The sequence below is a fragment of the Williamwhitmania taraxaci genome (genome assembly GCF_900096565.1).
Classification (GTDB): domain Bacteria; phylum Bacteroidota; class Bacteroidia; order Bacteroidales; family Williamwhitmaniaceae; genus Williamwhitmania; species Williamwhitmania taraxaci.
In genome coordinates this window covers 1-41,306 of sequence record NZ_FMYP01000037.1, presented here as the reverse complement: position 1 = coordinate 41,306, position 41,306 = coordinate 1, and the positions used below count along the sequence as shown (strand labels likewise).

General features: G+C 43.9%; 32 protein-coding genes and 2 riboswitches. Of the genes, 7 read left to right on the top strand and 25 right to left on the bottom strand.

The window, feature by feature from the left end:
• Positions 1-485 precede the first annotated feature (485 nt).
• Complete coding sequence (locus BLS65_RS10630; protein ID WP_092438778.1) at positions 486-1,877, bottom strand: MFS transporter; 1,392 nt, start codon at positions 1,875-1,877, stop codon at positions 486-488.
• 295 nt (positions 1,878-2,172) lie between these two features.
• Here BLS65_RS10630 and BLS65_RS10625 point away from each other — a divergent pair, with 295 nt between their 5' ends.
• The 3 genes from BLS65_RS10625 (at position 2,173) to BLS65_RS10615 (ending at position 8,058) form a co-directional block, all read left to right on the top strand.
• Positions 2,173-3,642 carry a hypothetical protein gene (locus BLS65_RS10625; RefSeq protein WP_125869840.1) on the top strand — a complete coding sequence of 490 codons (1,470 nt, stop codon included), beginning with the start codon at positions 2,173-2,175 and terminating at the stop codon, positions 3,640-3,642.
• A 228-nt stretch (positions 3,643-3,870) separates the two neighbouring features.
• On the top strand, positions 3,871-5,997 hold the full coding sequence (locus BLS65_RS10620) for a tetratricopeptide repeat protein (protein WP_092438774.1): 2,127 nt from the start codon (positions 3,871-3,873) through the stop codon (positions 5,995-5,997).
• A gap of 432 nt (positions 5,998-6,429) precedes the next feature.
• Positions 6,430-8,058: an ABC-F family ATP-binding cassette domain-containing protein gene (locus BLS65_RS10615; protein WP_092438772.1), complete on the top strand. Its 1,629-nt coding sequence runs from the start codon at positions 6,430-6,432 to the stop codon at positions 8,056-8,058.
• Positions 8,059-8,155: 97 nt separating this feature from the next.
• Here BLS65_RS10615 and BLS65_RS10610 read toward each other — a convergent pair whose 3' ends face one another.
• From BLS65_RS10610 to BLS65_RS18905, 7 genes are all read right to left on the bottom strand, one after another.
• The gene (locus BLS65_RS10610; protein ID WP_092438770.1) at positions 8,156-8,989 is read right to left on the bottom strand and encodes a CvfB family protein; all 834 of its coding nucleotides are present in this window, start codon (positions 8,987-8,989) and stop codon (positions 8,156-8,158) included.
• 72 nt (positions 8,990-9,061) lie between these two features.
• Positions 9,062-10,717 (bottom strand): OmpL47-type beta-barrel domain-containing protein, encoded by a 1,656-nt coding sequence (locus BLS65_RS10605; protein ID WP_092438768.1) that lies wholly within the window; start codon positions 10,715-10,717, stop codon positions 9,062-9,064.
• Between the two features lie 10 nt (positions 10,718-10,727).
• Complete coding sequence (locus BLS65_RS10600; RefSeq protein ID WP_092438767.1) at positions 10,728-11,663, bottom strand: OmpA family protein; 936 nt, start codon at positions 11,661-11,663, stop codon at positions 10,728-10,730.
• A gap of 173 nt (positions 11,664-11,836) precedes the next feature.
• Positions 11,837-13,720: a SpoIIE family protein phosphatase gene (locus BLS65_RS10595; RefSeq protein WP_092438765.1), complete on the bottom strand. Its 1,884-nt coding sequence runs from the start codon at positions 13,718-13,720 to the stop codon at positions 11,837-11,839.
• Between the two features lie 22 nt (positions 13,721-13,742).
• The gene (locus BLS65_RS10590) at positions 13,743-14,123 is read right to left on the bottom strand and encodes a DUF1987 domain-containing protein (RefSeq protein WP_092438763.1); all 381 of its coding nucleotides are present in this window, start codon (positions 14,121-14,123) and stop codon (positions 13,743-13,745) included.
• 424 nt (positions 14,124-14,547) lie between these two features.
• A complete protein-coding gene (locus BLS65_RS10585) occupies positions 14,548-16,155 on the bottom strand; it encodes a M2 family metallopeptidase (RefSeq protein ID WP_170830080.1) in 1,608 nt (535 codons plus the stop codon).
• 110 nt (positions 16,156-16,265) lie between these two features.
• Positions 16,266-16,397, bottom strand: a complete 132-nt coding sequence (locus BLS65_RS18905) for a hypothetical protein (protein ID WP_262507986.1) — start codon at positions 16,395-16,397, stop codon at positions 16,266-16,268.
• A 119-nt stretch (positions 16,398-16,516) separates the two neighbouring features.
• On the opposite strand from BLS65_RS18905, the gene BLS65_RS10580 reads away from it, so the two are divergent.
• Together BLS65_RS10580 and BLS65_RS10575 are read left to right on the top strand one after the other, a co-directional pair.
• Positions 16,517-17,359 carry a zinc ribbon domain-containing protein gene (locus BLS65_RS10580; RefSeq protein ID WP_092438759.1) on the top strand — a complete coding sequence of 281 codons (843 nt, stop codon included), beginning with the start codon at positions 16,517-16,519 and terminating at the stop codon, positions 17,357-17,359.
• A 230-nt stretch (positions 17,360-17,589) separates the two neighbouring features.
• Complete coding sequence (locus BLS65_RS10575) at positions 17,590-19,380, top strand: AMP-dependent synthetase/ligase (protein WP_092438757.1); 1,791 nt, start codon at positions 17,590-17,592, stop codon at positions 19,378-19,380.
• A gap of 118 nt (positions 19,381-19,498) precedes the next feature.
• On the opposite strand, the gene BLS65_RS10570 is transcribed toward BLS65_RS10575, so the two are convergent.
• Positions 19,499-20,377, bottom strand: coding sequence for a lysophospholipid acyltransferase family protein (locus BLS65_RS10570; RefSeq protein ID WP_170830079.1), 879 nt, complete (start codon positions 20,375-20,377; stop codon positions 19,499-19,501).
• Between the two features lie 450 nt (positions 20,378-20,827).
• On the opposite strand from BLS65_RS10570, the gene BLS65_RS10565 reads away from it, so the two are divergent.
• Entirely contained in the window at positions 20,828-21,184 is a 357-nt protein-coding gene (locus BLS65_RS10565) for a helix-turn-helix domain-containing protein (protein ID WP_092438753.1), read from the top strand.
• A gap of 45 nt (positions 21,185-21,229) precedes the next feature.
• Here the strand turns inward: BLS65_RS10565 and BLS65_RS10560 are convergent, their stop codons facing one another.
• The 16 genes from BLS65_RS10560 to BLS65_RS10485 all read right to left on the bottom strand — a co-directional run bounded on the left by BLS65_RS10560 (position 21,230) and on the right by BLS65_RS10485 (position 40,526).
• Positions 21,230-22,309 carry a PH domain-containing protein gene (locus BLS65_RS10560; protein WP_092438751.1) on the bottom strand — a complete coding sequence of 360 codons (1,080 nt, stop codon included), beginning with the start codon at positions 22,307-22,309 and terminating at the stop codon, positions 21,230-21,232.
• 776 nt (positions 22,310-23,085) lie between these two features.
• Positions 23,086-23,598, bottom strand: coding sequence for a DEAD/DEAH box helicase (locus tag BLS65_RS18615; protein ID WP_212590535.1), 513 nt, complete (start codon positions 23,596-23,598; stop codon positions 23,086-23,088).
• Positions 23,583-25,145 (bottom strand): ATP-dependent nuclease, encoded by a 1,563-nt coding sequence (locus tag BLS65_RS10550; RefSeq protein WP_092438750.1) that lies wholly within the window; start codon positions 25,143-25,145, stop codon positions 23,583-23,585. Before BLS65_RS10550 ends, BLS65_RS18615 begins: the two co-directional genes overlap by 16 nt.
• 274 nt (positions 25,146-25,419) lie before the next feature.
• Positions 25,420-26,751 (bottom strand): cobyrinic acid a,c-diamide synthase CobB, encoded by a 1,332-nt coding sequence (locus BLS65_RS10545; RefSeq protein WP_092438748.1) that lies wholly within the window; start codon positions 26,749-26,751, stop codon positions 25,420-25,422.
• Positions 26,702-27,283 (bottom strand): cob(I)yrinic acid a,c-diamide adenosyltransferase, encoded by a 582-nt coding sequence (locus BLS65_RS10540; RefSeq protein WP_092438746.1) that lies wholly within the window; start codon positions 27,281-27,283, stop codon positions 26,702-26,704. The genes BLS65_RS10545 and BLS65_RS10540 overlap by 50 nt, the downstream gene beginning before the upstream one ends.
• 125 nt (positions 27,284-27,408) lie before the next feature.
• A complete protein-coding gene (locus BLS65_RS10535) occupies positions 27,409-27,912 on the bottom strand; it encodes a bifunctional adenosylcobinamide kinase/adenosylcobinamide-phosphate guanylyltransferase (RefSeq protein WP_092438744.1) in 504 nt (167 codons plus the stop codon).
• Positions 27,913-27,915: 3 nt separating this feature from the next.
• Positions 27,916-28,485: an alpha-ribazole phosphatase family protein gene (gene cobC / locus BLS65_RS10530; RefSeq protein ID WP_092438742.1), complete on the bottom strand. Its 570-nt coding sequence runs from the start codon at positions 28,483-28,485 to the stop codon at positions 27,916-27,918.
• 333 nt (positions 28,486-28,818) lie between these two features.
• Positions 28,819-29,574: an adenosylcobinamide-GDP ribazoletransferase gene (locus BLS65_RS10525; protein WP_092438740.1), complete on the bottom strand. Its 756-nt coding sequence runs from the start codon at positions 29,572-29,574 to the stop codon at positions 28,819-28,821.
• 250 nt (positions 29,575-29,824) lie between these two features.
• Positions 29,825-30,889 carry a nicotinate-nucleotide--dimethylbenzimidazole phosphoribosyltransferase gene (cobT, locus tag BLS65_RS10520; RefSeq protein WP_092438738.1) on the bottom strand — a complete coding sequence of 355 codons (1,065 nt, stop codon included), beginning with the start codon at positions 30,887-30,889 and terminating at the stop codon, positions 29,825-29,827.
• Between the two features lie 59 nt (positions 30,890-30,948).
• On the bottom strand, positions 30,949-33,129 hold the full coding sequence (locus BLS65_RS10515) for a TonB-dependent receptor plug domain-containing protein (protein WP_092438736.1): 2,181 nt from the start codon (positions 33,127-33,129) through the stop codon (positions 30,949-30,951).
• A 90-nt stretch (positions 33,130-33,219) separates the two neighbouring features.
• Positions 33,220-33,428: riboswitch (cobalamin riboswitch) on the bottom strand.
• 316 nt (positions 33,429-33,744) lie between these two features.
• Positions 33,745-34,875: an ABC transporter substrate-binding protein gene (locus tag BLS65_RS10510; protein WP_092438734.1), complete on the bottom strand. Its 1,131-nt coding sequence runs from the start codon at positions 34,873-34,875 to the stop codon at positions 33,745-33,747.
• 17 nt (positions 34,876-34,892) lie between these two features.
• A riboswitch (cobalamin riboswitch) is annotated at positions 34,893-35,080 on the bottom strand.
• Positions 35,081-35,337: 257 nt separating this feature from the next.
• On the bottom strand, positions 35,338-35,736 hold the full coding sequence (locus BLS65_RS10505; protein ID WP_170830078.1) for a GNAT family N-acetyltransferase: 399 nt from the start codon (positions 35,734-35,736) through the stop codon (positions 35,338-35,340).
• 133 nt (positions 35,737-35,869) lie between these two features.
• Positions 35,870-36,397 (bottom strand): AAA family ATPase, encoded by a 528-nt coding sequence (locus BLS65_RS10500; RefSeq protein ID WP_092438730.1) that lies wholly within the window; start codon positions 36,395-36,397, stop codon positions 35,870-35,872.
• 382 nt (positions 36,398-36,779) lie between these two features.
• Positions 36,780-37,736 (bottom strand): adenosylcobinamide-phosphate synthase CbiB, encoded by a 957-nt coding sequence (cbiB, locus tag BLS65_RS10495; RefSeq protein WP_092438728.1) that lies wholly within the window; start codon positions 37,734-37,736, stop codon positions 36,780-36,782.
• A 3-nt stretch (positions 37,737-37,739) separates the two neighbouring features.
• The gene (locus BLS65_RS10490) at positions 37,740-38,762 is read right to left on the bottom strand and encodes an aminotransferase class I/II-fold pyridoxal phosphate-dependent enzyme (RefSeq protein ID WP_092438726.1); all 1,023 of its coding nucleotides are present in this window, start codon (positions 38,760-38,762) and stop codon (positions 37,740-37,742) included.
• Between the two features lie 297 nt (positions 38,763-39,059).
• Positions 39,060-40,526 (bottom strand): cobyric acid synthase, encoded by a 1,467-nt coding sequence (locus tag BLS65_RS10485; RefSeq protein WP_170830082.1) that lies wholly within the window; start codon positions 40,524-40,526, stop codon positions 39,060-39,062.
• A 118-nt stretch (positions 40,527-40,644) separates the two neighbouring features.
• On the opposite strand from BLS65_RS10485, the gene BLS65_RS10480 reads away from it, so the two are divergent.
• The gene (locus BLS65_RS10480; RefSeq protein ID WP_125869838.1) at positions 40,645-40,893 is read left to right on the top strand and encodes a hypothetical protein; all 249 of its coding nucleotides are present in this window, start codon (positions 40,645-40,647) and stop codon (positions 40,891-40,893) included.
• The last annotated feature ends 413 nt before the right edge of the window (positions 40,894-41,306 follow it).

The window sequence follows — 41,306 nt, the reverse complement described above, 5'->3', positions numbered from 1 at the left end:
AACGCCTATAGCCCCAACGTGCTAATGTGGGATGATGCCAAGGCAGCCTACTTCACCGCCATGGGCTGGGACCCTACCACAACCAAACCGCTGGAGGCCACACTCGATAAGCTCAACCTTCCCACCGTGAAACACCAGCTTTACGGCAACTAAAAGTAAAAGGAGGTTGTAGTAGCAAAATACTTCAACCTCCTTCATTTTTTTAACAGAAACCCGTTCTAATCCTAATGACAAGAAAGACTGGTGTGAGAATTACAAAAAAAGACGGAACACGTAAATCGTTTTGTTTTGACACTTTACTAGTTCAAGATAGCACAATAACGGGTAAAAATGACCATTTCTTCGGAGTGAATATTACGCCAATTAATCTAAACAATATTGAAAAAGTAGAATTACAATACAAATAGAATAAAACACACGCTGTCGACGCAGACTTTTTTCCATACGTGCGCTGCGAAAAATTGCAGCATAAATACGACACACTTTTAATCTTTTACATTCTCTCTTTTCCCTCTCGCTAGCGAAGCCCAGATACCTAGAATCGAAAGGGCTATGAATACGCCAATAGTGAGGTGAGAGGCATGCAGAAACTGTATATGGTTTGATGGATTAATTTTATCGTTGCCAATAAATAGATGAAGGACAAGGGTAGCTATTCCCATGCTCATCATCTGTCCGGTAAGGCGCATGGTGCCCACCGTAGCAGAGGCAATGCCAAGGTATCGCTTCTCCACCGAACTCATAATAGCGTTAGTATTGGGCGAAGAGAATAGCCCAAAGCCAATACCAAGAATCAAGAGCGCAGCCACAATATAGCCGTTGGAAGTGCTATCGTTTATGGGTAGCAACAGGCACAGTCCTACCGCAATGATTGTCATCCCCATCGAGGAGAGAATGCGCGAATCGTATCTATCGCTCATACGTCCCGAGAAGGTAGCCACTATCGCCATCATGATAGGCTGTGCAACCAGAATGGTACCGGCTTCGCGCGGCGAAAACCCTTTTACATACTGTAAGTAGAGGCTAATAATAAAGGTAATGGCAAAGGTGGTGGCGTAGTTGATTAGGGCAGCCAAGTTGCTCATGGCAAAGAGCCGGTTGTGCGCAAAGAGTTTCATATCGAGTACCGGATACTGCGCCTTCCACTCCACTCGGATAAAGAAGAGTAAACCGGCAAGACCTGCAACGGTACAAGCAATGGCAAAGTTGTCGGGGATTTTGGAGAAACCATACATGAAGGCCGACATGGAGGCAATATAGATAAGCGAACCCTTGAGGTCGAACTGCTCGTGGCGCGCGTCGGCCCACTCCTGCTTAACCGCATAAGGAGTTGCAAATAACACCAGCAACCCAATGGGAATGGGAAGCACAAAAAGGCTCTGCCATCCAAACGATTGTGTAAGGAATCCACCCAAAACCGGGGCGGCCGATAAGCCCAGATAAACGGCGGTAACGTTCATTCCAATTGCTTTGCCGCGCTCGTGTGGCGGAAAGGCTGAGGTAACAATGGCCATGCTGGTTCCAAACATCATGGCACCGCCTATTCCTTGAATGGCCCTAAAGATAAGAAGCATTGACGTGGAAGTAGAAAATGCGCACATGAGCGAAGCCATTACCACAACACCATTTCCCCAAAGAAATATCTTTTTCCTGCCAAACATATCGGCCAATTTGCCCATGGGTACCAACACCACTGCGGACGCCAGCAAAAACGACATGGCCACCCAGCTCATGGTAACCGCATTCATGGAGAACTCACCCCCAATTTGCGGCAGCGCAATGTTCACCGCAGCACCCATAAACGGATTGATAAAGGAGGTGAGCATGATGAGAATCAGCAGTAAGTTCTTATGTATTTTCGGAGCCGCAGTTTCCATTACATTTCAATTCATTGGTAGAGGGAGGCAAAATTAGAAGATAATTTGTTAATATGGTCTTTGCAGAATAGGATAATTAGGGGAGAATGGCAGTTGGCAGTTGGTAGTTTTTTATCGGAATTGGAGCAAAACCGACGAACAGAGTATTACGGCTGCACTCAGGTAGATTACCGATAATTTTTGCCCAACCAATTCATATTTACACTAAATTTAGAACGAGAACACAGAGATAGCGTTCAGCATTAAAGAACAACTTACCTCAAAAAAACCCATGACAAGAAATTGGCCAAAAAGAATGACATTGCTAATTACGCTTCTAATGACAGGAGGCTATCTTTTTGCTCAACAGATAGAGTGGGGTGAGAAAAATAAAGCAAAATCGAAGAACTACCAACCAATCATTCTGATGGACGATGGAGAATCGATTTACACCACGTACTTCGACGCTCATCATGCAGATATTGAAAGGCATAGTATAAAAGGGGTGCTTGTTTACTCTACCTCTATTGAATTAGGCAAAATAGGGAATAATTATCCCGAGATTGAATATGTCGGATATCTAAATGACAAATTCGTTCTATTTGCCTCCTACTACAATGCATCCAACGATACTGCTACGCTATACTCCTATTCCTATTGCGGAAAAACGGGGATTCAAACAGGCGAAGAGACAAAGCTATTCGCCGTTCCTGCAGTGAAGAATTGGTCGAGAGGAAACTTCACCTTTATCCCCTCACAGGATCAATCCAAAATCATGATCAATACCACAGTTACCAAAGGGAATAGCGGTAAAATAACCGATTGCTTTAAGCTATTCGATTCGAACATGAATATGCTTATGGAGCGGGACGAAATAGTCTACGGCAAGGAGGTTGACTATACCAACCAGAATTTTACTGTTGATAGCGGGGGGTCAATATATTTTGTCAGGAAAAAGAGTGAAGGACAATTCTTTATGGTAGAATACGATGCCGCCAAGAAGTGGGCAAAGTGGGAAGAGGTGATTGATGCTTCAAAGACCGATAAAAACCTATCCGTTACCGGGGTTGCTTTTGGATTCGATTCGAACCTCGACCTGATAATTACTGGCATATGCACGGCTACCCACAAGGGCATAACCAAGCCCGTCGGGGCAATGTATATGAAGGTTGATCGTTTGTCGAAAGATGTAAAAATCTTCAAGACCTACACGTTTGATACATTCCGAAAAATGGGCGGTTTTTCGTTCACGAACCCATCCATGCACTTCACCAAAGGAAATAATTTGGTGTTTATTAGCGAATGTCAATCCGAAATGCAATACAAAAATTCAACCATGTATATGGAAGGTGATTTAGCCTTGGCAAGTTTTGCTACCGAAGGAGAGTTACTTTGGTCTAATTCCATACAAAAAATACAAATATATAGCAACGCAGCCGTCATACCGTTTACAGTTGCCATGTCGAATGCGCAATACTTCTCGTATGTTTCGGGGATTAGCGGCAATAACCTTTTTGTTTTCTTTAATAATAATCCAATGAACTTGACTCGGCAGGATGGAGAAAAGGGCCCAAGCGTAATGCCATTCAGTAAGACCATACCAATGCTTAATACCATAAATCTTACCGATGGCAAGATCGTGTATAAGCAATTTTTCGATCCAAAGGAAGCAAATACTTACCTTAAAATACGGGGTAGTTACCCAATGAGTAATAGTTCCGATATTATTGCACTGGCACAATACAAAGGTATTTACCAGTTTGTAAGGATTAAGTTAGAGGAGTAGCCCAATGGGGTAATTCGCTCGAGAGTAAATACTGTATATGTGATTATTTTTTATAAAAGTTACTGCAACAGTCTATTGATAAAAAATTCCACAACACTTACTCACAAGAAAATGCCTCTTAACCTCCTATCAACAAAATGAACAGAACATCAAGATTCTGTGTTAATTGGGAGGAACAATCAAGAATATTTTTAAATTTATGAGGATTTTCAACCCTGCTTTTTGCTGATGAAAACAGAAATGCCATATAGAGTTATCATTAGTAGATTCATTTCTATAGGCTTGCTACTTTGGGTATGCCAATATCCCTTATTGGCCGTTGAGAATGCAGAAAATAAACTACTGGCCAAGCTATCCCACAGCAAACCGGCCGAAAAAGTCGCCATTTTAACAGAGCTAGGCCAATACCATAGTGATTTTAACTATCCCAAAGCGCTTACGTTCACCGACAAAGCAATTAAACTTGCCATCGCAGTAGGCGATTCCGCCGGCTTAGCCAAAGCGCTGTACACCGATGGCATAATCCATCAGTTGCAGGGAGAAAATAACGAGGCTCATAGAAGTTTAAAGCAGGCTTATAGCCTATACACCCAATCGAATGATAGCCTCGGTATTGCACGAACCAGCGATTGCCTCGGATCACTATTTCGTTACTATGGTGCATACGAAAAATCGCTGGAATACCATTTATGGGCGTTGGCTGTTTTTGAAAAGCGAAACGATACTACGGGTAAGATCAGCGCCATGAACAATATTGGGATCGTATACCGCAGTCTCGATAATTATACAAAGTCCATCAGTTATTACCAGAAAGCACTTGGGCTAGCAAAGGAGTCTAATAGCAGCCTACTATCTACCGTATATAACTCCATTGGATCCTACTACTACTATCTTAAAGAGTATAAATCAGCCAACTACTACTATCGTAGAGCCTTAGACATTGTGCCTACCACCCTCGCACTAAAAGAGCGGCATTGTGCGGCATTAAACAACATTGGCAACGTATATCGAAGTAAAGAGCAACTCGATAGTGCACTTTTCTACTATAGTCTATCGCTAAAGGAGAGCAAAATCCTTGGTCTAATAAACCTTTCCGCCATCACCCTTAAGAATATTGGCACTATATACGCTAGGAAAGGGGAGGTTCAAAAAGCCGAGGAATTCCTACTTAAAAGCATTCACTTAAGCAAGAAATCAAATTTAAAGCAGGTTGTGCGTGATGACTACCTGATACTATCCAACCTCTCTGGCAAGAATGGTGACTATAAAAAGGCATTAAAATACCACAAACAATACTCTGAAATTCAAGACTCAATACATCGTGAAGAACAATCGAGCAAGGTTGAATTACTCGAAGTTGATTATCTATTTCAGCAAAAAGAGAAGGATCTTGCCATTCTCATGAAGAACAACGCGGAGAAAAACCTTGAAATACAAACAAGTAGAAATCTTCTATTGATTTCTATTCTCATCATATTCATCCTAATAACTTTGACAATTGGAATCTATCGGCTCCTGCACATTAATAGAAATGCTAAGCAAAACTTACTTCAGATGAACGAGAAGTTAGAGGAGCGTGTAATGAGCCGAACCGTAAAGTTAGAGTTGGAAATAGCAAACCACCGAAATACTGCAGTTGAACTTTTAAAGGCCAAGGAAAAAGCGGAAGAGTCGGATCGATTGAAATCGACCTTTCTTTCTAACATTTCGCATGAAATTCGCACACCAATGAATGCCATTGTTGGGTTTACAGGGTTGCTCTCCAGCCCTGATCTTCAGGTAGCGGAGCGGGATCAGTATATTGAGGTAATCAATAAAAGTGGTAACTACTTACTCTCCATTATTGATGATATTATTGAGATTTCGAAGATTGAAGCCGGTCAAATTACGCTTCACTACTCACAAGTTTCGGTTAATTCCCTATTAGACCAACTCTATGATACCTTCAAAGCAGAGATTCCTGAAGAAAAAGACATTTCGCTAAACGTAACAATACCCAAGGAAACACTTACCATCTCTACCGATCCGGTAAAACTCCGTCAGGTGCTTTCCAGCCTATTGAGTAATGCAATTAAGTTTACTGAAAAGGGTAGCATTACTCTTGGATACCAAAAAGCAAATAGCACTGAGTTAACTATTTTTGTAAGCGATACCGGTATTGGCATTGATGAAAAGCATAGGCAGATTATTTTTGATCGGTTTCGGCAGGTAGAGAACAAAAATGAAACCAAAAAAGGTGGATCGGGCTTAGGTCTGGCAATTTCAAAGGCCTATATAGACAAACTTGGCGGCACCATAACACTTGAATCGGAGATAGGCAAGGGATCAACCTTTACCTTTACCCTTCCCATATAGCACTAAATTACTACTTTGATATTCCATGAAAAGATCATAAACCTCTAATAAAACAGAGGTTATCTAGCACACTTACCTTTGTAATAAGATACAAATTGATTTGTCTGAGATAAACACTCCTAATAAAACTAAGAATGGAATCAATCGGATTTATGGCTTCGATAAATATGTATGATTATCCCTCGAAAACCAGAGAGAGTATCAGGTAAACCTCAATATGAAACTGACATAATTGATGTTTCGACGATAGTAAAATCCACATATGCTATACATTGACTGTGTGGAATTGAAAAACATGCGATTTTCACCCTCCAAAACATGCCTTTCCTCATCTAATCCAAAATACACTTTAAGCATAGCCCCTTATCCAAAATAAAAAGAGTAATTTCGCAGCCTGAAATAAAGGCAAAAACATCTAATTAAATAGTATAAATGATTACAGTATCAAACGTTGGACTTCAGTTTGGCAAGCGAGTATTATTCCAAGACGTCAACCTAAAGTTCAATCCAGGCAACTGCTACGGAATAATAGGGGCGAACGGAGCCGGTAAATCAACATTTCTAAAAATTCTTACAGGCGACCAAGACCCTACCAACGGAACCATCATCTTTGGCAAGGGCGAACGTCTTTCGGTATTGAAACAGGACCACTTTGAATTCGACGAATCTACAGTCCTAAATACCGTGCTCATGGGACACACCGTGCTCTGGGCCATCATGCAGGAGAAGGAGACACTCTACTCCAAATCCGACTTTAGCGACGCCGATGGACTCCGCGTAGGCGAACTGGAAACACACTTTGCCGAGATGGATGGATGGAACGCTGAAAACGAAGCGGCCACCCTTCTTAGCGGTTTAGGCATCAAGGACGACATGCAGCATAAACTCATGAAGGAGCTGAGCGGTAAGGAGAAGGTTCGCGTGCTTCTGGCACAAGCCCTCTTCGGAAAACCCGACAACCTCCTACTCGATGAGCCTACCAACGACCTTGACCTTGATACCGTAAGTTGGCTGGAAAACTACCTCTCCAATTTTGAAAATACGGTTCTAGTGGTATCTCACGACCGTCACTTTTTAGACTCAATTTGCACACACACAGTCGATATAGATTTCAGCCGAATATCAATGTTTTCGGGTAACTACAGCTTCTGGTACGAAAGTAGCCAACTAGCCCTTCGCCAGCAGCAGAACCAAAACAAGAAGGCTGAAGAGAAGAAAAAGGAACTACTGGAGTTCATTGCCCGCTTTAGCGCGAACGTTGCTAAGAGCAAGCAAACCACGAGCCGTAAGAAGATGATCGAGAAGTTAAACATCGAGGAGATTAAGCCATCGAGCCGAAAATACCCCGGTATCATCTTTAAGCCCGATAGGGAACCAGGCAACCGCATTCTGGAGGTTACCAACCTCAGCAAGCGTATTGAGGGTGAAATTATTTTCAAGGATGTGAATTTCACCATCGAAAAAGACGAAAAGGTGATATTCCTGTCGCGCGATCCACGTGCCATGACAGCCCTTTTTGAAATTATCAACGGAAAGATGGAACCGGAAAGTGGAAACTTTGAGTGGGGTGTTACCATTACCAAAGCATACTTGCCCCTCGACAACTCCAGCTTCTTTGAAACGGACTTGTCGCTCATCGACTGGTTGGCACAATTCTCGGATGATACCCTAGAGGTTTACCTTCGCGGATTCCTTGGCCGCATGCTCTTCTCGGGCGAAGAGGTGTATAAAAAAGCCAACGTGCTCTCGGGAGGCGAAAAGGTTCGCTGTATGATTTCGCGCATGATGCTCAAGGATGCCAACGTATTGGTTTTGGATACTCCAACCAACCACCTTGACCTTGAGTCGATTCAAGCATTCAACAACGACTTGCAACGATTCCCAGGAATTGTGCTCATGTCGTCGCACGACCATGAGTTCATCGAAACAGTATGTAATCGGATTATTGAATTAACGCCCAATGGAACCATCGACAAAAAGATGGAGTACGATGAGTACATCTCCGATGATAATATCAAGGAATTGCGCGAGAAACTATACGCAAAGAAAGCAAAACACTAATATTTGCAGAGCATACATATAGAAAAGAGGCTACCTAAATGGGTAGCCTCTTTTAATAAACAGTAAATATGCTCCAATCAGGAGAACTAATCCGTCGCTATACCAGTTTGATTCCGTTATCAGCAATGGTAATCAGTCCAGCCTTAAAAAGCGAGCCTATCGATTTCTTGAAATTTTTCTTACTCATGTCGAGCATTTTGTATATCACGTCAGGGTCAGTCTTATCATTTATGGCAAGGAAACCATTGTTCTGCGTAAGAGTATCAATTACCCGTTGCGATATTTCATCAATCTTATTTCGGTAACCGATTGGTTCCAGCGAAAGGTCTATCTTGTCGTCTTCCCTAATCTTTTTAATAAACCCTTTGGTGCGCTGTCCTTTTCGAACCAATTTGAATAGATCGGAATGGTAAAGAATGCCCGTATGGGTATTATTAATAATGGCGGTATACCCCAATTCGCTCTCGCTATAGATGTAGAGGTCTACCTCCTGCCCAACCACAAAATCTGGTGGGATGTTATCGAGAAAGCGTTCCACCCTACCCGATCCGGCAATTCGGGTCGTTTCCTTATCGATATATACTCGTATCAAGTAGGAACGACCTTGTTCCATCCGTTGCTTTTGCTCACGGAATGGTATAAAAAGATCTTTCATCAATCCCCAATCGGCAAAAGCACCAATCTTACTCTCCTCTACAATCTCCATATATCCAAACTCACCCACCATAGCAATGGGCTTATCGGTTGTTGCAACTAATCGATCTTCGGAATCAAGGGAAATAAACACATCCACCTCATCGTCAACACGGCTCTCGCCCGGCACATAACGAATGGGCATAAGAATTTCACCGAGGTTTTCCCCATCGAGGTAAACTCCAAATTCAACTTCCCGAACAATCTTCAGCCTATTGATCCTTCCCAGTTCGGCCATAACTCCTTATTTTTTAATGAGGCGCGAAGATACCACAAAAAATGGACTTCCCCCTATTATAGCTCGATATCACTATTCACCAACGGCAAACCGAACCTCCTTAAATGTAGTATTACCAAGAATATCGAAAGCCTCAACCTTCAGCACATAGTTCTGGTTAGGCTTCAATTCGGATATCGGCATTCCGTATGGCTTCTTTGTTGCCGCATTCAAGGAGTAAAACAGTCGGTTGGTTCCTGTGATCGCATCGGTAGCTCCAAGGAACAGCGTTAGGGTGGAAGGATAAATATCCAAGCCATCGGCACTCTTACCAATAGGTCTCTGCCCAAAGATACAGGCAATTTCGGGTCCGGTAGCATCGACAAAAAACGCACCCTTTCCGCTGTTGATATTCTCCACATTATCGAAACCGGTGTAGGCAATGGCATGGTTACCTTCTGCCGTTACAGCAAAAGGCTTGTCGAAGGTTTGCTCCTCAGCACCATCCATTCGATACACGATGTGTGATAAACCCGATTCAGTATCACGCCCATCCAGAAAAATACGGGTTGATGGGGAGATAAAAAGAGTATCGTTCCTAAATATTTTATTTCCTACAAACCGGTGCGATACCGACGGTCCAGAAATGTCCACGGAGGGGACATTAGAGAGCTGGTTATCGTTATTCTCAGAGGTTTTATTATTTACCTTATCAGTAGCAAATGCAGTGATGGATAGTGATCCTATTAATTCGGAAAGATAAACTGGTTTAGTATATTCAACTGCCTTGTTTCCATTAATGGTGTAGAAAATATTATTTACACCTGCCTTATTATCTACGGCTGTGATTTGAAGTTGAGACCTGCCGGAAGAATAGGATTTTCCGTTTAGCACGTAGCTGTTCCCAACTATTTCAACAAATACAATGGGAGCACTTTTATCAACAAAGAAAGTAAACTCTTTAGGTTCCTCTCTGTTGCCCGAAAAATCTTCGGAAAAGTAGGAAATAGTATGCTCCCCTTCTGCGAATGTAGAGGCCTTTAGCGGCATGCCATAGCGAAATTCTTGGCCGTCATCTATTTTGTATACCGTTTTCTTCACGCTATGATTATCGGTTGCAAGCAGAGCAACTGAAGACCGTGCCGAGATGGTATTGTCACTCCTATCGCCCCTAATTTCCAAATTAGAAACAGGTGGTGTGCCATCGACCAATACTTTTATCTCGCTCGTTTTCTCTCTGTTACCAACCTTATCAATGCTGAAAAAACGGACTATATGCAATTTTTCCTCTGTTAAAGCAATGGTATCTATGCACTCAAAATAAGGCGCCCCATCGAGAGAGACAAATATGGATTCAAGTCCAGAAAGGTCATCGCTGGCAGAAAAGGTAATGATGCAGGGCGGCTTTACGTGGTGTATATTATCCTTTCCTTTATCCACCTCTACGATTCCAAATCCAGTTTGAGGTGCCTGACCATCGGCATACACTTCGAAAGGAATCTTTTTCCCCAATTTCAAATCGAGGTGGGTCATGGTGTATTTCCCCGACGAAGTTAACCTTACAGGGGACTTTAGGTTGACGAAAAGAGGAACAGCATCAGATCCATCTCCCTTAGTGCCCATATAAAACCGAACCTCAGCATTTTTTTTGAAGATCACCTTTTTCGTAGTATCGGTTGCCGTGCGCTGACCAAAAGCAGCAAACGCGCCCAATATAAAAAACGAAAAAGCAAGTATATAATGTCTCATAGAATTGGCTCTATTTTAACGGTAACAGTTTAAACTCAACCCTACGATTGGCCTGATGCTCCTCTTCGCTACAAGTTACACCTTTAGTGCATCGATTAACGGGCGTTTTGCTTCCCATTCCTTTTGATCTTAGCCGAGAGCCAGCAATCCCTTTCGATTCCATAAAGCGCAGCACAGAAAGGGCCCGTTTGGCCGAAAGTTTAAGGTTGTATTCTGCGCTACCGCGACAGTCGGTATGGGCGACAATTTCCAATCGAACTACTTGGTGCTCCTTAAGCAACTCGACAATATTTAGCAGTTCAATAAAGGAGGATTCGCGCAGCTGAGAGCTGTTGTAATCAAAGAAGATATCCGGCATATTTATGGTGGCCTCTAAATTAACCACGACGATAGCCTCCGTGGTATCGCCAACATTACCAACATTATCGATAGCATACATGCGAAGTTTTTGCTCACCTTCCTTGTCAAAAGTAAAGAGATTGCTCACCGGTGAAAACGCGATTCCATCGTTAGAAACGTAGACAGAAGAAACCCCACTCTTGTCGTCCTTCGCCGTAATGACAGCCCTAGCACCTTTTTCACAGTAGAACTTATTTTTATACCTGACGCTGAGCCCTTCTGAGAAATGGAGCGACGATTTTGGACCTGCCCCATCGGCCATTATTTTCATCTTATATTTCTCACCATTTGCAGGGTTTGTGTAAACAAAAAAATGGCTGCCCGCTCCATCAAAATACATGGGATTGGCATACTTCTTATCTCCGGGGAGTAACAGTTTCGTTCCACCTGCAGTATCGACAAAAAAGTAGGATGGGAGCTTTTCCTGAATAAAAACTCGTCCTAAAGAATCTTGATAGAGACCTGGTGATGAAAGTATTGTTTGCGCAAAGAGGCTACTAGCGGAGATGAAGGAAATTGTGAGAAGGGAGATTACGTTTTTTATCATGAGGTTCGTTTTTTCAACAATTCTCTTCCCTAAATATAAAATCACTCAGGAAATATGTCGATAAAAATATTCCTGTAAAATTAACCTTTCATTAGGACAAACAACATCCGTTTACTAAGTGAAACTATACGTTTATCAAAGTTAATAGTATAAGGAACATACAACACAATTGCCTAACTTAAATTAACGGGATGCTCATCATCGCCCAATCGGAAGCCCATTAACAGCATATCGTCGAGTTGAGGCTCATGTAGTCCCATCCAAGCCTTAATGGTTTCCGCCACCCGAACCTTTTGTTCGGCCATGGGAAGTTGATGGATGCTTAAGAGTAAATCACGAAGCCGTCTGGAGGTAAACTTAACGCTATCGGGTCCTCCAAACTGATCGAGAATTCCGTCGCTAAAGATATAACACGAAGTAGGGCAATCTATATCAATGGTGTGTAGGGTAAACTCACGCTGCTCTTCGTTTTGTGATCCGCCTACAGGAACAGCATCGCCCTTAATGATGGTTAACTCACCATTCTTAATCAAAATGAGTGGATTTCGGGCTCCAGCGAACTCAATGGTTTTGCCTTGATTGCGAATCACACAAAAAGCAATCTCCATACCATCGCGATTATCGTTTTTATACTGCTTTAGCATAAAACGAACGGACCGATGTAGCTCATTCAGTATATCGCTGGCCACCACCCCACCACTGCGAGTGATATTTTCAAGTAGATTTACACCAATCATGCTCATAAAGGCACCCGGAACCCCATGACCAGTACAATCGGCGGCCGTAATGAAGAATCGAGGTTCACTATCTCCAGCAATTTGCTTGAAGGTAGTATTTTTTGAGTGGTGAGATTTTGAAAACCAATGAAAGTCGCCTGAAACAATATCTCGCGGTTGAAGGAATACAAATGACTCTGGAATTACCGTTTGTAGCCCTTCTTCGGTGGGTAGTAATGCTTCCTGAATGCGTTGAGCGTAATTAATACTGGAAGTAATATTATCATTCTGGCGGCGAATTTGTAAGGAAGCTAACTCAAGGGCTTGACTTTTGGCCGCAATTTCGATGTTCTGCTTTTCGAGAAGATGGTTCGCCTTGCGCTTTTGGTTATAACCATAGAGTATTAAACCGGCAATTCCCATCATGAAAATAACAACCCCAATAATGGCATTACGCACCATGGCTTGAGCGCGGAGCTGTGCCTGCTGAAGCTCGCGTTGCTTGCTAAGAAGGTTTATTTGCAATTGCTTCTCCTTCGAAATTAACTCAACTTTTTGAAGAGTAGCCTTAGTGGATTTAAGATTCTTTGTCTGCTGTTGCAGCTCTTCTTCTGTGAGCAACTTGCTCTGAACAACTTCATTTACTTGGGCCTTGGCGTGTTGCTCACGCTCACTAACCTCCTTGTCCTTGAGAGCCATTTGGTCGCGCTGAAGCCTACGCGAAAATGCGCTGTAGAGGTTAAAATACTCGGCCGATTTCTCCGCATGTCCGAGCTTTGTTTCCACCTCGGCTAGCACACCATAGGTGCTCTTTATTAAGCTTAAATCATTCAACTCTAAGGCAAGTGCATTGGCCTCGGTAAATGATTTAAGCGATTCTTGACTCCTATTCAACTCAAGCTGTGCCGATCCAATATTTACCAACATGTTAGCGACATCAGCTTTTCGCTTCTGTTTTTTGCTAATGGTTAAACTTTTCTGGAAGTATACAATTGCATTTTCAAACTCTTCTTGGTCGGACGAAATAACTCCCATGTTGCCATAGATAGTGCGCAATGCATTGGAATTCCCAATTCGTATATTTAGCGAAGCAGCCATTTCGTAATGATTAATAGCCTGCTTGCCTTGGTTATTTACCCAATACACCTTGGCCACCTTCCCGTAATACATGGCCGCTTCGGAGAGGTTTCCTTGAGATTCATTGCTTTTGGCTAAAGCCAGGTTTGCATCAATTTCGCGCTGAATAGCCTCTGGAATTTTTTGGCCATAAACCATTCCACCCCAACTGCTGCTAAAGCAGGTAATCAATAAGAGGACAAAATATTTAATAGCCGGACTCATGCTTGTATGGGTTTAATTCCGTTTAAATAGGTCGATAGTTAAATGGGATGGAACACATGCGAGCCATTTCATACCCCTCGTCGAGACAATCGTCATCATCGTCCCTGTATTTCCATACAACGTCTACCTTAAACCCCTGCTGTTTAATACCATCAAGAACTTCCAGTATATCCACAATCCGCTTTGCCGAGGCAGAGTTCATATAGTAGATATTAATATCCAGCGTAGTTATAGGTCTTGGATTTAAGGCATACTCCTTCAACCAAGCAATAGCAGGTTGGTAATACACCACTGAATCTTCTGGGAGAGAACGCCCTTCAATTTCTAACAAGCCCGTTTCACCATTAAAATTTATCCCCGGTCGGTCTTCTAGTTTTGGACGAAAAAATATTACTTCTGCCATAGGTGATATGCTCTAATTAAATATCTACAATTTACTAAAATAAAACGAGCTATTGCAATTATCCATTTCTGCTTTGTATGAAAACTCATTTTTGCAGAAAGAGGGACATTGTGCTAATCAACAAATATAAGCATCCACACATAAGATCACATAAAAACTATCGATGAAAATAGTGATATTCCTCATCTGAATTTAGCGTTCCAACAACAACGCTCTTTCGCCAGTCCGATGATAAAACATTAGTTAATATCTCCCAAATGCGGACTCATATTTCGGTCAATTACACTAATACGCTAATAACAAACAAGCAATTGTCGTAGTTAGTTTTATATGGCCTAGTATTTTGGGCGAAAGATAAACCAGCGCACAAAAAAGGGGTTGCAGAACATCTGCAACCCCTATCTATAATGGAATAAACTATCGGTTATTGGACAAATTGTTTTGCATAGTATTTTGCAGTGAGCTTCTCGCCTGTAGCGCGCTCAATCATCTCATTCCAGTAGTAGCGTGCACCTGGCATAAACACATTTTGCTTAAGGTAAGTCCCAACTTCCGGACGATTCACAAAACTTTGATTCACATAGTCGTCCGATTTAAGCACCTTATCGGTAATATGGTAGTAAAGTTGAGAGGCCAACAGTTCACCCAATAAGTAGTTGTGGTAGTAGCAAGGAACGGTAGCAATATGAATTTTGGTAGCGTAATCGGGCATATTGCGTCCTTCTGGTTTCTTAATCATTTGATACTTCTCAACCAAGTCCCACCATAACTTGTTGAGATCTTGATCGGGATTCTCATACATACCCTTCTCAAAGCGGTACATCACCTGAGCCCAACGGCTGAATACTAGCTGCTGTAAACGAAGAGTCTTGTGACAATTGTCGGCAATTTTCACAGCCTCAGTCGAATCAATAATTCCCATATCTTTCATCCACATTGGATTGGTCGAAAAACGACCAAAGATCATGGCAATAGCCTCGGTGGTGAAGGTGTGCGCCTGAGTACGTAGCTCGAACGGAAGGTTTCTATCATTATACTTGGAGTAAACGCCATGGCCAAACTCATGAAGAAGAGTCCCCATCCAATCGGAGTTCGGCTTCACGTTGTTTAAGGAACGAACATCACCTTCGCGATCCACATCCATACAGTAGGCATGTTGGTTCTTACCTGGTTTTTCAAACAGGTCGCTCTTGGCGATAACATCATCCATGTTCAGGCCAATGCCGTTATAGAAAGTGGCAGTTAGCTTAACTAAGTCTTGCTTTTCGTAGTATTTATCAATATCCACAGGATAAATAACCGGTGCCTCCTGAAAGAAACGGTTTTGGTAATGCCAAGGCATTAAGTTCTCTTTCTTAACGTTGTATCGTTTGGCAAAGTAGGTATCCATATCGTCCTTGAGCTGTGCAAAAGCTCCACGGGTAAGGCTATCGAGCTCGTCGAAGAGGGTATTCACTTCGGCAGGATCTTGATCGCCAAGCTTAAGACTCATCTCATGGAAGTTGGAGAAACCAAGATCTTTGGCAATCTCGTTACGCAGCTTAACTAATGCTTTAAGATCGTTGGCTACGAGTGGACCAATTTGCTTATGGGCTTCCCATGCTGCTTGCAGCTCCTTGCTGTTGGTCGATTTCTTAAGAATGGCTTCGACATCATTATCCGAAATAGCCTTGCCATTAACCATGGCTCTAAAGTTGGAATACTTCTTTTCTATCTCAGTTTCCATCTTAATTTTTCGGGCCAACTTGGTGGTATCGATTTGATTTCCCAAGAACTGCATGTAGATAATGTCGAGTTGGCGTAGCAACAAGCTATCCTTTACCTCACCCGATTCCTTGATCGCCTTAAGTTCGGCAAACGCCTCTTTATTGGTATAAACCGTGGTGAGTTTCACGTTCAACTCCTCCATGGTGGCATAATCCTCATTCTTGCCCGATATGGAAGCGTTCCAATAGGCAAGGGCAGCCTCCTTTGATAAAGGTTGAATGGTAGCCTCGTGCTTTTCGATAAAGGCTTTTAGTTTATTCTCCATCTTTTCTTGTTTTGAAGCGCAGGACCACATTACCAAGCCTGCCAGTACCAACGTACTGATAGATAAATATTTTTTCATAGGATTAAAACATTTTAGGTTGCCCAAAGGTATTAAATAGCTTCAGTATTAGCATAACCCGACAAATATTTTTTGATTGGAACATCGTTGGCATTAGGCTGAAAGATGCAGCCTGCACGCTTTAGCCTCTCTCTTACTCCAATACTCAGGGATTTTGGTTTCATTCGAACTCCAATTACTTCTTCCAGTCCTTATCTCTTCCGTTATAATAAAACCCTTATCTTTATGCCAGAATCATTATAGTTTTCCAGCTAAAGCACAATACAATTAACCAGAGCAAAAGATGTACTACCTAGCTTGCAACCACTGCGGTCATCTGAACCAAGCAATATCGGTAAATTCGGTGTTGTGCACCCAATGTGGAAAAAAGATGGAGAACAGCTTTACCCACTGGAAAGAGAGTCATCCCAAGGGTAGCCACAATCAATACCTCAAAGAATGCTGCATTGATGAAGCAGCCCTTAGGAAGAGCAGACAGGCCCAGTTGCAACAAGATAAAAAAAGAAGAACAAGACGAACCATTGCCCTAATACTCGGAGTAATTGTAGTTCTGTTTTCGATAATTGCCTTTGTTGGCTACGGCGGAATGATCAAAAATGCGTTTTTAGACGCCATCCATTCCAGCAATGAACGGGAATGGAGCGAACAGTTCGTAGGAACAGAAGGGCTGGTACTCAGTTTCCCAAAAACATTTGAAAGTGCAGATGCCATTATAGAACAAATTCCACCCGCCATCCGAAGCCGTTTCGAAAAGGTTGAAGTGAGTATTGCCGGATTCAACAAGAACTTTATTGCCCTTGCATTTACTATTGTTACCAACGAATCGGATACGGGAAGTCTTAACCGGTATGCCGATATTGGATTAAGTCTACTAACTGGCAGTAGAAGGATTGATAATGCCAATATCAAAACCGAAGAATACACCATTAACAACCTGCCTGCCATTTTGCAGCAAGGAACTTTTGTTTCAGATGGTAAACCTCGATCCAGCTTCTCCATGCTTCTTGTTGGCAAGGATAAAAATTTCTGGCTCATTATGGTAGTATTCCCCACCGACGATACCAAAGCCCAACAAATAACCCAAAGATTGATTCAATCGGCTGAAGTTAGGCCGAAAACGGATTAACCAGCAACAGAGTACCCGCTTAAACCCACCGCAAGAGAAACCGAATACTGGTGACTATTCGGTGCCACCACACCTGGTGGTCATTTGCAAAACTGATCAACAGATTCGCCTTTCCCCTCAAATAAAACAACTTTTCAGGAGTTTGAACGGCCTAAGTTAAATAGCAAATAATATCTTTGGCCACTTACAATATCTCTATTGACGGGAATAACCTTTCAAAGTCCTGAGGAATGATCAATAAACAGACAAGTGGTCTCTTTCGACACAACGTCGAAAAATTTGGTAGTAAGAATGCCGCCTACTTTCGCTCCGAAAACGGAACGTGGATCGGAATTAGCTGGACCCGTTTTGGCGAAATGGTTAGCCACACCGCCAGCGCACTTTTAAATATAGGCATTACCGAAGGAGATCGTATTGGGATTATTTCGAGCAACATGCCCGAATGGACCGTTGCCGATCTTGCCATTCAATCGGTGAGGGCCATATCGGTGCCCCTTTTTGCCACAACATCGGCGGAACAAACCTTTTTTATGTTCAACCAAACCGAAGTCACCATTATTTTTGTTGGTGAACAGGACGAGTATAACAAGGCAGTAGCCCTAGCCCCGCGGCTTCCATTCCTAAAAAAGATAGTTGCTTTCGATTCTCAAGTTATCCTTGCTGAGGATAATCTTTCCATCTATTTTTCGGACTTGATGGATTCCGGAAGAGTGAATCCCATGGAAAATGAGCTTAACCAACGACTCAGGGAATCGACCGACGAAGATATTTATACCATCATTTATACCTCCGGCACCTCGGGCGAACCTAAAGGCGTTATGCTGAATAATGCCTCCATGAACCACTTTATAAAGAATCATCACGAGAGGCTTCCCATGTCCGAAAGCGATACCTCCATTTGCTTTCTGCCCCTGAGCCATATCTTTGAAAGAGGATGGTCCATGATTTGCCTAGCCGAGGGAATTGCCATTTACTACCTTCGAAACCCAAAACAGATCATTGAAATTATTCGGGAGGTAAAGCCTACGCTGATGTGCGCCGTACCGCGCTTTTTTGAAAAGACCTACGCAGGCGTGCTGAATGCCATTGAGAATGCCTCACCACTAAAGAAAGCCATTTTTCACTGGGCCATCCGCACCGGCGCAAAGCGAATAGAATATACGCGTAGGGAGCAGCAAGTTCCATGGGTATTGGCAGTAAAATACTGGTTCGCCGATCGCTTGGTGCTCCAAACTGGACGTAGTGTTTTAGGTGGAAAAATTCGATTCATGCCCTGTGCCGGAGCAGCTCTCTCCGACGATATTGTTCAGTTCTTCCACAGCGTAGGCGTAAACATTAAGTATGGCTACGGCCTAACCGAGACCTCTGCTACGGTTTCTTGCTTTACCGACACCAACTTTATCATTGGATCGGCCGGAAGGGTGATGCCCGGCGTGGAGGTGAAGATTGGTGACAACGACGAAATACTGGTAAAATCGGCCACCGTTACCACGGGTTACTACAAGCGTCCCGATGCCACCGCCGAAGCCTTTGTGGATGGATGGTTCCGAACTGGCGATGCTGGATGGCTCGACGCCGAAAACAACCTCTACATGAAAGATCGGATTAAGGATCTTATGAAAACATCCTCGGGAAAATATATTGCCCCACAAATGATCGAGACCTTAGTGGGAGCGCACCCAGCAATTGACAATATATCCATTATTGGCGACAAACAAAAGTATGTTACCGCGCTCATTGTCCCATCATTTGACCACCTAAAGAGCTGGATCCAACATCATGAAATCGTATTTACCTCTCGGCACGAACTGGTTGCCCACCCCGCAGTGGTTAAGTATATACAGCAGATCGTTGAAGCGGCACAAATAAACCTGTCACCCTACGAACAGATTAAGCGATTCAAGCTGCTGACAGAGGAGTTTACCATTCAAACTGGAGAACTGACCTCAACCCTAAAAACCCGAAGAGCATTTGTGGCCGAGAAGTTCAAAGCCGAAATTGAGGAGATGTATAAGGGGTGATTTGAGGATTTGAGGATTTGAGGATTTGAGGATTTGAGAATGGACAGAACTAAAAGATTTGAAAATTTGAAGCAAGATTAACAAATCCCGCATTTTCAAATTATCAAATTGATCATCATCAAATCGCCTGTTTCTTCCTCTTCCACCGCCTGTGCGACCAAAGCCAGTAGGTAGGTTCGGCAATGATTGCTTGCTCCAACTTTCGGGCGTATCGAGCGGTAATTTCGCCATCGGGCAGCTCGTTGGGGCTATCTGCCAGCGTTGATAGCGTAAGCTCGTAGTAGCCACGCTTTACCCGCTGAATATCCACGTAGATAACCGGAAGGTTGTATAGCCTTGCATACTTCTCCGGGCCATGTAGCCAAGGAGTATCGGGATGGTTAAGAAACGGTAACCAGTAGCAATCCCTTAGGTTGGAAGGAGCCTGATCGGCTGCCATTAAAAAGGCAACCTTGTGATTTACATTTGCCTTGAAGGTCATCGCTGTTTCGCGAATGGAAGCCAGCTTGCTATTGAACTTCGAACGACGGCGCTTCATATCGCCATCAATCAGCTTATTGGTAATGGGCTTGTAAAAAGCCACCATGCCCAGCTTTACTTGAACTCCGCCCGAAAAGGCGCCCCACTCCCAGTTGCCGTAGTGAGCCGTAACCCCAATAACGCTCTGTCCTTTGGCATAGTAAGCATCCATTAGTTCGGGGTTTACCACCCTATGGCGCTTTATTATCTGCGCCTTGCTCATGGACAACCCTTTTAGGCTCTCCACCATAATATTGGCAAGATGAAGGTAAAACTTACGCGTGAGGTGCGCAATTTCGGCCTTCGACTTTTCGGGAAACGAGCTGGTAAGATTGCTCACCACCACTTTTTTGCGGTAGGGAACGATGTAGTAAACCAGCACAAAGGCCAAATCGGCAAACAGGTAAGCCACCCAGAATGGCATTATGGAAAAAAGCAGGATAAAAAACCTGTAGAAGAAGTAAGCAATGAAACGCATAGTAGGGCATATAACGGAACTCTGCAAATATAGGAGTTTTACCGCGTTGCCAAACAGCCTATCGACCGCTTTTTCATTGCCTCCGAACATTAAAACTACTCAAAAGTATACCTAATGCACAAAATTGCATTTCTAGCATTCGGTCTCGAAGTCTTGCCATTCGATGTAGTATCTTAGAACATCGGAATTCATGCTTAGAGCGTCGAGAATCGCGCTTTAAGCGTCGGCTTAGAATGGCTATACTCCCATTTTTTCGCTCTGGTATTCGGCATCGAAGTATTGCAGGAGATTTCCGAAGTGCAAAGCAACTAAGCCGACGCTTATAACACCTTTTCCGATGTGCAAAACACCCAAACCGACGTTTAGAGCAACATTTTTGTAGTATAGGGCATCTTATTTGTGGAAAATGTTGTAACTTTTGCTGCAACAAGTAACTAAAAACTCACCGCCATGCTCTACTTCGACATTACGCGAGTGCTAAACCAGAAGGGAATCCTCAACCACTCCATCTTTTTGCAGCAATTGGGCTTTAAGGATTACGTAATAAAGCGGATGATGCGGATTAACCCCACCCGTATCGACATCAATCTGCTTGGGGCACTCTGCAACGCGCTAAACTGCACCCCCAACGACCTGTTTTCGGTAAAGACCTCGGCCGCAGCAAGCCTTCCGCCCAACCATGTCCTAAAAACCCTAGTAAGGGAGAAGCAAACCGCCCCCATTAGCCTAAAGTTGGTAAAGCTTCCGCTCGAAAAGCTGGCGCAGGTGCAGGAGTTGGTGGATAAGCTGACGGAGGAGGGGAAGTAGATTGAAGATGGCGAGAAAATATTACAAAATCGTCAGCAAATGGGTTTATTCGTTCCTCTTTCTCCTAGCTATTTCTTTTCTCGCAACATCAATTGCAGTTGGTTGATAACCATCTGTATTTTCAACTATTTCTTTGAGTTTTCCATTGCTGTATTCTGAATACAAGGCTTCCAAGTCTGCCCGTTTCACAATACCATCATAATTGAACTCTGCTTTTTTTGAATAATCTTTTGTTTTTAAAAATGGGAATGATGTTTCAAAACGGTAGATATTAACATTAATTTCTTCAATTATTGTCTTAAGTTCTTGCCTCGAAAACGAAACAGTTGTTAAAAAATGCTGACTCGCATCTTTCAATATAAATGAAACATTAGCATACGAACTCCAGGGTTGTTTTCCATTATCACAATATGAAAATGCACATTGAAGTATATCTGATCTTTTTATCAAGATACTTCTATCAAGATAGTTTATTTGGAGCGTTTTAGTGCCGGTTCTTAATGTGACAGATTTAACTTTAGGCTTTGATAAATATTGAGCAATAATTGGTATAAATGGGGTATTGAAAAGTGCAAATAGAACAACAACATAGGTTAATATCTCAATGAAGTCCCGCTCAAGTGTTGTAAAAACAAATAAGCCCAATAATATCAACAATGGCATCAAAAAGGTTAACAATGGTCTTTTGTATCTCCAAGGATTGTATTCGCCTAACTCAATTTCTATTTCAGCATGATTATCGTTATCAAATCGATATTGCGCTGCAAGTTCTTTTTGGTAAAGAGCAATAATTATTTCTTGAACAGTACTGCCAGAAGGATTATTTATAACGTTTTCGGAAATATGGTCAGTACCTATCCTACTATCTTTCTCGTATATAACCTCATATTCTCCAATATGTGTCCCAATAATTGATAATACTTCAGTATTTTCAACATTATTAAAATGAAATTCAGGACTTGGAGAAGTGAGATTTAACTCCTCTCTCAGTTCGATTCTCTTAAACTGTTTTTCCCAATCAAATCCTTCAAACAATGTAATTGCTTTATCCAAGTCAACGACTCCACAGTTTTCATAATCTTGGGGATTTCTATCGGAATACTGGATAAGAAGTCTAAATGTCATTTCGTTATATTGTTTGCTAACTCGTTTAAGACAGCATTGATACTTCCATCTAGAATAATGTGCACCTAATTATTATACGACCACAAATCTAATCATTTTCGCTACAAAGAGAACAGGGAAAGAGCATCTGCCTCCTACTTCTTTATCGCCTCGAAAAAAAAGTTATTAAACTAATTGCACTACCAATACGATACAAAAAGAACAGCAATTTAAGAAAGCAGAAAGGCGTCCATGTATTTTCGCTGGGCACTACGTGCTTCTTTCGGTCGTCATTGTCATTTTAGCAAAGTGTCTGGTATCAAATACAAATTATTTCTTGTCCTCGAAAGGGCTACATATAATTTGTTTTTTGTTGTCGGTGCTAGTTGGTCTAATTTGTTTTTTTCGAGGTGTTCCATTGTCGTTTTATTAACTACTGTGCAAACGTCAAAATATTTATCTTCTCCTTTACTGTCCCCCCAATTACGAGAAAAGCAATTGAATTTATAATGTTCTCTGTAAAATAGCTTAACGATATTTGGATTATTGAAAATAGTCAATGCTTCTTCAGTGTTGTCAATCAACTTAATTTCTGTCACTTCTACTCTATGAGATTCAATATTTATTTTCAAATTGTCTTTTATAAATTTGCAAACAGTCGAACTACACCGATAACTTTTTGAGAGTTTAGTGAGGTCTAGTTTTACCCCCATATTTTCAAAAGTCTTTTTGTAGGTTTCAAAGTTATCGTGCAACCCTGAATTTATGTTACCGTCTCTGCTTGTATCGAATGTATGTTAAAAAAAGTCTCCAACATATAATTGATTAAGATTAGCTTTTGAAATCTCCTTTAATAAATTGAAGTCGTTACCCGCAAAATCTTGAATTTCATCAATAAAAAGGAAGTCGTAATACCTACCAATTCTCGCAACTACTTCCTTTGCGACATCTTGTTCAATTATCAATTTTGCAATTCTAGAGCTATAAAGTCTGTTAGATTTATCTATAAAATATTTTCGCTCGTTTTTCTTTGCGAATTTAAAAGGGTTCTGCTCATAGTTTATACCCTTAGTACCTAATGCTGAATGTAAAAATGGTCTGTAACAGAAACCATATAAAAACGAATAGTATGAGTATAGCTTTACGTTGTCGGGAAAGTAACCGAATTTTTTCAAAATGCCAGTTCGCAGATTGTGAACGTTGTTAGTCGTGTAAGTAACAAGTAGAAATTTGCTCTCCAAATTGAGATTGTCAATGATAAGAGTTGTCTTACCTGAACCTGCAACTGCAAAAATTACTCGCTTATCCATTCTATTGCGGATTTGATGTAAGTTGGAGTAGAAATTGTATTTGCTTTTTTATCCAAGAGTTGAAAAGCAACTTCCGCTTTGTTCTTTAGCATAAATTCCAATACAGATAATTTTACTCTACCCGCTGAAAATAGTTCATCACAAATTGCATTGTTGGTATTATATAAACTTATTTCAAATGTGCTAAGTTTTGGGTCTTCTTCAGAGAACACTCTTATAAAACTAAAAGCCTTGTAATCACTAAAATTGTCCACACAATTGTTTTGATAATCTCCATCATTATCTCTAACAACTGCTGTTTTGATTTTCAAAACCTTTGCTATTTCTAAATATCGTTTGAAACTTGTACCGTCAACTGAAATAATGTGAATGTCTGAAAGTTCTAATGCTGCCCCTTTAACATTATTAAAAAAAGATTCCAACAAAATAAATTCTGCATCTCCTTCAACTAAAATCACTTTTTTGGAAAGGACAAATTCTAGAATGTTATTGTCTGGGGCTTTTATGAAAAATTTAGAGGTTGTTTCGTCAATGTCTTTTAATAGAACTGGGATCTCACTATTGCTATTGAGTAGTATTGAATTTCTTAAATTAAGTCTAGTGCTTATTAGGTTGCTATGTGTTGAAATGAAAATCTGTTTTTCAGAAGTATCGCTAATTTTTCGAATCAATTTTTTCATATTGATATGACTCAAATGATTCTCGGGTTCTTCCAATAAAATAACATCAAGATTTTCTTGAGTTCGACTTAAAGCAAATTCGGTTTTAATAAAACACTGAATTCCTTTGCCTTTATTTTCAATGCTGATATCATTTTCTGTAAGTGTTAAATCCGTTTCAAGATTAGCTTTTGAATTGCTCCTAATTGAAAAGTCGTAAGTTGGAACTCTTGCATTTAGGTCTTTTAAAATGTTTTTTTTAAACGCTTCTTTATGCTTTCTATATTCATTGTGATGAATATTTTGTTCCACAGAATTGGCAAAAGCACCATACATATCTTTTACGTATTCTTTAATTGCATATTCACTGCTAATCTGTGCATTGTCAACGAGTATGTGTCTTAGGTATTTTCTATAGCCTGAATACGCTTCTGCTGAAAATGTATTGAATTTGATTGTGTAGAATTCAAAGGGAAAAACGGGTTCTGCTTGTTTTAGAATTTCCTGTATGTCCTTACTCAATTCGTCATTTGGTATAATTTCAAGTTTCAAACCGTCACAAATGGTTTCGTCAGAATTGTTTTTTCCGTTTAGGTCGGGGTTGTTTTGTTCATTAAAATATAATTCAATAAAGAGGGTCGGAAGGCTCTCATATTTTTTGTCAGAGATGAGAAAATCCTTTATCACTTGAGAATTAAATACATTCTCTAAACCTGTCGATTCAACTTTGCTTCTGCTTCCGCTTAAAACTAAATTTATTGCTTCAATAATTGAACTTTTCCCAGATTCATTGTCGCCAACTAGTATATTTAACTTGTCGTCAAAGTCCACAATGAAGGTTTGAAATCGTTTGAAGTTTTTTAGTTTAAGTCTTGTAATAAATTTCATTTTGTCGATCTGTTTAGGGTTTCACGGTCGTTTATTAGCATTAGGCATAACTCGTTTACAAACCCAGCTTTAGCTGTTTTTATTTTCACCCCAAGGTATATATAATGTTGATATAAGGTGCTGGATGGATGAACAATATTTTTTGAATTCAAGTGATAAGTGCAGTTTATAGGATAGCAGTGGGTAAATTGCTACTAATGCTTGAGTCCTAAATACAGTAATTTCATTCGCCTAAGCCGGGGAGATTATTGATAGGGTGAGATAGCTAGCGCAACTAAAATAGAAGCTGGGTTATTTCAACTTCGGTTCTAAAATAAAAATGGAGATACGACCCCAACACCTTTCCTTCGGCAATAATTGGGGATTGGAGAACTTTTCCGTTTGCATTCTCGACTACCACAGGGAGTGTATTCACCGGATTTGAAGCGTAGCTTGAGTAGTGAAATTCATGGCCGTAGTAAACCTCCTTGCCACGAGAAATTCGTCTGTAGCCTAACGAAAAGCCAGAACCGAGCATGGTGGTTTCCACCGGTAGCAGCCCACACATGCGATGAACCACGCCATCGGAAGTCTGGAGCGTTTTGCCCATATACATCATGCCTCCGCACTCACCAAATATTTTGGCACCTGTGCGCTTAAGGGCAAGAAGGCTTTGCTTCATAGATTCATTTGCGGCCAGCTGCTGGGCAAACAGCTCAGGGTAGCCACCGGGAAGGTAAACCAAATCGGCGTCGGGACAATGGGCATCGTGCAGTGGGCTAAAGAATTTAACCGTTCCTAGCTGGGCTAGCAATCGAAGGTTGTGCTCGTAGGTGAAGCAAAACGCCTCATCGTAGGCCACGGCAATGCGCAGCTTCCCTGTCGGCACCGAATCGGAAACAGGCTCAAACCGAAAGGGAGTGGTGTGCTCCAGCAGCTCGTTAATGTTGAGATGCTGCTCCATAAGCTGGGCCATGGCGCTGTAGACTTGGTCGGCTGCGGCCTCGTAGTTAAGCCCCAGGTGGCGACTCTTAAGCGAGACCAGCTCGGTGCGCGGAATACATCCCAGGCATCTCACGCCGACACTCTCGGCTGCATCGCGCAGCATTTCGGCGTGCCCCTCGCTTCCGCAGAAGTTAAATACCACACCGGCTATGGTTAGCTTTGAATCGAAAGTTGTAAGTCCGTGCAAAATGGCGGCGGCGGTATAGGCCATGGAAGATGCATCGAGCACCACAATAACCGGAATGCCGAGCAGCTTAGCCACATGGGCACTGCTGGCAGTGTCGCGCACCGAGCCATCGAAAAGACCCATTACTCCTTCCACAACAACGGTATGAGCCGATGACGCATACAGGGAATACTCCTTGCATACGCCCTCCTCCCCTGCCATAAAAATATCGAGGTTGATGGATGCTTTTCCAGAGGCATGACGGTGGTGCAGCGGGTCGATGAAATCGGGGCCCACCTTAAAACTCTGCACATTGATGCCTCTGTTTTGCAAGGCGCGCAACAAGCCAAGGGTAATGGTGGTTTTTCCGGAACCACTATTACCCGCAGCAATCATAAACTGAGGCTTACTGTCCAACGATTTTAGTCTGAAATTTGTGCCACTTATCCTCGCCATCGCCCGAGCGGTGAAGAGTAACGCGAGCTAAAGCAAAGAAAAGATCGCTGAGGCGGTTTACCCAAGGAATAACCACTTCGTGGAGCTCGTCGACCCTATTTAGGGCAACAAGGTGGCGCTCGGCACGGCGCAGCTGGGTGCGTGCAACATGTATTTGTGCCGACAGAATGTTACCTCCGGGAAGCAAGAAAAACTCGCTATCGTCGCCCATCTCGGCATGAATGTCGTCGATATGCTTTTCCATCCATTCGGTGGTAAGCTCGGGCAGCCGTGGAGGATGCTCATAAAGCATTATAGATGGAGTGGCCACAACGCCCATTATGGTCATCATGCTTTCCTGAATAGCAAGCAGCATATCGTGCAGCTCTTTATCATCCTTAAGCATGGCACGAGCAATGCCAATGGTAGAGCAAGCCTCGTCGAGCGTGCCGTTGGCCTCAATACGGATATCGTCCTTCTCGACGCGAATACCTCCGCAAATACTGGTGGTACCTTTATCGCCACCCTTGGTGTATATTTTTAGTGGATCCATTTTAGTAAAAATAGGTTTATAATAGTTTAATGGTAATTACAATAATTGGGACAAACTGTTCAAAAAAACCTGACAAAGATTGCGAAAAAGAAACGATAGATCATATCCATCCGCGTTCAATTCATCTATTTTACTGAAACAGGAATTCCCGAAACCATGAGCGTAACGTTATCGGCCAGCTGAGCAATATGCTGGTTAACGAAGCCTTGGAGGTCGGTGAACTTAACCTGCAGCTCGTTGGGCGATGTTCCTCCCATTCCAATTTCGTTGGAGACCAAAAGCAAGTGTGCGTCCTGCTGTGCAAGCAAAGCAAGCTGTTCCTTTGCAAATATAAGAGATCTCTCCACGTCGGCTTCAAAATCGAAGAAGATATTGGTAAGCCAAAGGGTAATGCAATCGACCACCACTACGCGCCCGGCGAGGTTTAGCTCGCCAATGCGTAGCTCCTCCTCAACGGTATCGAAAAGGTTGGCTCTATCTTCGCGGTGACGGGTAATGCGCTTGCCGTGCTCCTCATCCCAAATGCGAGAGGTGGCCACGTAAACGGGCCTTGGGGAAAGATTCAGGGCCAGCTGCTGCGCCTGTCGGCTTTTACCGGAGCGCTGGCCACCGGTGATTAGGTGTATCATCTGCTAACAAATAAAGTCGATAGTATAGCTTTGTTCATTTACAAAGGATATTTTAGTAACAGAGCCATACTGAGGGTTAAGAGCAAAAGCTCGGTGAAGCGGCATTTCAAGCAATCCGGCGAGTATGGCGCGAATAGGTCCGGCATGCGTAACCACTGCAATTCGGTTGTAAGGAAGCTGCCGAACCTCCTGAAAAGCGGCCCATGTTCGGTTATAGAGTTGCCGAAACGTTTCGCCACCATGCGGGGCGCAATCCATAAATGAAGTGCCCCAAGTATCGAGCTCGTGGCGGGGAATGTCGGTCCAGAGTTTATTCTCCCACCTTCCAAAATCTATCTCCATAAGGCATGGTTCAATGCTTACTGGTGAGGAAGAATCAAGTTCTTCGGCAATAAGAAGGCAGCGGCTCAAGGGGCTGGAAACAACCTTTTCCACTTCAAATCCCAAAAGTGTGGCTCGAAGGGAAGCGAGGCTATCATCGAAACCGGCATCGGGAAGCAAATCGGTTTGGCCATAGCAGAGGCCATCGGCGTTGGCACATTTAAAGTGGCGTATGAGGAAGATTTGTTTCATGCGAAGTGATAAGTGAAAGGGTTAAAGGTGAAAAGTTAAAAGTTAAAAGACGTGTGCTTCAATACTTACCTAATCGAAATTAATACGTTTACTTTTTTTCTTCATTTATTTGCGTTTTTTTTATTCATCTAACTCCCTCTAACTTCTTATAACTTCATTTATTTCCTCTGTTATTTTCTTCATTTATTTCCTCTGCTATTTTCTTCATCTAACTTCCGTTTAAATTCATTTTTCTAACCACAGAGATACACAAAGTTCAATGCATATTCATTTAACTTCTATGACTTCGCTTACTCCTTTGACTCCTAACCACCCTCCGCTTAAACTCTTTCACTACCGAAGGAGAACAATTACTCCCAAATAAAACACCACCTCGGTAATTTGCTGCATGGCACCGAGGCAATCGCCGGAGTAGCCATTTAGCTTCTTGAGAATATAGGCCCGAAACCCAATGAAAGTAAGCAATACCAAAACTAGCGAAAGGGATATTAGCCAGGGCAACAGAAGCAACGGCAATAGGCCAGTTATTATTGCAAAAACCAGCTCTCCTGCCCCCAGTCGATGGGCAAGCGGTTTGGACTTGCTACCCGGATTCTCCTTTACGTAATCGGCGGTGGCAATTACCAGCATTGCAAACATTCGGCTAATGCTATGCCCTGCCACAAGGGCAATGGGAATAAGCGAAACAGGAATAGCCACAAGCGCGGCCCACTTCAACCCAAGAATAAAGAAAGTTCCAATTACCCCATATGCACCCACACGGCTATCCTTCATTATGGTGAGCATTTGCTCGGGAGTGTAGCCGCCACCAAAGCCATCGCACACATCGGAGAAACCATCTTCGTGAAAAGCACCAGTTAGCAAAATGGTAGAAGCCATGCTTAGCAATACGGCAACATTCATAGGCAACACCTGCGCTGCAAGCCAGAAAACGAGCGCAGCAACTCCCCCAACAATCCATCCCACCATGGGCAGGTACCGTGATGCTTTGTTGTGGGTGTCCTGAGTAAACTCCGACAGCCTCCATACGGGAAGGCGGGTGAAGAACATTAGGGAAGTGAAGAATATTTTTAGTTCACGTTTTAGCATTGAAAAGAGGGGTTTAAGGGTTTATCTAACTTCTTTTATTTCTCTAACTTCTTTTTTTTAACCACGGAGAGCACTGAGAAAATAACCAAAGAGAATCACAAAGAAAATGCGTATTCTTCTAACTTCTTTTAACTCCATCTAACTTCCTCTAACTTCTTTTAACTCCATCTAACTTCTATGACTCCTTTAACTTCTGATTAACTTCAGTCTAACTCCCGAATAACTTCTACTTGAATTCACATTTCACTACTTACAATTCACATTTTTCTATTCCACGAATATGGGTGGTGCTGGTAACTGAGGCCATTTCGAAGGAAGCCATTTCGTTCAGGAACTTCAGCGCAGCGTCAACAATATGGAGCGATAGAGCAGCACCGGTGCCCTCACCTAGGCGCATATCGAGTTTAAGAACCGCCTCACCGCCAAGGAAGTCAATCATCTTCTTATGTCCCGGCTCCATGCTCTGATGTCCAAATATGCAGTAATCTACAACAAATGGATTGATGGCATGTGCTGCCAACAGTGCAGAGGTGGTAATGTAGCCATCCACCAGAATTACCATGCCCAGCTCGGCTGCCTTTAGCATTCCGCCGGCAATGGTGGCAATCTCCAAACCTCCGTAGGTGGAAAGCACATCAATTGGATCGGTAGGAATCCCATGCTTTTCTACCGCTGTTTTAAGCACGTGTAGCTTGTGCCCCACACCAAACTTATCGAGACCCGAGCCGGCACCCACCGTTTCGTCCAAAGGAATCTTTGCGAAGATTGAAAGCAGCACCGATGCCGGACTAGTATTACCAATACCCATCTCACCAAACCCAACAGTGTTGCAGCCCTCGTTGAATACCTTCTGAACAATCTCCCCACCATTCCTCATTGCCTGTTGGCACTCGGCACGGGTAAGGGCAGGCTCCTTGGCAAAGTTGCGCGAACCAAAGCGGACCTTAGCATCGATAAGCTTGGCGTGCGGCTCAAAGGTGAACTTTACCCCAGCATCTACCAGATAAAAATCCATACCCGCATGGCGAGTAAAAACGTTAATACCGCCTCCACCATTGAGAAAGTTGAGGCATTGCTGCCAGGTGATATCGGTTGGACAAGGGCTCACGCCCTCATCGGTGATGCCATGATCGGCCGCCACGGTAAACATAACCGGATGCTTAATTGCCGGGGTTAGGGTATTTTGAATGCGCCCCACTTGAAGTGCTAGACGCTCTAAAAGGCCCAAGGAACCAACAGGCTTGGTTTTGTTATCAATCTTCGACAACAGCGATTCTGTTAGCACATTACTTAGAGGTGCGATGGTTAGTTTCATAGGTAGTTATGGCATATAAAAAGCGATAGGTAGTGAACCCTATCGCCTGTTTTAATAGTTTAGAATTTGAAAGAGTAACGAATCCAGAAGCTACGTCCTGGCATGTTGTATCCCCGCTTTTCGTAGTAGTTTTCGTCGGTAAGGTTATTCACAGAAAGGCTTAACTCGTGGTGTTTTAGGAACCGATACCCAGTCACAAAATCGGCCACCATATAGTTGGCATAAGTGGTCTCCACGTAGCGATCCCAGTAGTTCCAGTTACGATCGAAACGGTCGCCTACGTAGCGGAAACTTAGGCTTGCATAGAGGTTTTTGCTATCATCGAAGGAAATACCAGTGCGAAGATTATCCATGGCCACGTTGAGCATCTTTCGGGTAGTTTGCCCAATGCCATACTCATCGGCTACCTCGTTGGCGGTAAACAGGTGGCTGTAAGAAGCCCACAGCTGCAAAGAGGAGTTCCATCCGGCCAGCTTACCAAAATCGAATGAGCCACTGCTCTCCAACCCTTGAATTGTATTTGAAGGGGCATTTTGATAGTTGACCCGAGCATCAATGGTATCGCCACTGGCTGTTAGTTCAAGGCTTGTAGCCGGAATAAACTTCTCAATAGAGTTGTTCTTGTAGGTAGTCCAGAAGTAGGATAGCTCAGCACTCCAAAGTCCGGCCTTATCGCCATAGGTAACGCCCAACTCGCGTGTAAGGCTCTCCATATTTTTAAGCTCCGCATTGCCTGCGTAAATTGTTACATGTTTCGGCTTTTTGGAAAACACCTCATTGTACCCTGCCACCGAGTAGATATCGGCGGGTGAAAAGCCATAGCCAACGGTTCCCTTAAGGTTTAATCCGGGGAGAACCTGATAGCGCAACCCGAGGCTGGGGCTAAAGAACTGGTTGTTCTCGCTTCGCTCCTTGTAGGTCATCAACTCGGTTTCGAAAACCTTATACTGAATGTTATCGAAACGAACTCCACCCAAGATAAATAGCTTATCGGCCACCAGGTTGATGTTGCCTTGAGCAAACACCCCGGTGGTAATAAAGGAATAGTTTGGCTTGTAGGGAGCCACTCGGGAGCCATCCTTTTTGAAGCGACGGGAATCGAAATTGCTTTGGTTGTTCTCCAGCCCGAAAAAGAAGGTATTACTCCCCATGGTTACCATGTCGGTAACCTGCACGCCCTTCCAAGCGGTTGTTTCGTTGTATGACTTATATGGGTGAATCAGCGCAGAAGGAACCCCTTCGTAAGTAGTCATGTTTTTAGCCAGCTGAAAACCATAAAAAACGCGCAGTGTAAGTGTATTGGTTGGCGCAAGTTTGCCTGTAAGCGAAATATCACTGCTCAGGCGCGATACGTCTTTTAGTCCAGGTTTGTTAGAGCCATCCTTTATATCGCCGGGATCCTCAACATCATCGGCAAAAACTCCATCTACGGAAAAATCGAGACGCCAATCGGAGGAGAGCTGCACGCCAATCCTTCCGCGGCTTCCATAGCGAGTATACTTGGTGTTGGGTCGAACATCGCCATCGCCACGGTCGTCGGTTTCGACCATAGTGGAGTCGCCCTTGGAAAAATAGCTGCTTATTTCGTCGAAACCAAGAGCATCGCGGAAGAGATTGTTCTTGCCAATTTTATAGTTCTTGTTTCGCTGATAGCGGTTTAGGCTGAAGTCGAAATCGACAGGGCCAGAAATGGTTCCGCCAACCTGAGCCGAAGCTTCGGTTTGTTGAAAAGAGCCATAACCAACCGTGCCCTTACCCTGCAATTTTCCGCTCGACTTGCGAGTGATGATGTTAACAACCCCACCCACTGCCTGTGGGCCGTATATGGCCGAGGCGGGACCCTTAATAATTTCGACCCTTTCCACTCCCGTAAGGTCGATCATGGCAAGGTTCGTGGAAGCCGATGGACGACCATCGATGAGCACCAGCACGCGCTGGTTGAGACCGCTTGTAGCCGGACGAAAACCACGAATACCAACACCTGAAAGCATACCTGGATATTGGATTACATCCAAGCCACCCTCCTTTTTCAGGATGTCGGAGATATCGGAGGTTCCAGCTCTTTCAATTTGTTCACGGGTAATAACTTCGACCTTTTGCGGGAGACGATCCCGAGCGATTTGCTTACGAAAAGATGATACGGTTACCTCCTGTATGGAGATAGTATCGGATAGCTGCTCTCCGCGAACGAATCCCGATGCAGCGACAATCATTACTATTATCTGAAAAAAACGTTTCATTTCTGTTGTCAGCGGTTAAGTTTATACAAACCATAGCCGAGTCCGACGAGCTAAATCACGATGGATCTACTCTTCACCCCGAAGACTATGCATACACAATGGATGTAGGCAGGTTTCCTGACTCATCTGCCGCAAGCGTTAGCTCGCGATTGCCTTGGCCTTCCCGTTCCGTGCACAGAACAGTGACCATACTAAGGCAACACCTCAGATTTACAGTAGCGGGGGCTGCTCCCGATTTCAACGAGATTCCCTTTTAAAGGATGGTTTACACCATCCTCACCTACATCGATACACTATAACTGAGACGCACAATTGTGCATCTTTACAATATGCTTTAAAATTCACATGCAGGCTAAGGCGGCGCAACATGGCCTTTTATTCTATTCAGCTGCGGTTCGCGCCGCCAATTGTTCGATTTCTCTTCACCGTGGGCTTGCATAGCATTAGTTCGATAAATCGACCCAATACGATGCCACCAACGGCTATTATATATCGCCCTTTCAGGGCTTAGAACGCATCAACAGCGCATCCTACTTTCAATCCTCCACTTACCCTCCATTCACTTACCCTCCATTCACTTACCCTCCATTCACTTTTCACTTTTCACACTTCTCCCTACTGCTCCATCCAATGGTAATACTTAGGCGTATGATTCAACTTCAGTTCGGGATGAGCCAAGGAGAGGATATCGGCTAGGATAACGTCAGGTTCGAGGAGCCCCTCCTCGTAGTAGTCGTTATCGTAGGTGTTGCAGAAGATGATTCGATGCTTCTTGAATGCGGCAAAGTCGGCAAAGCAAGGATTCTCCTCGGCCAATCTAGCGTAGTTAAACTTTCCTTGGTAATTCTCGTGCATCAGCCAGAGATCGGCTTTGGCGGCTTTGGCATACACCGATTCAAAGTCGAGGGGTTGTGAGCCAGACTCCTTCACATCGGCCCATAGGTAGGAAAGACCTGCATCGGACATAAAACGGGCGGCATAGCTTTGCCCGCTTGGCATATACCAAATCTCCTTAAACGGTTTTCCCGAGAATACCGTTGCTTTCACCGCTACGGTTCGGCTTATGGCAGCAAGCCTTTCGTAGCGGTGAGCAATGGTATCAAATATCGTGTTGGCCTCGGCCTCTTTTCCCACAAACAGAGCCATAAACTTAAGCCACTCAGCCCTTGCAAGCGGATGCTCCTCCATGTAGCTGCAATCGATAGCCAACGGAATCCCTGAGGCCTCTACTGCGCCATACTTATTATCCTTGAAGGGAGATACAAATAGCACATTAGGATTAACCTTTAGCAGAATATCCATGTTGATGCTGTGGGACGGACCCATTTCGAGGGTTTTTCCCGCAGCAACCTGTGCTCGAATGGCTTTATTATTGATATACTTCAGCTCGCTTACGGCTGTAATCCTATTCACCACGTTCAACCGATTGGCTAAGCACACATGGGTGCTAAAAACACAGGCCAAAGTCTGAACAGGTACGCTTATAGCCACCGATTTCAGGCTATCGGTTAAGGAATTAGGATTTGCTGCCAGAATGTATCGCTTAAGCAGCTGGGTAGTGTCCCAAGGATTCCGAACTTCGGCAATCTTATAGCCATCGTATTCCCAAATACGGAAGAGTTTGGCATAGCGCAAAGATACCTCACGACCTTGCTTAGGCTTGGATTGGTTTGAATGGCAACCGGCAAAAAGCAGCACTGCTGCAAAGAGTAGGATATATCTCCTACCTAGAAAAGTTATTTTCATAGCACACTTTTGTTCCCGAAAGTAATAATGCTTAGGCAGGTCTTCTGGCTCGCTTCATCTTGAAAACCTTCCCATTCCGATGGGCGGAACAGTGGCAATTATTCAAGACCTTATGAAGCTTACAGCTGCGGGTACAGCCCTCGATTTACACGAGGTTCCCTTTTTAATACCAACATTAGTGGTAACCAAAGCTGGTGCAAAGGAACTAATTTTAAAGGTTTCTCAAAAGAAATTGAACAAAGAAGTTTTCACCGGATATTAACAAAGAAGGAAGTTATGCTGAAGTTAGAAGAAGTTAAAGGATTCAAAGAAGCGATAGAAACCGGCGTATACAAATGAAAATTGGATTGATATTGTAGGCATGGCACCATCATAGGGCAAAAATCATTTAATAGCTAGAAGCGAAAGCCATTTCCTAAACGCAAAACAAAGGTATTAGCATAGTATATTTTGCCTATCCCGCTATCTTGAAATTCGCTTCTCCAACAAAACTCGGTTGTCCTTTGTGGCGGGACGCTCCACGACCGCAGTAAAGTTAAAGCCAGCCTTTACCAGAAAGGATAGCATCTGACGGTGGTTGTTCCTTGTTTTTATGGTTACCCACTTATACCCCTTTGATGCGGCAACCCGTTCCAACTCCGACATCAACATACTAACTATTCCACTCCTTCGATACTCCGGAGTAACTCCGGCCATCCAGCAGTAGAATGATCCATCGGAATCCCTATCGTAGGCAATCATATACCCCACCGGGAACTCATCGGCATAGGCAACTATCACGTAATGGGCCTTACCACTTAATCGGGATTCGAAAAAAGCAATATCGTGAGGTGCTCCAAATTCAAAAATGGTGGCATTCACCCTAACAGCGTCGCTGAGTGGTGCCTCTGCGATAAGACATAGACTGTTGCAATTCTATGAGAATTTATTTGTCGATGCGTGGAATTGAACACTGAATTATGAAGGCGCAAACCTGATAAAACGCAGCAATATTTCAAAGCGTATTACGGATAGTTTTCAGCACCCAATCCACCCTTTCGGCAATGCCGACTTTAGGTATTTCCAGGATGGAAAAGCCCATAGCAGTATATGTTTCACAAAGGTGATGGTTCAACAAGCAGGTCTCGTCAAAACTCTCGGGCCGTTGGTGATCGTTACAAAATATCTCGGGCCACGGAGGGCAAACCAAAACAGTGGAGGAGTAATGCTCCTTGGCTTGAAAATACACAGCAGGAATAGCGCTTCCGTAACGGCGCAAATAGGCAATAATATCGGGAATTCCTCTGTCGAAAAAGGAGATATCGGTGAACGAATCCGCCAGCTGCGCTTGCATTCGGACGTAGCACTCTTTGGAAAAAGCCGATATATTTCCCCATGGAAACAGATTGCCACCTGTTGCTTGCTGCTCGGCAATAATGATGCGCGATACTTCTGGAAAGCAGGGATATCCCTTCTGCTCCAGCGCTGCAAGTAAGCTGCTCTTTCCTGTGCCGGGTCCACCGGTGATTATTATGCGAGGCATTTTTGGAAAAGGGAGTTAGAGGAAGTTAGATGGAGTTAAAGAAGTTACAGAAGTCAAAGAAGTCAAAAAATAGGATGAAGTTATACGAAGTTAAAGGAAACTGCCTCATACTTTTCTCTGTGGTTCTCTGTGGGTGTTTTCTCTGTGCTCTCTGTGGTTAAAAAAAAAGAAGTTAATCGGGAGTTATACTAAAGTTAATCAGGAGTTAAAGAAATAAATGAAGTTAAAGAAATAAATGAAGTTAAAGAAATAAATGAAGTTAAAGAAATAAATGAAGTTAGAGGAAGTTAAAAAAAGTAAGAGGAGATAGAGAAGTCATAGAAGTTAAAGAATTAAAAGAAGAATGTTGTAGGGCCGTAATATTTTACGGCCAAAATAGAAGTTAGATGAATCCCGTAACTCCTAAAAAACTACATCCTACAACTACCACTACTGCAAGAAAAGCCACTGCATGATTAATCCAAGCTGCACGGGTAAAGTCAGCATCGTTAGGTTCTCGATCGACTTTGCCGATAAATGGCTTTTCTACTACTTCGCCGCCCTTGGTGGATGTGCCACCAAACCGGATGTTGAGAATACCTGCCAAGGCTGCCTCGGGATAGCCGGAGTTTGGGCTCTTATGTGCGTGACCATACATAAAAATAAAACGAAGTCCTCTCCCACTAAGCGAAACGAGCACCATAAGCAGCGCCGTAATGCGTGCAGGGATAAAATTTGCAATATCGTCGAGGCGAGCAGCACACTTACCAAACAGTTCGTAGCGAGGGTTTCGATATCCTACCATGCTATCGAGCGTATTTACCATTTTGTAGGCCATCATGGCTGGAACACCACCCAAGGCGAAGAAGAAGATGGGTGCTACTACCCCATCGCTAAGGTTCTCGGAGAGGGTTTCGAGCACTGCCAGCTTTACCTTCTTGGCCGAAAGCGTTTCGGTGTTTCGCCCCACTATTCGGCTTAGCTGTTTTCGCCCTGCATCGAGCCCAAGGGCTAAAGCCCTCCATACACCACGCCCTTCATCAATAAGATTCTTGTTGCCGAGACCCCAAAAGCAGAATAGGCTGCTCCATGCAAGCCAGACAATGGGATAGTTGCACAACAGCTTATCGGCCACAAAGAAAAAGAGGTAGGTAATAGCAATGAGCAGAACAGTCATAACAGCACCTTTAGTAAACTGGAACGCTCCACGGTTCAACTTTTGCTCCCCAAAGGCAATTGCATTACCAAATAGCCTCACCACATGCGGCCATCGCTCGGGGTCGCCAAGCATTAAATCGAGCATATAACCGATGGCAAGCGGCAGGAGCGCAATAATCGGCAATGGAATATCATTTAGCATAAGCTATAACTCTTTAAGTGCATTCACAAGCAAACTATTCTCGAAGCTGCTTCGGGTGGCAATGCGGATATGGTTGGTATCGGCGATTCCCCGAAAGTTGGAGGCATCGCGCACCAGTATGCCGTGCTCACTCAGCAGCATATCCTTCAACTGAGGGGCATTTAATCCCTCTCGATTAATCTTTACCAGAAAAAAGCTGGCTGCGGTTGGCAAAACCTCAAAGCCATCGACCATCGCAATATCATTCATAAGCTTGTTGCGCAACGCGAAGAGCTCGCCAAGCGGAACTTCAAACGATTCCCTATTGGCAGCAATAAACTTTCCTGCCTCAATGGCCAAGGCATTCACGCTCCAGGGCATGCGCTGCGCCTGAATGGCCTCGCACTGCACTTTATCGGCAATAAGGTAACCCAGACGAATGCCGGGAATGCCGTAGCACTTGGTGAGCGACTCCACCAGTATAAGGTTGGGAAAACAGTTGGCTTCTTTCGGGTGAATGGGTGGCTCGGCGCAAAAGGCGGCGTAGGCTTGATCGACCACGAAGGTGATTTGAGGAAAGCGTCCAATTATTTCCAGAATAGCTTCGGCGCTAGAAACCTCGCCAGTTGGATTGTTGGGGTTGCAGAGCCAAACAAGGTTAGCATCGCCAAGCTTTCCTTCAAAGAAACTTGCGCGTGAAATGAATGAAACATCAACATCGTTGAGCCGGCAAGCATCTTCGTACTCCATAAAGGTGGGAACCACAATTGCGGCTCTCCGTCGGCTAAAGCAGCGGGCAATAAGGTAGAATGCTTCGGTGGCTCCGTTGGTTACTACTACTCTATTGCCATCGATACCTGCCTGATTGGCCAGCACATTGCCCAAGTCGGCAGCCGAAGGGTGCGGATAGGATGCAAGCAATGGTAATTGCGTGGAGAGATGATTCCAAAGCAGCTGGTAGGGAGTTCCCCACCAAACGTTGGTGCTGAAGTTGGCTGCAACTTCGCGCTTAGAGGAATAAATATCGTCGCCGTGACCGTAGAGCATAAGAAGGTTAAAGGTGAAAAGGTAAAGGTGAAGGGTGAAAAGGTAAAGGGTTAAAAGTTAAAGGGTAAAGGGTAAAAAGGGTGAAGGGTGAAAAGACGCTGAATTAATTTGCTCTGTGTTCTCTGTGCCTCCGTGGTTATTTTTTTCATTGGCACATTGCCGCATTGGCACATTGGCACATTGGCACATTGCCGCATTGCCGCATTGCCGCATTGTCTCATTGCCGCATTGGCACATTGCCGCATTGTCTCATTGGCACATTGCCGCATTGTCTCATTGGCACATTGCCGCATTGTCTCATTGTCTCATTGTCTCATACACCCTCTCCATATCCAAATTCCGGCGAAAATGGTCGGCCAGCTTATCATACTCCTGTTCCTTGAAGCAAGCGTAAGATTGAGCCGCCGATTTTTGGTTAGTAAAAGGTGCAACGAGCGCATCGACTACCGAACGATTGTCGAAGATGCCATGCATGTAAGTTCCGTAGCAGCCGTTGGAGAGCCAGCAGCCATCGACCGTGCCATCGGCCAGCGTATTTACCGATTGAGGGCTACCGGTGGTGCGCCCCATGTGAATTTCGTAGCCGGTGCAGCGCTCTTCTCCACCACGAAAGCGAAACTCTACCTGCCGCGTCACCTTTTCGGCCTCCATAACGGTATCGACGGGAAGAATTGCCAAGCCCGGCACTTCTAAAATGCCTGCCTCCACCCCAAGCGGATCGGAGATGGTGCGCCCCATCATTTGGAAGCCCCCACAGATGCCCACCACGCTTTTTCCCGCCTGGTGATGCGCAATGATGGCCGCTGCAAGGCCTCGGCTGCGCAGGTCGAGCAGATCGGCAATGGTGTTCTTGGTTCCGGGAACGATTATAGCATCGGCCTCGGCCAGCTGCTCTGGCTCGGAGACGTAGTAAAGGTTGATGCGCTCGTCCGATTCCAGCGCGTTAAAGTCGGTGAAGTTGCTCATGTGGCGCAGCAGCACCACCGCAACGTTTACCTTTCCCTTGGCAGCGCTCCTACTCTTCTGGGTAAGCATCACCGAGTCCTCCTCGTCGAGCTTTATATCCATGAAGTGAGGAATAACGCCTAGCACAGGGATTCCGCAGAGTTCCTCTATCATTTTTCGGCCATCCTCAAAGAGGCGCATATCGCCGCGGAATTTATTAATGATGATCCCCTTCACCAGCTTGCGGTAGTGGTCGGGCAGCAGCATAATGGAGCCGTAGAGGCTGCCAAAGACGCCACCGCGATCGATATCGGCCACAAGGATGCAGGCGGCGTGAGCATATTCCCCCATGGGAAGGTTTACAATATCGCGATCCCACAGGTTGAGTTCGGAGATGCTCCCCGCCCCCTCGAGCACAATAGGATTGAATTGATCCTGTAGCCTATCGAAAGCAGAGGTAGCCGCTTGCCAAAGCTCGGCACGCCCGTCGCCGTTGAAGTATTCGTAGGCGCTGCGGTTGCCAATGGGCTTTCCGTTGAGCACGACCTGGCACATATGGTCGGCCGTGGGTTTGAGCAGCACCGGATTCATATCGGTGTGGCAGGGAATGCCCGCGGCCTCGGCCTGCATGGCCTGCGCGCGACCTATCTCCAGCCCTTCGGGGGTGGCAAAGGAGTTGAGCGCCATGTTCTGCGCCTTAAAGGGAGCCGGGGTGTAGCCATCTTGCCTGAATATGCGGCAGAAGGCGGCAGCAACAACGCTTTTCCCTACGTCGCTGCCGGTGCCCAGTATCATTAACGGTTGTAATTTCATTGAAATTGAGGATATGGGGCAAAGCTAACCCATTTGCAGAAAAAGCCTAAAAAGAGTTTTCAGAAGAAATGAACAGGACAATGCGGCAATGTGCCAATTCGGCAATTACGTTAATGACAACGATATGCGCAGAAACGCAAGGCCATGCGTCTACTATATTGCATCCACATCACGCCTATTTTCTAAAAAAGAAAGCCTATCTCAAAACGAAGAAAGCCTATCTCAAAACGAAGAAATCCAATCTCAAACAAAAGAAAGCCTATCTCAAAATGAAGAAATCCTATCTCAAACCAAAGAAAGCCTATCTCAAAACGAAGAAATCCAATCTCAAACCAAAGAAATCTTATCTTCTTTCAAAGAAATCCTATCATGAAATAAATGAATTCTCATTGGCAGCAAATAAATACGCATTAGTCACAAATAAATACTCATTTATTGCCAATTAATGCTTTTTTTTCATAAAACCTTAAATCCGCAGGTCGATTGCTAGGTTTTAAATCTTAGCGTATTTAGGTTTGCTTGGTGGATATTTTGCCATTTTTTTGGTTCGACATAGCCCTTCTTTGCGTCACTTCTTCCGTTTTTCGCTCCCCCTATGGTTTGCAACTTCCTTTTTTGGAAGCCTGCAACAATAAAAATCGTAACGAAACATAAGTATCAGGTATTCAATTACTAGCTGTTGAGGCGCGGGCATACCTTTCCCATTGGGCACAGCAGCGTGGCCGCTTCACTCCAGCAGCAGGTGGTATTTCTTGGCCGAAAAGAGCTTTAGGATGCGCTGTCGTC

What these genes read in the sequence shown, in the direction of transcription:
- BLS65_RS10630 (WP_092438778.1), bottom strand. Translation starts at nt 1,877, where the DNA reads ATGGAAACTGCGGCTCCGAAAATACATAAGAACTTACTGCTGATTCTC.
- BLS65_RS10625 (WP_125869840.1), top strand. Translation starts at nt 2,173, where the DNA reads ATGACATTGCTAATTACGCTTCTAATGACAGGAGGCTATCTTTTTGCT.
- BLS65_RS10620 (WP_092438774.1), top strand. Translation starts at nt 3,871, where the DNA reads ATGAAAACAGAAATGCCATATAGAGTTATCATTAGTAGATTCATTTCT.
- BLS65_RS10615 (WP_092438772.1), top strand. Translation starts at nt 6,430, where the DNA reads ATGATTACAGTATCAAACGTTGGACTTCAGTTTGGCAAGCGAGTATTA.
- BLS65_RS10610 (WP_092438770.1), bottom strand. Translation starts at nt 8,989, where the DNA reads ATGGCCGAACTGGGAAGGATCAATAGGCTGAAGATTGTTCGGGAAGTT.
- BLS65_RS10605 (WP_092438768.1), bottom strand. Translation starts at nt 10,717, where the DNA reads ATGAGACATTATATACTTGCTTTTTCGTTTTTTATATTGGGCGCGTTT.
- BLS65_RS10600 (WP_092438767.1), bottom strand. Translation starts at nt 11,663, where the DNA reads ATGATAAAAAACGTAATCTCCCTTCTCACAATTTCCTTCATCTCCGCT.
- BLS65_RS10595 (WP_092438765.1), bottom strand. Translation starts at nt 13,720, where the DNA reads ATGAGTCCGGCTATTAAATATTTTGTCCTCTTATTGATTACCTGCTTT.
- BLS65_RS10590 (WP_092438763.1), bottom strand. Translation starts at nt 14,123, where the DNA reads ATGGCAGAAGTAATATTTTTTCGTCCAAAACTAGAAGACCGACCGGGG.
- BLS65_RS10585 (WP_170830080.1), bottom strand. Translation starts at nt 16,155, where the DNA reads ATGGAGAATAAACTAAAAGCCTTTATCGAAAAGCACGAGGCTACCATT.
- BLS65_RS18905 (WP_262507986.1), bottom strand. Translation starts at nt 16,397, where the DNA reads ATGAAACCAAAATCCCTGAGTATTGGAGTAAGAGAGAGGCTAAAGCGT.
- BLS65_RS10580 (WP_092438759.1), top strand. Translation starts at nt 16,517, where the DNA reads ATGTACTACCTAGCTTGCAACCACTGCGGTCATCTGAACCAAGCAATA.
- BLS65_RS10575 (WP_092438757.1), top strand. Translation starts at nt 17,590, where the DNA reads ATGATCAATAAACAGACAAGTGGTCTCTTTCGACACAACGTCGAAAAA.
- BLS65_RS10570 (WP_170830079.1), bottom strand. Translation starts at nt 20,377, where the DNA reads ATGCGTTTCATTGCTTACTTCTTCTACAGGTTTTTTATCCTGCTTTTT.
- BLS65_RS10565 (WP_092438753.1), top strand. Translation starts at nt 20,828, where the DNA reads ATGCTCTACTTCGACATTACGCGAGTGCTAAACCAGAAGGGAATCCTC.
- BLS65_RS10560 (WP_092438751.1), bottom strand. Translation starts at nt 22,309, where the DNA reads ATGACATTTAGACTTCTTATCCAGTATTCCGATAGAAATCCCCAAGAT.
- BLS65_RS18615 (WP_212590535.1), bottom strand. Translation starts at nt 23,598, where the DNA reads ATGGATAAGCGAGTAATTTTTGCAGTTGCAGGTTCAGGTAAGACAACT.
- BLS65_RS10550 (WP_092438750.1), bottom strand. Translation starts at nt 25,145, where the DNA reads ATGAAATTTATTACAAGACTTAAACTAAAAAACTTCAAACGATTTCAA.
- BLS65_RS10545 (WP_092438748.1), bottom strand. Translation starts at nt 26,751, where the DNA reads ATGGCGAGGATAAGTGGCACAAATTTCAGACTAAAATCGTTGGACAGT.
- BLS65_RS10540 (WP_092438746.1), bottom strand. Translation starts at nt 27,283, where the DNA reads ATGGATCCACTAAAAATATACACCAAGGGTGGCGATAAAGGTACCACC.
- BLS65_RS10535 (WP_092438744.1), bottom strand. Translation starts at nt 27,912, where the DNA reads ATGATACACCTAATCACCGGTGGCCAGCGCTCCGGTAAAAGCCGACAG.
- cobC (WP_092438742.1), bottom strand. Translation starts at nt 28,485, where the DNA reads ATGAAACAAATCTTCCTCATACGCCACTTTAAATGTGCCAACGCCGAT.
- BLS65_RS10525 (WP_092438740.1), bottom strand. Translation starts at nt 29,574, where the DNA reads ATGCTAAAACGTGAACTAAAAATATTCTTCACTTCCCTAATGTTCTTC.
- cobT (WP_092438738.1), bottom strand. Translation starts at nt 30,889, where the DNA reads ATGAAACTAACCATCGCACCTCTAAGTAATGTGCTAACAGAATCGCTG.
- BLS65_RS10515 (WP_092438736.1), bottom strand. Translation starts at nt 33,129, where the DNA reads ATGAAACGTTTTTTTCAGATAATAGTAATGATTGTCGCTGCATCGGGA.
- BLS65_RS10510 (WP_092438734.1), bottom strand. Translation starts at nt 34,875, where the DNA reads ATGAAAATAACTTTTCTAGGTAGGAGATATATCCTACTCTTTGCAGCA.
- BLS65_RS10500 (WP_092438730.1), bottom strand. Translation starts at nt 36,397, where the DNA reads ATGCCTCGCATAATAATCACCGGTGGACCCGGCACAGGAAAGAGCAGC.
- cbiB (WP_092438728.1), bottom strand. Translation starts at nt 37,736, where the DNA reads ATGCTAAATGATATTCCATTGCCGATTATTGCGCTCCTGCCGCTTGCC.
- BLS65_RS10490 (WP_092438726.1), bottom strand. Translation starts at nt 38,762, where the DNA reads ATGCTCTACGGTCACGGCGACGATATTTATTCCTCTAAGCGCGAAGTT.
- BLS65_RS10480 (WP_125869838.1), top strand. Translation starts at nt 40,645, where the DNA reads ATGCGCAGAAACGCAAGGCCATGCGTCTACTATATTGCATCCACATCA.